The organism is Sediminispirochaeta bajacaliforniensis DSM 16054, from assembly GCF_000378205.1.
Classification (GTDB): domain Bacteria; phylum Spirochaetota; class Spirochaetia; order DSM-16054; family Sediminispirochaetaceae; genus Sediminispirochaeta; species Sediminispirochaeta bajacaliforniensis.
In genome coordinates, this window is sequence record NZ_KB899431.1 from 13446 (window position 1) to 54251 (window position 40806).

Here is a 40806-nt window from a genome sequence, read left to right on the forward strand (position 1 = left end):
GAGGAAGCAGAAGAGCTCGAAGAGGTCGGGGAACTTGAGGCAGCCGAGGAACCTGAAGAGATAGAAGAGCTTGCCGAACTCGAGGGAACGGCCGAACCGGAAGAGCCCGCAGCAGCCGAAGCGCCGGAGGCCCTTACCGAGCCGGAGGAGCTCGAAGAGGTTGGGGAACTTGAGGCAGCCGAGGAGCCCGAAGAGATAGAAGAGCTTGCCGAACTTGAGGAGCCTGAAGCCCTTGAGGAAGTGGAAGAGCTCGAAGAGGTCGGGGAACTTGAGGCAGCCGAGGAACCTGAAGAGATAGAAGATCTTGCCGAACTTGAGGAGCCGGAAGCCCTCGAGGAAGCAGAGGAGCTCGAAGAGGTTGGGGAGCTCGAGACGGTCGAGGAACCTGAAGAGATAGAGGAGCTTGCCGAACTCGAGGAGCCGGAACCCCTCGAGGAAGCAGAAGAGCTCGAAGAGACCCGGGAAATACTAGAAGAAACCACTAACGCTGAGAAACCGGAAGATACGGCAGTTCCAGAGCGAGCGTCACTGTTGCTCACGGAATTAAAAAACTTGTCTGGTTTTGGAGAACGCGAGAAAATATTTGCTCGAAAAGAGTTGGAATCTCAGTTGGAGGACGCTTACTTTTCAGAAGTAGGTGGCTCCATATCCGATGGCGACCGGGATGGAGAGGTTCTGGACTTTCTCGAGCTGGTAGCCAGAAATGATGCCGAGGCCTCTGAGTTGGAGTATGTTTCGGGAGAACCCATACCGTTTGACCGGACCCGTATGTATGCAGGAGCCTTTTCCTATCAACCGGTACTCGGTTTTCTGGAAGCGGTCGGAGAAGAGAAGAGCGGTGGAAGGGAGAATGGTAGTATGGCCGATTTGTCGGATAAACATGGTGATTTCAAGAATCTGCCTGAAAAAGAGATGGAAGAGGCTGCCGATCTGGAAGGGCTTGAAGAACCCGAAGAGCTCGAAGAGATAGAGGAACTCGAAGAGATAGAAGAGTTAGAAGAGGTCGGGGAGCTTGAAGAGCTTGCTTCGGAACCGGAGAAAGGTGATTTCGGGCAGCTTAAGGAAGACAAACGGTTACGGCTTTATTGTCTTGGTGATTTGAGCAAAGCCGATGATAGGGAAGGGAATACCATCGCTTTGGAGGATGGGGTGTTTCAAATCGCCGATTCGCTTGTGAGAAATACTACCACCCGCAAGAATGACGAGCTTGGGGCCCTGGTGGGTGAGGTTCTTGCCGATGGTCGCCATGCTCCCGACAGTAGCCATGAGCCTTTTGTTTCGACAGGCGGTATCGATTCACTGTTCGGCGGCGAGGCTGTGATTCCGGAATTCGACGATATCGTCGAAGAGGGGGGAGGGGAGTTTCACAGAGATGACGCTCTTACGGCTCTACCCGAAGGTGTCTCGCTTTTTGATGATACCAGCTTTCTTTTAGACCGATACCTTTCTCGCTTTAAATCCGGAACCATCGGCCTGATGAAAGCTCTCATGAAAATATCCCAGAAGCTGGGGGCCATGTATGCGGCGCTCCTTGTTGAAAAGGAGACGGACTGGGAGATCGATTATTCGGTCGGCTTTAATAAAAAAAGCCTTGAGACATTTCGCTTTGATCATGACGAACCAATCGTAGCAGAGGTGTTTGCAAAACGCTTGTTTGCCACCTTTACTTCGGGAGCACAACTTTCCTCTTATTTTCATGAGAAGATGTGTGAGGATGACCGTCGCTATGCAAAGGGGATGATTTTTATTCCCGTCGTTTATGAGAGAAAAGCCTCATACCTTTTTGTAAGTTTGCGAAAACCAGAAGCGGGTATCGAATCGGTTGTTTCGAAGCTAAATCAGCTATAGCTTGACAACTGGGTAGGTTATCCTTACTATAAGCGGTAATCTGGAGTAGGAGGAGTCTAATGACTGTCGTATTGGCAATCGTTCTCCCCGTCTCCGGTTTGATTCTAGGTTGGACAATACGATGGCTGTATGCCAGATTCCAGCTTTCTTCTTCTGAACAGAAAGCTGAACGGGTAAAACAAGAGGCAGTCAAAGAAGCTGAAGCAAAGCGTAGGGAGTTGATTCTTGAGACAAAGGATGAACTACTTCGGGAAAGAAATCAGCAGGAACGAGAGTTCCGTGAAAGAAGAAATGAGTTGCAGCGACTGGAAAGGAGGTTGCTGCAGAAAGAGGAAAATCTAGAAAAAAAGCAGTCTGATCTGGATATCCAGAAACAGAAGCTTGCAGACCGGGACGGTAAGATACGGGAACGAGAAGTTTTCCTCGATGAGGAGGAACAGAAATGGAAGGCAGAGCTTGAAAGGGTTGCGGGAATTTCGTCCGACGAAGCGAAGCAGCTTATTATTCAGTCTCTGGAAAGTGAGGCCCGTCATGATGCGCAGGTTCTCATAAATAAGATTGAGCAGGAAGCTCAGACGCTTGCCGAGAGGCGGGCACGTGATATTATCGTAACCTCGATTCAAAGGATCGCAACAGATGTCAGTTCCGATGTGACAATCAGTTCTGTCAGCCTGCCCAACGATGAAATGAAGGGGCGGATCATTGGCCGCGAGGGGCGGAATATTCGGACCCTTGAAACCTTAACGGGGGTGGATATCATCATCGATGATACTCCCGAAGCGGTTGTTATTTCCTGTTTTGATCCCATCAGGAAGGAGATTGCGAAAGTTGCTCTCGAGCGACTTATTCAGGATGGGAGGATTCATCCTGCCCGAATAGAAGAGGTCGTGCTTAAGGTTACGAAAGAGATCAATCAGATCATTTTTGATGAGGGAGAAAAGGTCTTCTTTGACCTCGGTATCCACAATCTCAACCAAGAGGCCATACGGGCCCTGGGCCGGCTCTACTATCGGACCAGTTACGGCCAGAATGTGCTCAAACACTCAAAAGAGGTGGCTGTTCTTGCCGGGATGATTGCCGCGGAGATCGGTGCGGATCGGGAGATCGCCAAACGGGGTGGCTTGTTGCATGACATTGGGAAAGGGATTGAGACCGATAGCGACGGTAACCATGCCGAGCTGGGAGCGGAGTTGGCTCGCAAGCTTGGGGAGGATCCGCGGGTTATTAATTCGATTCTCAGCCACCATAACGATGTGGAACCCAATTGTGTCGAGTCTGTTATTGTTCAGATCGCCGATGCGATTTCCGCTTCAAGGCCCGGTGCACGAAGGGAAACCCTCAATAACTACATCAAGCGTTTGGAAAACCTTGAACAGCTTTCCGAAAGCTTTGAGGGGGTTGAAAAGGCGTATGCAATCCAGGCCGGGCGTGAGCTGCGCATTATGGTGAACCATGAGTCTGTGGATGATGATCGGGCCAAGGAACTGGCGAAAGATATCGCCAAGAAGATCGAGGCTGAGCTTCGTTATCCCGGAAGAATCAAGGTGACTATCATCCGTGAGACACGGGTAGTGGAATATGCCAGATAAGATTACGGTCCTGCTTCTCGGTGATGTCTTCGGCCAGCCGGGATGCAGGGCTCTTTTTGTTGGATTGAAATCTCTTGCAAAGGAGTGCCGTGCCGATCTTGTGGTCGTGAACGGTGAGAATGCTGCCGACGGTTTCGGAATTACTCCCGAGATCGCCGACAGGCTTTTTGCTTCCGGTGCCGATGTCCTTACCTCCGGTAACCACATATGGCAAAAGCGTGAAATTCTTCCCTTTCTCGACAGCCAGGAACGGATGCTTCGTCCCGGAAATTACCCTCCCGGGGTCCCGGGGCACGGGAGTTGTATTGTCGAGGTCAAAGGGGTAAAGGTCGGTGTGCTTAACCTTCAGGGGCGGCTTAGAATGGGTGATCTTGATTGTCCTTTTCGTGTCGGTGCCGATATGGTACGGAAGCTTCGTGAAAAGGCTAAGGTCATTGTAGTGGATTTTCATGCCGAGGCGCCCGAAGAGAAGGAGGCCCTTGCCTTTTATCTTGATGGCCAGGTTTCCTCGGTTACCGGAACCCATACCCATGTTCAGACCGCCGATGAGCGGATCTATCCTAAAGGCACGGCCTATATCTCCGATATTGGCATGACCGGTCCCGTTGACAGTGTTATCGGCTGCGACATGGAAATCTCTCTTCGTCGTTCGGCAACACAGATGCCCTTGAAAATGGAGGTTTCTGATACTCCCGCTGCTATTCAGGGCGTCAAGATTGAGATCGATGTCGCTTCGGGAAAGGCTTTGTCGATTGAACGGGTGGTAAAGCATTCTCTTGTCTAATTGTATTCAATGAAACGAATTCCGCTTCTCGCATTATTGAAAAAGCGATATCCCGATCTTGATGCGGATGATCTCTATGCCCGTATTGTCTGCGGTGAGGTTTTTATCGCTGAAGAGCGGATCAGCGATCCGAAACACTTGGTGCCTGCCGACAGCGTCCCTGCCTTTCGCGTCCGTCGCTTTGTTTCACGGGGCGGGGAAAAACTGGAGGAGGCAATACGTCGCCTGGGTATCGATGTTACGGGATTAATATTCGTCGATGCAGGGGCTTCTACCGGGGGGTTTACCGACTGTCTCTTATCCCGTGGTGCCGCCATAGTCCATGCCGTCGACGTTGGGTATAACCAGCTTGCCTACTCCTTGCGGAAAGACCCCCGGGTTATCGTCCATGAACGTACCAACATCATGGAGCTTGAGGCCCTGAATCCTGTGCCGGATGCTGCTGTTGCCGATCTGTCGTTTCGTTCCCTCAGGGGGGCTGCTTCTAAGATTCTTGCGCTCACCAGACTCGGCTGGGGGCTTGTGCTTTTTAAGCCGCAGTTTGAACGGGCTTCCGGTTTGCTTGACGGAGGGGAACGTACTTACCCTTTCGACGGTGTGGTCCGAAATAACGATGAGCGGCGGCATTTGCTTAACGAGTTGAAGAAGCGACTGTCCGAAGAGGGTATTGCAACTGCTGCGGCAATCGAATCTCCTGTTCCCGGCAGAAAGAAAGGAAACAGGGAGATTGTCCTCCTGATTCATCAAGGTGATGTCGCACCGCCTTGCTTTGATCCTCCTACTTGAATGAGTCCCGGCCAATGGGGTTCGCAATGGTAAGCCCTTCGGTGGCGATATAGTCCTTTTTCTTGCCATTGATGGTGATTTGGACCGATTTGACGGTGGAAAATTCCGTTGCGGTGTAGACTACCTGTTTCAGTGCCGCATTCGCGCCCTCGACACCAAATTCGTTAAAGGCGAAAGTTTCGGAGAAATCTACATAGGCGACCCCGTTTCTTACCATAACGGATCGTAGCGCCGTCCCTTCGGGGATCAAGGAAATCATTCCTTTGTTTAATTCCGCCGTCGTCAGCCCCTTCAATAGTGCTTCCAAGGTCCTTGTCAAGGGTGAAGATTCGTAATAGACGGGCCTTGTTACGTGTTGAAGGGCGATTTCTCCTGAATCGCCAACCATCACAAAGTAGAGAATCGAGGTCCGAAGCTTTTGTTCCACGAGAGGCTTTTCTGCCGGCTTTTCCTGTTCCGGTTCGTCCAGGTTTTCAACCGGTAGTTCTTTTTCAATAACCTCCGGTTCCTTTGGCCTTTCTTGGACTTGGTCGGAAGGCTCTATGGTCGGCCTTTCTTCGGCGGGCGGCTTTTCTTCCTCCGGGGAGATGCGCTTGACCTCCGGTTCCTTTGTATCCTTTTGTACCGTCTTCAAAAGGGTATCGAATCCTGTCGTCTCCAGAACGGAACTGATTCGTTCCCTGCTGAAAAGGAAGATCACGAGTGCCAATAAAATTAATGCTATCCAGAAGAGACAGCCTAAAGAGCTGTTTTTTTTACGTGCCATAGTACATTATCTATCGGCATCAATTGCCGTTGGTTTGACACCGAAGCCAAAACTCCGTATAGTTTTAGCTGCGATGAAAACGTTCAAAGGCATATCCGCCAGTCCCGGTATTGTTATTGGTAAGGTCTTTCTGTATGTCGATGATGCCGGTCAGATCCCTAAATATACGATTCCCGCAGATCAGGTAGATACGGAGCTCGAACGTTTTTTCGTGGCTGCTGGGAAGGCTGCTGAGGAGATACGGGATCTTCAGGCCAAGGCTTCTTTGACCATGCGGAAGGAAGAGAGTAAAATCCTCGATTCCCACGTTTTGATGCTGAGTGATCCGGAATTTACAAAGCGCATCGAAGAAAGTATCCGTTCTCAGCTATTGAATGCCGAATGGGTGCTCTATACGACCATTAATCAACTTGTGGAACCTCTCGAGAATTCCGCAGATACCTATTTACGCGAGCGAACCATTGATATTCGTGATGTTGCCAAGCGGGTTTACAATCATCTGCTCTACCGGGATCGGATCAATCTCTCCGATCTTGACCAGGAGGTGATCCTGGTTACCCACGATCTTCTGCCTTCCGATGCATTGGCCATGAACAAACAGTCGGTAAAGGGTATCGCAATGGATGCGGGAGGAAAGACAAGTCATACTGCTATTCTCGCTCGCTCCTTTGAGATCCCTGCGGTTCTGGGTCTCTCTTCGATAAGTAGTAGTGCCGCTACCGGAGATGCGATCATCATTGACGGTACTTCCGGTACTGTTTTGCTCAAGCCGGACCAGAAGACCCTCACGACCTATGAAAAGCGCATCAGGGCCTGGCAAAAACGTGAAGTTGAACTCTTGACATTAAATGAACTACCGGCCGAAACCAGAGACGGTAAACGAATTGTTCTGAAGGCTAATATCGAGGTACCTGAGGAGACCGAATCCGCCATTGCCCACGGGGCAGAAGGGATAGGCTTGTATCGATCCGAGTTCCTTTTTCTGCAGCCGGGCGGCTATTCCTCTGAGGACGTTCAATACGAGGCCTATGCCAGGGTTCTTAAGGCGATGGCTCCCTACGGGGAGGTTACCATCCGTACGCTGGATGTGGGTGGCGATAAGGTCATTCCCGGGGTTGCTGGATTGGATGAGAAAAATCCGATACTCGGCTGGCGTGCCGTTCGCTTCTGCCTTTCCCGAAAGGATCTTTTCAGAACCCAGCTGCGTGCCATGCTGCGGGCTTCTGTTCATGGAAGGCTTCGAATCATGTTTCCCATGATCAGCGGCATTGAAGAACTTGAAAATGTTCTGGCGCTTTTGGATGAGTGCCGGCAGCAGCTTCGGGAAGAGAACATCCCTTTTGCCGAGGATATCCCGGTAGGGATTATGATCGAGGTCCCTTCTGCCGCTTTGACCGCAGACATCCTTGCGCGCAAAGTTGATTTTTTCTCGATCGGAACAAACGACCTGATTCAGTATACCATCGCTGTCGACCGCGGTAACGAAAAGATTGCCTATCTCTATGAGCCTTTTCATCCCGGAGTGCTTCGCCTCCTCAAACGGATCATCGAAGATGCTCACAATGCGGGTATTCCCGTCGCCATGTGTGGCGAGGTGGCGGGAGATCCCTATGCGGCTGTCATTTTGCTCGGTTTCGGATTGGATGTGTTCAGTATGAGTTCCTTCGGGATTCCCGAAGTGAAGAAAATCATCCGCTCGGTTTCCATGAGTGAAGCGGAAGAGCTTGTCGGTACGATCATGGAAATGAAATCTTACAAAGAAATTGATAGTTATGTGAGGAGTTGGATGAATGAGCGTTTCGATCTCGCAGTCACCTGATAGTTCCGGCCGAAGGCCTCTCATTGCAGTGGTCGGCCGACCAAATGTGGGGAAATCAACCCTTTTCAACAGGCTTGTCAGAAAACGACGGGCCATCACCGATTCCACCCCCGGAGTTACTCGTGATCCCATTGAGCATGAATGGGTTCTCGATACCTATGCCCTTACCATAGTCGATACCGGCGGTTTCAAGGTCGAGGGGGATAGTCTCGATGAACAGGTGAAAGAAAAAAGCGTTTCCTATCTGAAACGTGCCGATCTGATTCTCCTGCTCATGGATGTCACCGATGTTACCGGTGAGGATGAGACCTTTATTGAGTATCTGCGCCCCTATTCCGATAAGCTTTTGCTTGTAGTCAATAAAGTGGACAACAGAGAGCGGGAGAATGGAGTCTGGAATTACCTTTCCTATGGGCTTGGTGAACCTATTTCGATCTCCGCCGCTCACGGTTTGGGTATAGACCTGCTTGAGGAGGCTGTTTTGTGTTTCCTCGGGGAGGCTCAACTGTTGAAATCGAGAGAGGTTGAGGTTGAAGATTCCTTTTCATTGCGCCTTGCCCTGCTCGGAAAGCCCAATACCGGTAAATCCACCCTTGCGAACCGCCTCATCGGGAGAGATGTCTCCATTGTTTCCGACCTGCCGGGAACGACAAGGGACGTGGTGGAAAGTTCATTTAGCTATCGAGGTATGAATTGCACCATTCTGGACACCGCCGGAATCAGGCGGAAGAAAAAAGTAGGTGAGAATATCGAATACTATTCGGTGAACCGTGCCCTTTCGGCCATTGAGGAAGCGCATGTTGTTTTGCTCATGATTGATGCCCAGGAAGGTCTCTCCGAACAGGATAAAAAAATTACCAGCCAAATCATAAAACGCGGCCGAAGTGTTGTGATGGTGCTGAACAAATGGGATCTCCTCCAGGATGTCCCAAACATGATCCAGGCTATTTCCGACCGGGTACGGTTTTTGTTTCCCGTCCTCTCTTTTGCCCCTCTTGTGCCGATTTCGGCCAAAACCGGAGAAGGCGTGGATAAGCTGCTTTCTACCGTGTATGCGGTACGTAAACAGATGGCAAAAAGGGTGGATACTTCCCGCTTTAATGATAAACTCAAAGAGTGGGGCGAGCATTATCAGCCGGCGCGGGGTAAGCGGGGACACTTTAAGGTGCTCTACGGAACCCAAGTCGGTGTGGAGCCGGTTCGCTTCCTTCTGTTTGTGAACAGGAAGAAGGGCTTTCCATCTGGGTATATCAGTTATTTGACGAACAAAATAAGGAAGGAGCTTGGTTTCCCTTCGGTACCGGTTATTATCGACCTGAAAGAACGTCGATAAAGCTAAGAGGCAAGGAGGTTGAAAGAGGAGCGTGGATGGATACTCCATCGGTGAAGTGTGTAAACTTCTTGGAATACGTCCTCATGTCCTCAGGTACTGGGAACGGGAACTTGAGTTTTTACATCCCGAAAAAGATACCGGCGGAAGGCGTCGTTACTCAACCGATGAGCTGCAGCTCCTGTTTCGCATTCGATACCTGGTTCAAAAGCGGCGGATGGGACTTGAAGGGGTGCGGCGGGCTGTCTGGGAGGGTATTGATGCCTCCTCCCGCTTTCCGGTTGCGGAAATTCGATCCTTACGTCGCGAATTGCTGACGGTTGAACGTTTGATTGCAAGGCAGCGTCTTAGGCTGGAAAGTGTTGTGTCCGAGCAGAAAGTTTCCGATATTCAAATATGATGAGTAAAATCCTGTCACGTTACATGGTTATCCTCTCTTCTCTCCTCTTTCTTTGTGTCGGTCTTTCGGGGGGAAGCCTTTTTGCTCTTCCTGCGGATGGCAAACTAATTCACGACTGGGGAGGCTCTTACCGGCGTTATCTTCCTCCCCCCGAACACGATGCCGTCCGGCGGGAGGTCCTTGATGCGGAGCTGCTGCCTGCGGATGAACTCCGGCGATTACCGGCCTACGATCTCTCCGTTCGTTTTTTTTCCCTTATTCCGGAAGAGCCGGGGCAGCGGTGGCTCTGTTTTACCTTCGGTGATGAGTGGAACCTTGAGCGGCCGGGCAGGGGAAGCTGGGTCATTAAACGAGATCGGTTTACGAAAGAGCTGCTTTCGATCAGAATTTTTCTTTCTGAGGACGGAAAAAACTATCTCGATTTGACTTCGGCCCCTTCCGGAGAGGCCTCTCAGTTTTCCATTTATCTTCAGGGCCGGCTTTTCCAGCGGCAGGTTCCCCTTAGCCTATCCCTTTCCGATGTCGCCCATAGCTCATTTGAGAAGATTGCGCAGCTCAGCAGTGCCTATGTGGATTGGAGTTTCTATTTCCCCGCCCCCGAATCTCTTCCCTCAGGGCCCGTGAAGGAGCTCTCTTCGGTGGTTAGGACCTTGCTTCCTCGGCTGCATTATAGCGATGATGGTGTCCTCGATGAGAACGGTAACTACATTTTTATCGGAGACAGCTCTCCTCAAACGGGGGAGAAGGGGCTCAACTGCTCGGGCTTTGTGAAATGGATCGTAGATGGGATAGCCTACCCGCGTACTGGTAAGCTTTTTTCGGTTGCTGCTTTAAAAAGGCGAAGAGATGATCGCGGCAATCGCTGGAGTTCGGGCCTGGAATCGGAGCGTGATCCCTATTTCGGCCTCGACTGGACCCGTAATCTTGCCCTCGCTTACCGGCGGATAAGCTTTCCGGATGCGCAGGTGGATCAGGTAAATGTAGAGGATCTTGCTTTTCACCCCTACAGGGAGGATGTCGGCTATCCTGTTTCCTGGCTGAATAGTCTCGCCTGGGAGCTTGCAGTGCGGGAAGCCGGTTATTTTTATCTACTTGCGGTAAACGAGCAGAAGGGCAATCCTCCCTTACGGGAGTACTTTCATACTGCCGCTCTTTTTCCCTATCTCGACGATAAGGGAGATCTTCAGGTGATCATTTTTGAAAGCGGGGAAGAAACCCCTGTCGAACAGTTTATTGCGCGCTATCCTATAGCTTATGTTCATCTGGTGCGGGTTGCCGCCGAGCGACGTTTTGATCCGCCGGCAATTCGTCTCGAACCGACGCTGCGGAGACCTTGATTATGATATCGTCACATACCTTTTTTTCTCATAAACGATGGATCCTGCTTTTCCTCTGTTTCTTTACGGCAATGGGAAGTCTTGCCGCACAGGATGAAGCTTCTGCCCTTTTTCGTGAGGCTGAAACCCGATTTCGTAAGGGAGACTATCTTTTTGCTCTTCAGCGCTACGACGAGCTGATTCGGCAATACCCGGTATCGGAATATGTTGCCGATGCCCAGTTCCGCCGGGCCGTTATTCTCTACAGGACGGGAAAGGCCGAAGAGGCCTTATCCCTGTTTGAGCGTGTCGAAAAGCGTTACGCTTCCACCCGGTTCCGGCGCTATATTCCCTTTTGGAAAGGGGTAGCCCTTTTTACCCTGGACCGGTTCGAACCTGCCGCGTCCGCCCTTGCCGACTATCTCGCTTCTTCTCCCGATCAGTTGCAGGCCGAGGCCGGACGCTATCTCGCTCTCTCGTATCAGAAGCTGGGCGATACCGATAAGGCCGCTGAGGCTGCCGTTGCGTCCCTCGGCAAACTCACTTCCGATGATGGGGCATTCCCTTACACCCTTTCTCTCGCTCTTTCCCTGCTTTTGGAGGCAGGGAAGGTCGACCAGGCCCTTGCCCTTCTGCAACCGGTGGATCCCGGTCTCTTTTCTGTCGATTGGCAACAACGATTAGGCTTTTTCAAGGCGGAAGCCCTCTATCGCTCGGGAGAAGAGGAGGAGAGTATTCCGTGGTATGTTTCCTCTCTTGACGCTCCCGCCGATACCTCTGCGCCGGCCTATGAGCGGCTTTATTCGATCTACAGAAAGCTTGGGATGGAGGAAGAGCAAAACGAACTTTTCGATCGTGCCATGATCGCCCTTGCCTCGAGGCCGGAAATGCTGAATCGTTTTCTTCTCCAGGCCGGCATCGAGCAGTTTCATGAAGGTTCAAGGGAATTGGCCGAATCCAACCTTCGGAGGATCTTGAGAACTTCCGGCAACGCTGATCGCCTTGATCTTGCCTCTCTCTATCTTGCGAGAATCCGTGTCGATCAAGGAGACCGGGAAGATGCGATCCGTATTCTCCAGGAGCGGGAAAAGGATTCGGAAAGCCTGGATCAGGAACTCCTATTCACCCTGGCGCTCTTCCTCTCCGACGCCGAGCAGTGGGATGCTGCAACCCGACGGCTGGATACCTTTCTTGGACGATATCCCGATTCCCCTCATCGTGATCAGGCAGAATACCTTCGGGCCTACTGTGAATACCGTCTGGGGCATCTTTCCCGTTCGTTGAATCTTGTGGATAACATTTTTCGTTCCGGTTATGCCGGAGAGAATACACGATCCCTCCTCCGGTTGAAGGCCCGTATTCATATGGGGCTTAGGGATTACCGCTCGAGTATCGAAAGCCTTAAGGAATATATTCCCCTTGCTCCCGATGATCTTGAGGCCAGATTGGATCTCTTGCGGCTCTACTATCAGGTACGCGAGTATCGTCAGGTTATTTCGGATGCTCCCGCACTTCTGAAGGAGTATCAGGAAAAAAATCGATCGATAGAGTATCTACTTGGACTCTCCCTTGTCGCCGTCAAGGAGTATGATCAGGCGCTCGATGTCTTCGACCGAATGCTTTCCCGAAAGATCGACGACGATATTACCCCGTACGCCCGTTTTTATGCGGGCTGGTCCGCTTATCGAACCGGTGCCTACAGCCGGGCCGTGGAGTTTTTTCGGGCCGTCTATACCGATAATCCCGATCACGAGCTGAGTGCCCGTAGCCGCTACCTTTCGGGCTGGGCGCTCTACACCCTTGGCTCATACAAGGACGCCGCCCTTGCCTTTGGAGAATATAGTCGACAAATGTCGGGTTCTGAGGCGGAGAAAGGGCTTTTTATGTATGCAAAGAGTTATGCGGCGGCGGGAGATGTCGGGCGGGCCTCCTCCGGCTTTCAGGAGCTATCAGGCAAGAAAAGTTCCGCTTATGCAGACGACGCTCTCTACGAATATGCTCAGATGATGCAGAACAACGGCAACGATGAGGAGGCCATTCGAAGCTATTATCAACTATGGCTGCAGTTTAAAAGCAGTCCCTATGCCGGCGATGCCCTTTACAATCGCGGGGAGCTCCTTTTTCTTTCCGGCCAGTATCGCAAGGCTGGCGAGGCCTTCTATTTCTACCGGACTCGTTTCCCCAGGGGGGCTCTCGTCGATGCAAGCCTCCATTATGGTGCCCTGGCGGCCCGCAAAGAGGCCGCCCCCTTTCAGGCGGTTTTGCTGTGGGAAAAGCTTATCGACGAACATCCGAAGAGCGCTTTTTATCCTGAGGCCTTACAGGGCTGCGCCGAACTTTATCGTCAGGCGGGGGAGTATCGAAAATCGATCGCCATGTATACCAGGCTTCTCGATTTTTACCCGGATATTGCGAAAGAGGCACATGCAGCACGGGAAATAGAGACCCTCGGCAAAATGCTGCAGGGCACGGGAAGCAGGGAAGCCGCCTTGCAGGTAACGATCGAACAGGAATCTACCGGGACGAAAAAGGGAGTGGATGCGATGGTCGAACTTGGACGTCTCTACTACGATCGCTACGACCGGCAGGAGGAGAAGGCATTATCGCTCCTCGAAAAGGTTGTTGCCGAAAAGGATCGTTTTCCCGCTCCGGCGGCCGAAGCCTATTACCTGCTTGGCGAAATGGCCGCGGAAAAAGGTGAGGCAAAAAAAGCTGTCGAACACTTCCTTGATGCCGCGGCCTTGGGCGGGGAGGGGGATACCTCGGCCCGTTCCCTGTATCGTGCTGCGGAGGTCGCCGCCGATGCGGGGGATCATGATCTGGCGCAGACCATGGTCAGACAAATCGAGCTTTCCTTCCCTGATTCCGAATGGACACTCCGGGGACGGGAGCTTTTGGAGGAGCGAAGATGAGAACATCTGCGGTAATCATCATTCTTTTACTCATCATGCCGATCGGCCTCTTTGCTCAAACCGCTTTGACTGGGCCCGACGAACCGGAAATGGTTGTACCTGAGGTCATTCTGGAGGTTGAAGACGAAGCGGCAGAGGATGTACGCGCCCCCCTTCCCGAGGCAAGCGAACTACCTCTTCCCGAATTTTCCCTGCCCTCCCCCCAGAGTAGCGGTGAGGATTCCCTCGACCTTCCCGTGGTGGCCGATATCCCCGATACCGAGATCGGCAGCTCCGATTCCGGTGCCGACTTTTTCAGTGAGGCACTTGTCGGGGGAGGAATCAACAATAGGCTTGTGGGAGATATCTCCCTTTACCGTCTCGGAGAGGGCCCGCGGTTTTCTCTGCGTTTTGCCCACGACGGGACCGACGGCTATAGCGGGGAGGCTTCCGGTACCGGTTATTTTGACCGCACGGACCAGCTTCAGGGGACGGTGCAGGGAGATATCCCGGGCGCTGTCGGAAATTGGAACTATGGGCTCGACGGGTCTTATCTTGAGAACGAACTGGGATTACAGGGAAAGATGAATGATGCAAGTTCGATTATTCTCAGGTCCACTGCCGCCTCCGGCCATCTGCGATACCCGGGGGAAGGGCGGTTCAATATCGGTTTTGAGGGTAATTATCGTAACACTCGTCATCTTTTTGCCGGGTATCAAGGAGAGAGTGAAGAAACGGTCCTTAATCCTTCCGTTGTCGGATCGTACCAGGGCGAAACACTGCTTTCTCGTTTGACTCTTTCGTATCGCTATCACGGTCTCGGTGATGAGGACGACAACCGGCTGAAGACATCTCTTCTTGCCGAGGCGAAACTCGCATCGATGGAAATCGGTGTATCCGGAGGACTGCGATGGGATTTTTCCGGTCAGATGCGTTATCCTGTTTCGGTATGGCTGGATGGTGCATGGAAAGATCTTCTTTCGTACAATACCAGCGGAGGATTTCGAGTTGTGGAGGATCAGTGGTACGACCTCTGGTCTCTTTTCCCCTTCTGGAATGCCTCCAGTCTTCCCAGCCTGCGGGAACAGTGGTTTTGGGATGGATCGGTAGAGATAACCCCTTTCGGCGGATTCGGCATCCGAGGCTCCTGGGAATTGCAGATAGGGGATTTACTCCCCATTCCCGTCGGTTCCGTTTCGGCAATCTCTTCGGGAGGTCCCTACGAATGGAGGGAGCGAAGCGGAAACGCCCTATCGACGGGGGCGATGCTCTTCTGGGAGCTGGCATCGGGGATAACCCTTGGGACCGGATGGACCGGATGGTTTTACGACCAACCGGAACCCCTTGCCTCGGAAAGCCGTTTCCTTGGATATGTGGAGTACAGCTATCGCGAGGGGCTCTTTGTCGGGCGTACGGATATCTCGGTGGATCCTCTTGAGGATGAAACGATGCCCAGGCTTGGTTTTTCTCTTGCATGGAGGGCTGCCGAGGGGATGGTCATGAGTGTTGAAGGGGAAGACCTCCTTGAACCATTTATCGAAGGTGGTCGGAACTGGATCGGACCCTTCATCGAGAAGGGAGCGCAGCTGACGTTGCAACTTAAAATATCTTTATAGGTAAAGGGGAACTACATGTTTGTTCTGATTGAAAAAGGCGGAATCATCATGGTTTTAATCATGATTCTGAGTGTTCTTGCCGCTGTTATTATCATTGAACGGTTGCTCTTTTTCAGAAAAATAAAGGTTGATGAAGAGTCGCTGATTAATCGTTTAAAGGCTGCACTTGGAAAGGGCCATTACGATGAGGCGATCGACATTTGTGAGAACAACCCTTCTCCGATCGCCAACCTGATCAAGGTGGGGATTGAGCACCGCGATTATCCAACATCCGATATGAAGGAGGCGATTACCTCGGCCGCAAGCCTTGAGATCCCTCAGCTCGAACGTTACCTGACGAGTTTGGGAACCATCGCCCATATCAGTCCCCTTTTGGGGCTTCTCGGAACGGTCACCGGAAATATCAAAGCATTCGGTGTTCTCGGCTCCTTCGGGGCTGTGGGAGATCCCTCGCTCCTTGCCACGGGCATCTCCGAGGCGCTTTTGACCACTGCCGCAGGTATCGTGGTTTCGGTTCCCGCCATCACCTTTTATAATTATCTGGTCAATAGGGTGAACCATATGATTATCAGAATGGAAAATCGGGTGAACGAGCTGATTCTCTTCATAGGTGGTTCGGAGAGCGAGCTATGACCTTTCGCAGACGTTTGAAACCGACGGCAACCGTCGATCTTGTTCCGATGATCGATGTAGTGTTTCAGTTGGTTGTCTTTTTCATGGTATCAAGCACCTTTTTGCTGACCCCCGGCATCAGTATCGAGCTTCCAAGTTCCAGTACCGCCGAGCCCGTGGTGATGACGCGCCTCGTTGTTACCGTGGTATCCGAAGATGAAATCTATCTGAACAGAGAGCGTTATGCTCTTGCGGATCTGCAAGAGGGTCTGGCCACCCTCCGAAACCAGGACGACATCAAGGCTGTCATTATCGAAGGGGATTCCGGAGTCAGCTACAGCCTGATGGTCCGGCTTCTCGATATGCTACGTACCGAAGGTTTTACCGGCATAACATTGCGAACAAAGGATGATGCCCCGTGATGTATGATTCCCGGGATCGACTTGGCGTGAGTCTTCTGATCGCTCTGGCTCTGCATTTTCTACTTGCTCTCCTGCTTGGTCTTGTCGACTGGTCTCCCGAAGCGGACACCCTTCGGCTCGACCCTGTGGTGCTTTTGCCTCCTCCTCTTCCTGCCGAGCCTGAAGCTGTAACGCCTTCGGAGGTGGAAAAGGCAGAAAAACCAGAAGCAACGGAGCCGCAGCCGGAACCCGCAGTGCCTGCTCCCCAAAAGACCATCCCTGAGCGGCCTGCTCCCCGCCCGGAAGTCGCGAAGCAGACTTCTCCCCGCACTCCTTCGGTTCAGGCTCCGGCACAACCGCAGCCTATGGCAAGCAGGGCGCAAACCTCTCAGCCTCCGGCCTCGGCCGCTCCGTTGCCCGCCCCTGCTCCCCGCATCTCTTCTTCCGAACTTCCCAAGGCCCCGCCCGAGCCGGAAGTCGTCCGAAATCAGTGGTCTTCCGGTTCGGAGATTGTCTATGGTGATGAGGCTGCAGGAAGTACCTCTGATCTTTCCCGGTCCGATGAGGACGCGGAAGCTCCTGTTGCGGGCGAGGGAAATGAGAAGGCCACTTCTCCGCTTCTCTCCGACAGCACGGTAGAGGAAAAGCTGGGGGCCATTGCCGATCAGGCCGCCTCAAGTGGCCGTTCGGGACAGACCTCGGCCGGTTCTTCCGGGAGGACGGATAGCGCTTCGGTCGATGAGCCGGATGTGACCTTCGAGGGTGGCCAGACCAGGAAACTGCTTGAATGGAGTAAACCCGAGATAAAACCGGAGATGCTTGGCGGACGAAGCTTCATCCCGGTAGTGGTCCAGTTTACCCTCCCTGCAGACGGCAGGCCGCTGCTTCCCGAGGTTGTCTCCTCATCCGGTAGCACAGAATTGGACAATGTGATAAAACAGGCCATAAGAAACTGGAAGTTTTCAGAGGCGGAAGATGGCTCTTCGGTGAAAGGGAAGGTCCGCCTTATTATCAGAACCCAATAACAGCAAGACTTGGAGTAGGTATAGTGCAGATTCGGGCTATTGCTTTCGACATCGACGGGACCCTCTATCCGAACCGCAGGATGTATCTTCATTCCCTTCCTTCTTTCCTTTTTCATCCGAAGCTGGTTCTCCGTTTCGGCAGGGTGAGAAAAGAGATCAGAAAAAAGGCTTTCGACGGGGGCTTCAGGCAGGCCCAGGCCCGCTTTCTTTCTCGCGCCTCTGGCGGACGGCTTTCGGAAACGAAAGCGGCGGAGAAGATTGATCGCCATCTCTACGGGGTGTGGGAACGCTCATTTCGAGGGGTCCGCCCCTTTGCCCACCTTCGGGAGACACTCCTCTCCTTCAAGCGGTCCGGGCTGAAGCTTGCCGTGCTCAGTGATTTTCCGATTCAACGGAAGCTCTCCTATCTCGGTGTGGACGATCTTATCGATATCGCATGTTGTTCCGAAGATTCCGGACGCCTCAAGCCTGATCCGCTTCCTTTTCGTCGGCTGGTTTCAGCTCTCGGTTTGCCTCCGGAAGAAATCCTGTACGTAGGGAACAGTTATCGGTATGATATCGAGGGAGCCGCCGGAGTCGGGATGCGAACGGCCTATTTGACCCGTTCTCGGAAAAAACAGGGGATTGCCGACTTTGCGTTCTTCCGTTATCCGGAGCTGCGGCGCTGGGTGGAAGAGAGATTGAATTGACATCTCACTCTTCCTGGGTAACAATAATCGGGGATAAACTGGGAGAGAAATATGGTATTCTCATTGGGAAATGTTATTACCCTCTTGATTGTGGTGCTGGTACTGGCATTGTATCGGCAAATGGACCGCAATAATCGTTCTTTGGACAAAATTCGGCGCTATTCGGAGAAAATCAAGGGCGAGTTGGACGGTTTTGTGGATGGAAAGACCCAGGAAGTAAAGAACCTTGCCATCGATCTTGATGTTCATCAGAAAACCGGCAAAGAAATTCTTAAGCGGATTGTCGGTATCGAAGAGGAGCTTGAGAAAAAGGCCGAGAAGATTGAGCTCGTGCATGAACGCATCAGTGAGTATGACAAGACCCTCGGTGAGCTGGGCCGCATGACCGGTCAGGTCGAAGAAAACCTCAAGCGTCTCCATGAGGAATCGGAATTTGTCGATAAGGTCGGCAAGCGGGTAAAGGAGGCCGGGGTCCGGATCCTCCAGCTGGAAAAACAGATCCCCGAAATCTACGGAAAATTCACAAAGGAAAACGATACGGCCTTGCGGAAGGTGAGTGCCGAGGTGCTGAAACGTACCCGTCAAATCGTTACCGGTGTTCATAAAGAGGTGGAGGAGGCCGAGACCAGGATCCACGATTTCACCGAACAACTTGACCGTCTTGAGGATCGGCGAAGCTCTATGGAGGCCGAGACGATGAAGGCTATTGAGGCTGGTCTTGATGAACAGCTCTATCGGGCCGAACAGCGCGGAGAGTCCCTTGTCGCGGGGTTCGACGAGGAGCTGAGCGGAACACTTGAAAAGCGAAAGGAAGAAGGCAATCTCTTTCTTCAACAATTACAAGGCGGTCAGGAGCAGCTGAACCAAAGCCTTACCCGTTTTCGGGATGAGATGTCGGCGATTGAATCGGCATATCAGGAATCCCTCGAGAGGGCCGCCAAACGCGGAGAGAACCTCGACGATGAGGTCTTTGAACTTCTTAGAAAAAATATCGAAGCGAAGCGGCAGGAAACCGAGTCGAGGCTTCTTGCTGATATCCAGTCGACGGCCAATGCAGCCGAGAAATCACGATCGGAGGTCGATCAGAGGTTAGGTGCTTTTGAGAAGGAGATTGATGATCGCTACGAGGCACTTACAAAGACGGCCGACGCTGCCGCACTACAGCTTGACGAACTGACCGAGCGTTCCGGCCGCCTCGACACCGATCTCAAACAGCGTCAGGAAGAGAAGCTCGCAGGTTTTGAGCATACCATTGAAAAGACCTTTACCGAACTTGAGGATAAAATTTCCAGTTGGGAAGAGGAGGTCTCCTACCGGTTTACCAGGATCGAAGAGGTCAGTGCCGATATCGATTCCCTTGAAACCAATCTGCGAGACTCCATGGAACGGGTATCTTCCCGGGTGCGGGATGACTTTGGCCTCTTTAAGGATGAGATGGCTGGTTATCGCAGCGATGAAAAGGAACGGGCTGATGCGGAGATCGGCGAGATTCGCAGCGCCATTGCCGGGGTTGAAGAAGAGCTTAACCAGCTGAAGAACCAGGCCTATCAGAATGTTTCTGAAAAACTTGAGGTCTTTGAGTCTGAGTTTTTCGGTGATCTTCAGCGCAGGGCCGGCCAGATGGATGAACGCATCGAGGCGTGGAAAAAGGATGTGGAGATGCGCCTCGAAGAGCTGGGTACCAACGGGGAGAACGGTCGCCAGAAACTGGAAATCGAATATGCCGATGAGTTGAAGCAGCGCTTGAGCAGCTTCCAGGGAAAGATATACGCCCAGCAGGAAAAATTCGAGCAACAGGTCGCTGCCTTTCAGGAGCGAATCGGCGAGCGTATGAACACTACGGGGCAGGCCCTCGGCGGGCTTGAAGAGAGTCTCAAGAACCAGATCCTCGAGGCAAAAGAGAGTTCTCGCCTCACCTTTCAGAAGGAGTTCAGCGATTACGATAGTTCGGTTTCGTCGCAAATCAAGCGGCAGGAGCGGGAACTTACCAGTCGGCTGACAGAAATTTCCGAGGGTGTTGAAGTCAAGCAGGTGGAGCTTACCCAGATGATGGAGAGTGCCCGAAGCGATCTCTCAGGATGGCAGGAAAAGGTGCTTCAGGAGCTCGAAGAGACAAAAGGGGAGCTTTCCGGCGACTATAGCGAATTGAAGAAATCGACCGAGGAGAATATCGGTGCCCTCAGGCGTGATTTCGAGGCGCAGCGGGACGACCTCATCCTTCAGACTCAGGAAGAGCGCACGCGTCTTAAAAACGAGTTGAAGGAAATTTCCGATACCATTCTTGAGTTCGAGGGCGATTTGCGTAAACGTACCGAATCGGCTTTCGACAACTTTAATCGTGACTATGAAAACTTTTCCATCGAGATACAGAAGCGAAACAGGGATTTTCAGGCTGATATCGATGAAAGGATCAAGGATTTCAAGGCCTTTGGCGCCGATACAAAGGATAAGGTCGAGCAGATGCAGAAGAAACTGCTGGGCCGAATTGAGGAGAACAGCGGTGCTCTCGATGCACAGCTCCAGGATATTGATAAGCGTTTGAAGCAGTTTCTGGCTCAAACAAAGCTCTTTGAGCGTGCCGACGCCCTGAAGATCGGGCTGCAGGAAGCTATCGAAGACCTCAAGGTTGAGATCAACAGGATCGAAGGACAGAGCCAGGAGATTCGTGAAACCGAACGGAAATTCCAGTCGATTCGAAAGCTGGGTGATGAGGTGAACGGTCGGCTTAACCGTTTCCTTGCCGAAAAAAAGCGGCTTGAGGAGATGGAGGGCGATTTTAAAAAGCTCATCAATATCAGTCAGGCCGTCGATGTGAAGCTTGATCAGGTTACCGGCAGCCATGATGAGCTTCAGTCTATACAGGCGCGGCTTCGGAGCCTTGAGGATCTCGAAAAAGAGATCGAGCAGCGCTATGAACGTCTTGAAAAACGGCGTGATGTAATGGATTCCACCATCGAAGGGGTCGACAGTAATTTTCAGCGAATGACCGATCTCGAAAAAGAGCTCAAGGAGATCGATTCGAAATTGCTCGAGCTTCCGGAAACGATCGACGAATTGCGTCGCCGTATCGATACTTTGGCGATAAACAAGCGTAAGGCAGAGGATGCCATGGAGCAGCTCGAAAAGGTCGATGCCCTCCTAAGCGATTCGGAAAAGCGGATTGACGAGTTGCAGAAGGCACGTGAGTGGCTCGCCCGGACCGAAACCCGTCTTGAAGAGGTAAGCAAACAGGCGCAGGAACAGGTGAAGCTGCTCGGATCCATCATGAAGAGCGATGGGGCGACGGGAAGTGATAAGCGAGGAGCTCCGGGGATGAATGCCAGGGAGCTCGTCTCCAGGCTTGCGCGGCAAGGATGGACCGTCGATCAGATTTCCAGGGCAACGAAGCTGAGCAGGGGTGAGGTCGAGCTTATCCTTGAAATGATTCCCAATAATAGATAACTCTATCTCTTGTTGATATTTCCTCCCTTCATTTGTGAAAATGCTTGACGCCTTTCCTCTGGGCTTAGTATTTTAATGATGGCCGTAAAGCCGATATCAAAGTATATGTTACAAACTTATCATAGAGGTTACGCATGACCAGAGATGATGAACAGAATATAAAAGATGCAGCCGATCAGTTGCGTACCGAAGCAGAGGAACAAGAGACTGACGGTACACCGAATATAGCTGATGAAAAAGAAACGGAAGAACCCGCTTCTTCTTCGTCGGAAGCATCTGTAGAAGAGCAGGGCTCCGATCTTGAGGCAAAGATTCGGGAGCTGGAGGCAGAAAATAGTGATTTGAAAGATCGCTATCTCCGTAAACAGGCAGATTTTGAAAATTTTCGAAAGCGCATGCTTCGGGAAAAGGAAGAGTCGATTAAATATGCCAATTCAAGTCTGATCTCGGACTTGATTACGGTTATCGATGATTTTGAGCGGGCCATCCGTTCTTCCGAGGAATCGAAAGATTTTGAAAGCTTTCACTCGGGTATCGAGATGATCGAGAAACAGCTTGTCGGTGTTCTTGAACGAAAGTATGGCCTTTCGCGGATGGAGAGCGTAGGGAAGGAGTTCGACCCTCAGCTCCACGAGGCTATCGGTATGGAAGAGAACCCCGATTATGATGTGCAGACCGTCGTCGAGGACTATCAGCGGGGCTACATGCTCCATGATCGGGTACTTCGTCATGCCAAGGTACGAGTGGCCATGCCGGCCCCGGAAAAGGGTGGACAGGAGCCTGAGGAGGAGCCTCAAAACGAGGCCGCAAAAGAATAATACGGCGAAGGCCGAATACGATATTTTTATACGAGATAATTAGAGAGAGGAGATATGCACTATGGGACGGATCATCGGAATTGACCTTGGAACGACAAACTCTTGTGTTGCGGTAATGGAAGGCGGAGAGCCGATCGTCATTCAGAATGCCGAAGGGCAACGGACCACCCCTTCTATTGTAGGTTTTACGGCGAAGGGTGAGCGGTTGGTTGGTCAGCCTGCAAAGAACCAGATTGTTACCAACCCTGAAAACACCATCTATTCGATCAAGCGTTTTATCGGGCGTCGTTTTTCCGAAGTGCCGAGGGAAATCCAGATGGTTCCCTATCAGCTGAAAGAGGCTTCCAATGGCGATGTTCGTGTTATGGCTCACGACAAGGAATATTCGCCTCAGGAGATTTCGGCGGCTGTTCTTCAGAAGATGAAGAAGACGGCCGAAGACTATCTGGGCGAGTCTGTTACCGAAGCCGTTATCACCGTTCCCGCCTATTTTAACGATGCTCAGAGGCAGGCGACCAAGGATGCGGGGCGTATTGCCGGTCTTGAAGTAAAACGGATCGTCAATGAGCCGACGGCGGCCGCCCTTTCCTATGGTTTCGGAAAGGACGGAAAGGATGAAAAGATCGCCGTTTATGACTTCGGCGGAGGTACCTTCGATATCTCGATCCTGGAGTTGGGAGATGGTGTTTTTGAGGTTAAGTCGACCAATGGTGATACCCACCTCGGTGGTGATAATATCGATCAGCGAATTATTGAGTGGCTTATCGAGAGCTTTAAGCAGGACAGCGGAATCGATCTTTCCCAGGACCGGATGGCCCTCCAGCGTCTGAAAGAGGCTGCGGAAAAGGCTAAGATCGAACTTTCCGGCACCCAGTCTTCGGATATTAACTTGCCCTTTATTACCGCAGATGCGTCGGGACCGAAGCATCTGCAGTACAATCTGAGCCGGGCCAAGTTTGAGCAGATGGTTGGGGAACTTATCGAGGGCACCCGTAAGCCCTGTACAGATGCCTTACGGGATGCGGGCCTTTCGCCTTCCGATATTGACGAAGTTATTCTCGTCGGTGGCTCAACACGTATCCCCGCCGTACAGCGGATTGTAAAGGAGATCTTTCAGCGTGAACCCCATAAGGGTGTTAACCCCGATGAGGTAGTGGCCATCGGTGCCGCCATCCAGGGGGGAATTCTTGGCGGTGATGTGAAGGATGTTCTGCTTCTCGATGTTACGCCCTTGTCCCTCGGCATCGAAACCCTTGGCGGTGTCTTTACCAAACTGATCGAACGGAATACGACGATACCGACCCGCAAGAGCCAGATATTCTCGACTGCCGCCGACAATCAGACTGCCGTTTCCGTGCATGTGCTCCAGGGTGAGCGCGAAATGGCAAGCCAGAACCGTACCCTCGGTCGTTTCGATCTGGTTGGAATCCCTCCGGCCCCTCGGGGTGTGCCTCAGATCGAGGTAACCTTCGATATCGATGCCAATGGTATTGTCCATGTCTCTGCAAAGGATTTGGGAACCGGCAAGGAACAGAAAATCAGGATCGAATCCTCCTCCGGCCTTACCGAAGATGAAATTAACAAGATGGTTCGTGATGCCGAGTCCCATGCAGAAGAGGATAAAAAAGAGCGGGAAAAGATTGAAGTTCGCAATGAGGCCGATTCTCTGATTTATTCGACCGAGAACAGTCTGAAGGATTTTGGTGATAAGGTCGATGCGTCCGAGAAGGAGAAAATCAATGCTTCCGTCGCGGCCTTGAAAAAGAGCGTGGAATCGGGAGATATAGCGGATATTAAGAGCAAGATTGAAGAGTTGAAACAGGCCTCCTACAAGCTTGCCGAGGAAGTGTATAAGCAGGCAGGGGCCGGCCAGGCCTCCGGTGCCGCCGGCCAGGCGTCCGGACAGGATGCGGGTAACGAAGCTGGCTCAGGTTCCTCTTCCGAGGCTTCCGGCAATGGCAATGTCGAAGATGTTGATTACGAGGTTGTCGACGACGAGAACGACAAATAGAGTGGAGTCTTAGACAGTGGCCAAGCGTGATTATTACGAAGTCCTTGGGGTCCCGAAAGGGGCCTCCAAGGATGAGATAAAGAAAGCCTATCGTAAACTTGCGATAAAGTACCATCCCGACAAAAATCCGGGAGACAAAAACGCCGAAGATTCTTTCAAAGAGGCTACCGAAGCCTATGAGGTTCTCGGAGACGAAAAGAAACGGCAGGCCTACGATCAGTTCGGCTTTGCCGGTGTGGAAGGCATGAACGGAGGTGGTGGAGGCCACGACTATTCGACTGTTTTTCACGATTTTGAAGATATATTCGGAGATTTCGGCGATATATTTTCAAGTTTTTTCGGAGGTAGCGGGAGCCGTTCCCAGGGCGGACGAAAACGACGGTCCAACCGTGGCCCTGATCTTCGCTATAACCTCGAGGTTTCGTTCAAAGATGCTGTCTACGGAACAAAGGTGGAGATCGCTTATGCCAGAAACGTCTCCTGCTCCACCTGTGGCGGATCTGGAGCCGCTTCTGGAAGCGGCAAAAAGGTGTGCCCGACCTGCGGCGGTAGCGGCCAGGTTCGACGAAGTTCCGGATTCTTTTCCATTGCTTCCCCATGTCCTACCTGTGGCGGTGAGGGCTACATCATTGAAAATCCTTGTGCTGCCTGCCACGGAAGTGGATTGCTGCGAAAACAGCAGAAAATCAAGGTGACAATTCCTCCGGGGATCGAAAGTGGAAAGCGGATCAATATACCGGGACAGGGAGATAATGCAGTCGGCGGCGGCCCTGCCGGAGATCTTTACGTATTTATTACCGTTAAGCCCCATGACTATTTTGAGCGGGACGGGAATGATCTCTACTGTGCGATTCCGATTTCCTTTACACAGGCTGCACTCGGCTCCGAAATTCAGGTTTCGACCCTTGAAGATAAAAAACTGAAGCTTAAAATTCCGGCCGGGACCCAAAATGGAAAAATTTTGCGTATAAAAAACGAAGGTGTTCCCTATCTTCATAACAATGCGAAAAAAGGTGATCTGTACATTAAGATTATGGTCGAAGTTCCCAAAAAGTTATCACTGCGCAGCAAACAGCTGCTTAAAGAGCTTGCCGACATAGAGGGGGAAAACGGGACACCGCAACCGGTATCTCTTTCATCTTTACGGTAGGTTTTTGGTGTTTGGAACGCTTGAGAATTTCGGTTTCCTTTCTCTTGGATTTGGCCACATTCTTTCAGCCTCTGTACAGCGGTCGTATCTGACTGTAAGCGGAGGCTGTAAGCATGATCGGGTGGGAATTGTCGAGCATGAACTTTCGGAGCTTTTTTCTCTTTTTGATACCTATAATGCTCTCGTTGCGACGCTCTATGATCCGCAGCGCCCTACCGCTAAGGTGTACCATGTGCCCGATGACATCTTACCGGCGCTTGCCGTACTGCGTTGCTCCATACGTGCCAGCCGGGGCGAATTCCGTTTTTCTCTTGAATCGGCCCTCGTCGTCATGGATCTCAGCCATTTCCTGTTTGCCCTGGCCGCTGCCTCGCAGAATTTTCTCGAAATTTCCGATGGAAGTTTGTCTTCACTGAACACATCTGCTCCTTTCTTTCCCGTTGCTGCCGACCGTCATCTTGTCCTTGAGGGAAAGATGAGAGATGAAGAATATGTGTTCCGTTTCTCGGGAGAGAACCGTACCAAGGAACTACGATTTCTTCTCGGGGGGAACGAATCTGTTAACTATCCTTTATCTCCTTCCGATACTTAAAAGGATTTCTCTCTGCAGGAGCCGTATGCAATGAAAAGCCTCGTTACTCTATTTTTTCTTCTGTTGATATGCTATGCCCCTTCGCTATATGCGGAAGAGAAAGGGCAAGAGGATGAAAGTAACGTTTTTCTCTCTGTCCGTGAATTCCGTGACCATGCCCTTTCTGATCCGGTCGGCTTGCCTCCCGATCAGTTTGATACCAGCGGGGACGGAAATATCGATTACATAGTTATCTCCGACCATGACGGAAATAAGCTCTATGAGATGCTCGATTACGACCGTAACGGAGAGATGGACGATTTTTGCGTCTATGGGGAAGGGATGCTGCTTCAGAGGGAGATCGATTCGAACAGCGACGGTATGATTGATATTTGGGTCTTCATCAAAGATGGGGCCTACGTCGAAGAGCTGCGACAAGATAGCGATTTCGATGGAGTTGTCGATAAGGTAACGAAGTACGGAGAAGAAGATCAGTGAGGAAGGAGATGATGGATCGGCAGCTTATTTATGGTTTTCATGCAATCGAAGAAGCGTTGAAAAAAAGGCATCGGGGTGCTGACCTCATGGTCTCCGGCAGGTCCAAACGGATATCTGCCCTTATTGCACTGGCGGAACAAAAGGGATGTAAGGTTCGTAATGTAAGCCGGGAAGAGCTTGATAATCTCTCGAAAGGGGTTGATCATCGCGGAGTTTTGCTGTTCCTTTCCGATACTGTTTCTTCCGGGAAGAAGCCGACTACAAATCGTGATTTCGATACGGCTTTACAGCAGCTGGCAACAGGAGAGGAGCAGGCCCTGATTTTGTTGCTCGACGGAATCACGGATCCCCAGAACCTCGGAGCTATTTTACGGAGTGCCGATCAATTTGCCGTCGATCTTGTGGTGCTCCCAGAACGTCGAAGCGCCGGGGATGGGGCGGTCGTTGATAAGGTCTCTGCCGGAGCCAGTCTCCATGTTCCAAGGAGTGTGGTTCCCAACATTCCGAGGGCCGTCGAAGGCCTCAAGAAGGCAGGTTTCTGGGTCTATGGGGCCGATATGGGCGGCGACTGCGCATGGAATCTTTCATTGAAGGGAAAGGTCGCCATCGTTCTTGGCGCGGAAGGAAGAGGGATCGGCAGGCTGGTACGGGAACGATGCGACGAGATTATCTCCATCCCGTCACGAGGCCATATCGATTCGTTTAATGTTTCTGTTGCCGGCGGTATCCTTCTGTATGAATGCCGCCGGCAACAGTGGAGTGATTAATCCTCAAAAAAGGCGTTGCCGATATCGTTTCTGTACCAGGCCCCGTCGAACCTAATACGTTTTACCGCCTCGTATGCACGGGTATTTGCATTGACAATATTATTCCCAAGCCCAACAACGGTAAAGCAGCGGCCGCTGGTTGAAAGTGTTTCGCCTTTCTCTCCGACCCTGGTGGATCCATGAAAAACGAGGGTCTCTTTTTCCGGAAAGGCCGGAATCCGCTTAAGCGGAATCTCTTTTTCGGTTTCTCCCGGATATCCTTCGCTGGCAATGACTACACCTACCGCAGAGTTGTCATTGTATTGCATGGGGAAGCTTTCGACCGTTCCGTTTTCAATTGCCTCAACCACATTGCCGAAATCCGATTTGATCAACGAAAAAAGCACCTGGGCTTCCGGATCTCCGAATCTGACATGATATTCAATCAATTTCGGGCCTTCTGCCGTGAGGACGACGGAGAAGAAAAGCACTCCCTTGTACATAAGCCCCTCTCGTTTTAATCCGTCGAAGCTGGGGCCGATGATGGTATCCCGTATACGATCCATGGTTTGTTTACTTACCGGTGGAACGGGACAGATGGCCCCCATTCCGTTGGTCGCCGGGCCTTGGTCATTTTCTTTTGCCCTCTTGTAATCGGCACAGGGAGGGAGAACCAGAAAACCGTTTCCGTCGGTCAGGGCAAATATCGAAAGACTTATACCGACATGATACTGTTCAAGGAGGATTGAATCCTTTTTTAAGAGCTGCGAGCCATATTCAAGCAGTTTCTCCGGCTGATCGGAGTCGAACATTGCCTTCCAGCGGGAGAGACCGTTTTTTTTGATGATCAGCCGCTTACCACTGTTTTCTTGTATCGCTCTTTCCAGTTCAGAAACGCTTGTAACAAGGGTTCCCTCCGTTGAAGGAATTTCATAGCGTTTCATAAAGGCTTTTCCGTGGGCCTTATCCGCCTCTAATCTCGTTGTTGCCTTTGGCGCGCCGAAGGTTGGAATTCCTCTTTTCTGTAAGAGGTCCACCATCCCGTTTTCAAGCGCATCCTCAATGCCGCAAAAGACATAATCGATATTCCACTGGCTGCACGCCTCGGCCACCTGTTCGGGATCAGCCGGGTTGATCCCCTTTAGGTTCTCCCCCAGTTCATTCGTCCCCGCATTTCCAGGCGCAATATACAAACCACAGATCCTGTGACTTTTGGAAAACATCCAGGTAACGGCATGTTCCTTCGCACCTGATCCCAACACTAGTACGCGCAATCTCATCCTCCCCATATTGCTGTCAGACAACAGAAAACGGCCTGCGGCCGTTCATCTGAGATTGTCTGAAATGGCATGTGCTTATGTAGCATGATCTATTCTGAAACAATACCTATTGATGAAACGCTAACACTCTTCAGGGGGCAAGGTCAAGTGTGGAGGAGGAGGGCTATCCTCTTCGTGATAGATAGTCCTCTACCGTCCTGCGATAATCTTCTTCGGTTTCACAGGTTACGATACTTTGGCGAAGCGCTGCGGAGCCGTCGAGCCCCTTGGTATAGCCGGCCATTTGTTTTCGCATTTCTCTGCAGGCAACCCGTTCGCCTTTGTCCTCTATGGTGTAATGCAACTGTATCAAGGCGGCCTTCATGATCTCCTCGACGGAAGGGCTTCCGCCTGTAGGATCGTGTTCCAACACTCTTCGTGTTTGTTCAAAGATGAAAGGGTTCCCCATGGCTCCGCGTGCAAACATAACGCCGGAACATCCTGTTTCCATAAGAAGTCGTTTTGCGGCTTCCGGGGAAAAGGCGTCGCCGTTACCGATAACCGGGACCCTGACCGTTTGAACCAGTTTGGCAATTGCACTCCAATCGGCACTGCCTGAGTAGCCCTGACTGCGTGTCCTCCCGTGGAGGGTTATCATGGCGGCTCCTGCCGATTCCGCAGCTTGGGCGGCCTCAAGATAGTTTAGGGTATTGCTGTCCCAACCTGTGCGGAGCTTGACGGTTATGGGGCGAAAGCTGCTTCTGGCGAGCAGTGAGACAATTCGATAGATTGTCTCCGGGCTACGCATAAGAGCGGCTCCTGCTCCGGTTTTTACAACCTTGGGAACGGGGCAACCACAGTTGAGATCAATGAGCGTCGGGTCCGCCTTTTCAATGACCGGGAGGGCCCTTTCTGCCTGTTCCGGATTTGAGAGAAAGATCTGGACACCAAGCAGCTTCTCACCCTTCGCCCGCCTCAACAGGGCTATGGTTTTTAGGTTCCTTCTGGCGAGGGCCTCCCCGCTTACCATTTCCGTGTAGGTGAAGGGGGCTCCGTGTTCGATGCAGATACGCCGAAACCCCCTGTCGGTAATACCCGCCAGGGGTGCAAGAAAAAGATTGCCCGGAATTGTCACTCCGGGCAGGATGATTGGATGATATAAGCAATCGGTTTTCACAATCCCATTGTCACGGCAGCGCTGTGTGCCTATTCCGAGAGACCGAAGACCGTAAGACTGTTACGGTACAGCTGCTCGTTCAGCTCCTCAAGGGAGAGCCCGCGCAGCTCAGCAAGGAATTCCGCGGTGGCATGGAGATATGAGGGTTTATTCCGCTTACCTCGATAAAGTGCCGGAATCATAAAGGGGCTTTCCGACTCGATCAACATGCGATCGATGGGCATATGTTTTGCCGTTTCTTGTAAATTCCTGGCGTTTCTGTAGGTAACATTTCCGGCAAAGGAGATGAAGAGGTTCAGATCCAGTGCCTTTTTTGCATACTCCCAATTCTCGGAGTAACAGTGCAGAATTCCACCCTTGGGGGGAAGCTTTTCTGATAATATGTCGAAGACATCGGCTCCGGCCTCCCTGTTGTGAATGATAACAGGAAAATCCAGACGGGTTGCAAGTTCCAGTTGTCGCACGAAGAGTTCGATTTGAGAATCTCTATCCCCAAATTTGCGGTAATAATCAAGACCGATCTCCCCGATGGCAACCACACGGTCAAGTTTTGTCCCTTCCTCGATTTTTAGCTCCCAATCTTTCCCAGGATTCTGAACTTCCGAGGGAGATACGCCGATACTATGAAGGACATGGGGCGCAGAGGAGAGGTTTTGGTATACCTGGAAGAAGTCATGAAGGTTATTACAGATGCTCACAATGTGCTTAACACCTGACTGTTTCGCTTCCTGTACGATAATGAGTTGTTCGATCGGGTCTTCATTTATCAGCCCGATGTGAGCGTGAGTATCAAATAGCTGCATACAATGATTCCAGTTAGTATTGTGGTTTGTATATATTTTACATATACTGTTATAACTGTAGCATGAAGAGTAGGTGCCGTCAATTATATTTGACAATTATTTTTGCCCATGGTAGTCTGAGTTGACTAATTGTATTGCAGACAACGGGGAAGGAGCATAGATGTCACCGGCAAATCATTATAAAAAGACAGAGAAAACAATCATAAGGCGCGTTCTCGCTTTTTTAGGAGTGATTTTTAAGGCGGTTGGTCGCTTCTTTGCAAAGGTTTATCAGACCGGTAAGCAGCGTTTTACCATCATGCTGATTCCCCATTCGGAAAAAAGTATCTTCAATTTTCGTGTTTCGGTCTTTTCTTTGATTTTTTCAGGCTTTCTTCTCGGCGGAGTTGTCGTTTCCTTCCTCCTTTTTAGTACCCGTTTTTCAGGACTTAGCCGGCTTGTGGATCAAAAAGAGACGGCACTCGAAGACTCCAGGTCGAATATTGAAGCGATACGTGAAGAGATCACCGAATTGAAGAAGGTTTCGAAGACCTTTGAGGCTTCCCTCAAGACGACAATGAGTACGTTTGGTGTGAAGGGGGATGTGAAAGCCGCTTCGGTTCTCGACGGAGGGGATTTAAGTTCTTTTTTCGACGTTCAGGAACAGAGTGAAGGTATCGGGCGTGAGCTTTCCGAGCTCCGTTCTCTGCGGGAGTTCCTCGAACAGTCAAGTGATGATTTGCTGCGGGTCAGTGATATTATGTCGAGTCAGGGGGATCTCCTTGTGGAGCTTCCCACCCTTTGGCCTGTCGAGGGAGGGGTCGGGAGGATTACCAACTATTTTGGGCCCGAGATTCATCCGTTTACCGGACAATGGTATCTCCATAAAGGAATCGATATCGCCTTTCGGCGGGGTAAGCCTATCGTGGCCGCCGCCAATGGAAAGGTTGTTGAGCGCAAGTATGATGCGATGGGCTTTGGAAATTATGTGGTGATTCGGCATCCTTATGGTTTTGCCACGAAGTATGCCCACATGGATACGGTATATGTTGAAGAGGGTGATGTAGTTACCCAGGGACAGAAAATCGGGACAATGGGAAATACGGGATTGTCGACCGGGCCTCATGTTCATTTCGAAGTGCGAATCGGAAGCCAGGTTGTTGACCCCGAACGGTTTTTAAACGTAAAATCCGATCTACGATAAAATAGTTATTCCGAATAAGCGGTAATGTATTTCATGAGCGATTATTTAGATCTTGATGGTGTGTTTATCAATTCTCTTGTCGGCGAAGGGACCAGATTCGACGGCGATATTTCTTTACATGGGCTTCTTCGTATCGATGGAGATTTTCGGGGGGCTGTCAACGCTGCGGATAAAGTTCTTATCGGTAAGAACGGTAGGGCTGAATGCTCTATTACTGCAGGTACCGTTGTTGTCGGCGGCATCCTTAAGGGGGATATCGTTTCTTCCGAAAAGGTAGTGGTCCTCTCTTCCGGAATGGTGATCGGTAATATTACTACTCCTCGGTTGGTCGTGGAGGAGGGTGTTATTCTAAACGGGGCCTGTACCGTTCTTGGGAAAGATGGATCCCGGGCGGAAGCTGACATACCGATATCCGATCAGAAACCTCGTGATATCGATCGTTATAATCCGATCCGAAATGCCAAACGCGAGGCTGTTGGTGAGAATGCCGGAACATGGCAAAGATAGATTCTCTTAACGGCGGATTTTCTCTTCGAAATGGGAAAAATCGTCGAAAAACCCGTTCTTCCTCAAAAGATGTTCGGGTTTCTTCTCCTTCGTTTTTTGAAGTTGTTACAGCGGAGAGTGAGGTGTCTGTTGATTCTCTTGCCTCCCACGCTGCCGCTGCTGAAAATACTTCTCTTGAAGAATTGTTGGATGACGTTCACACCCTAGGTGAACGGTTGAAGGAACGTCCAACAATGGATCGGATCAAGGAGTATCGAAGAGCTGTTTCCGGTTTTTTGCAATACATTGTTCATTACACCTTCGAAGCGGAAACCATAGAGGGAGCCCGTTTTATCAACCCCATGAAAAAACAAAAGCGGTATACATTGATTCGAGTCGTCAATGAGAAGTTGGAACGTTTGGTTTCAGGGGTCTTGGTCAATCAGCTTCCCCAGCTTGAACTCCTTCGACGGGTTGAAGAAATCAACGGTCTGCTTGTTGATCTGCTGCAATGATTAGGAGGCTTCGCTATGAGCGATAATTATATTGAAGAGCCCGTAGGGGTACCGGAGATGGATGCCTCCGTATCCTCTATTGAGGAGGATAATGTTTCTCCTGTTATGGTAAAATTCCCATATTCCAGCGAAACGGTTGTCTGTCTTGCTGATAATGCCGAGGTTCTGTCGATAGGTGATATGGTGCTTGTGCCGAGTCGGTACGGAAAGGATCTTGCGAGGGTTCTTGGCCCTGTCCATTGCCCTGGTTGCGGCGAAGATCCCCCTCCCAAGGTGCTTCGCAAGGCGAACGATCAGGATCTTGCCACCTATGAGCATAATCTTGAACGCGAGCGGGAAGCATTCAATATCTGCAGGGAAAAAATCCATGCACATGGTCTTGAGATGAAACTGGTTGCGGCGCATTACCTTTTGGATGAACCAAAGGTCCTCTTCTTTTTTACTGCCGAGTCAAGGGTCGATTTTCGATCCCTGGTAAAGGATCTTGTTTCAGTCTTTAAAATGCGCATAGAGCTCAGGCAGATAGGAGTCCGTGATGAATCACGGGTTCTTGGTGGTGTGGCCGTTTGCGGACGTCAGTTTTGCTGCCATGGAATTACCGATAAACTCAAGCCTGTTTCGATTAAGATGGCGAAAGAGCAAAATCTTTCTCTTAATTCTATGAAAATATCCGGTCCCTGTGGCCGTCTTCTTTGCTGCCTTTCTTATGAATACGACTTTTATCGCGAGGAAAAGGCACTTGTTCCTTCAGAGGGAACAAGGGTCAGAATAGGCGGGGAGACATTTAAAGCCATTGAGGTGAATATTCTCACGAAAAAAATACGTTTTGCAGGGCCGGAGGGGCGTAGCGTTGAAGTTCCTTTTTCCCGTATCAGCCGGGGAGAGAATAAGGAATGGCGCATCGACTACGATCCGGATGCGGAAGATTGAAATATGAATAGTGTGCTTCTTATGTTGACAGCAGGGCTGTTTTTTGATACGGTGCAACACCGTGACATTATAATACGGAGGAGATAGATTGCCATCAAATAAGTCCGCCGAGAAACGGCATAGACAGAGTCAGAAGCGGAGATTACGGAACCGCATCATGAAGAGTGGTGTGCATACCGCACGGCGTAAGGTTGATGCGGCATTGAAGAGTGGGGATAAAGAAGCTGCAGAACAGGCTTATAAAGCCTATGTTCAGCTTATTGACAAGGCTGCAAGAAAGAGTGTTCTTCACAAAAACAATGCAGCAAGAAAAAAATCCCGACTTAGCAAAGCCCTGAACGCTCTTCAGGTTCAGTAGGGTGGCGATTGTCCAGATTGTTATGGAAACCGGTAACAAACTGACAAAAGCAGAAATTATTGAACGCATTTACGAAAAACATGAGGTTAATCGGTCTGATATTCATGATGTGATCGATGCGCTTTTTGAAGAGTTGAAAGATGCACTTCAGGAGGATCGTGTCGTTGAGCTGAGGGGCTTTGGTACCTTCGAGATCAGAACCAGAAAAGGACGGGACCGTGCTCGCAATCCAAAGACTGGCGAGATCGTGCCGGTCAATACCCATGGTGTTGCTGTATTTCGACCAGGAAAGGAACTGAAGCAAATCGCCTGGCCCTTACGGGGAGAAAACGGCGGCTCCGGGGACGAGTAGTGTCGAGGATGCTTGCCGACGGAGGCAGCCGCGGGCTCTTGCGGAAAACCTTTGGGGAGCTGGGGCTGCTTTCGCTGTCCGCCTTTCTGTTTGCTTTCTCATTTCCGAGCTTTATTTCAATTGACGGTCTATGGCCGTTGGTTTTTATTGCCCTTATTCCGATTGTCCCTGTTATTCGGCGTTGTTCTTGGGCTGCGGCCCCCTTCTACGGCGCTTTTTACGGTTTCCTTTCATATGCTATTTTTAATTACTGGCTGACCACATTTCATCCTCTGGCGATTTTTATCGTTCCTGTGATTTATGCTGTCTATTTTCTTGTTCTCTTTCCTGCCTTGAAGGCCGTTGACCTGTTCTTTCCCCGATATGCGTATTGGATTCAGGCCGTTGTCTGGGTTGCCTACGAGTATTTAAGAACTCAGGGTTTTCTTGGATATCCCTATGGCAATCTCGGCTATGCACTCTACAAGGTACTTCCCGTGATTCAGATTTCCGAACTGACCGGGGTTTGGGGCGTGAGTTTTCTCATCGCTCTTATCGGCTTCTTCCTTGGCCATGCCCTTTTGTTTACCTTTGAGTATGATGCCTCTTTCCTTGCCTCTCTTAAGGTTTGGTTTGGTCGCCGAAAAGCGGCCCTTGCCGTTTGTTCCGTATTGCTTGCTGGTACTTTGATCTTCGGTTTTGTCGTCATGCGAGGCAATTACGATGATCAACGTCCCTGGAAGGTGGCTCTTATACAACATAATGCGGACACCTGGAAAGGGGGGCTTCCTACCTATAGACGCAATCTAAGAACCATGATTGCCTTGAGTGATCGTGCGTTGGCGGCAGATGAACCAGAAGCGGTTATTTGGTCGGAAACCGCCTTTGTACCTGGTGTCGATTGGCATAGCCGTTATCGAACCGATTCTGAGCGTTATGCTTTGGTTGAGGAGTTGCGGAATTACCTTGCCGATAAATCTGTTCCCTTTATTCTGGGGAACGATGACGGGCAAAAGGCCGATCCTGGGTTGCCTCCGATTCTGTCCGACGGAAGGCTGAACCGTGTCGACTATAATGCCGTGTTGCTGTATGAAAATGGGAAACTGCGGCAGACCTATCGGAAAACACATTTGGTGCCCTTTACCGAGAATTTTCCCTATAAAAAGCTCTTTCCCGGGTTTTACCAACTTCTGGTTGATCATAATTACCATTTTTGGGAAAAGGGTACCGAATATACGGTTTTTGAGACCGATAATGGGGTGCGTTTCTCCACCCCCATCTGCTTTGAGGATGTATTCGGTTATCTTTCCCGGCGTTTCGTCCGAAACGGGGCAGATGTTATTGTAAATTTAACAAATGATTCCTGGTCCGGTTCTGTTGCAGCCCAGATGCAACATATGGGTATGGCTGTGTTTCGGGCCGTTGAGCTTAGACGTAGCGTCATCCGCAGCAGCAACAGCGGCATGACCTGTACTATTAATCCTGACGGAAGACTTACCGGTATGCTTGGACCCTTTGTTGAGGATTATTATATAGGTTCCGTACCGATCTATGCAGAGCGTAATACCCTGTATTATCATTGGGGGGATTGGTTCCCTCTCGTCATGTTGTTTCTTGGCCTTGTTTTTCTTCTTGTAGGCGGGGTGAGAAAAATTGTGCTTCGAAAGAACTAATCTTTCATTTTGGGGCTATCATTGACAAGACGCAGTTCATATAGGAAGATATAATAACGAAGGACGTTCCGATGGAAGAAAGAACCAAAATTCTTATTGTTGACGACGAACCAATAAATCTCGATTTTTTCGATGTAATGCTTAGTAAGCTCGGTTTTGAGATCGGCAGGGCTGAGGATGGTGAGGAAGCCCTTGAGCAGATTAAAGCTTTCAATCCCGATCTTATTATTTTGGATAATGTGATGCCGAAGATGTCTGGGTGGCAGGTAACCCGCATCGTTAAACAGGATCCTTTGTTTGAAAAGTATCATGATATTCCCATTATCATGTTTTCGGCCATGGATGATGTGAAGGATAAGATAGAGGGATTTGAGCTGGGGGTGGAAGATTACATCACGAAGCCCTTTAATTTTTCCGAGGTTCTTGCTCGGATTCGGGCGGTCCTGCGAGGAAAGGAGCTCTATCAGCAGATCCTGCATCGTGAGAAAGAGATCGCCGTTTCAATCGATTTGCGGAGACGGTTTGATTCCTTTGCCGATCAGGCGAAAGAATCTCTCGGCACATTGCTTTCCGCCTGTGAGCATGTGAAAGCGGATGATGAGAATGCCATTACGGGCTATCTTGGAAAGGTCCATGATGAGGTTGATGCTGTTCTCCGCTCCCTTGATCTTCTCGAGAAGGAGATACATGAACGAAGGTCTGAGCCTCTGATTGGCAGTTCGGCACTTGATGATCTTGATAAACGTTTTGACAGTCACTTTCGTCGGCTTAAGGAAAATGCCGACACTATGGGGGAAGTGAGGGAATAGGGTGGTTGGTGAAGAGAAGTTAAAGGTTCTTGAACTTTTTGCCGAAGGTCGTAAACAGTACAAGCTCATGGACTTTGCTTCGGCCAAGGATTTGTTTGCCCAGGCTCTCCGTCTGGACGCGGAAGATGGCCCGTCAAGGGTCTATTATGCTCGTTGTAAGCATTACATTGAGAATCCACCCCCTGATGATTGGGACGGTGTGTTTGTCATGCAAACCAAATAGGAAGTACTCACAGGAAGCATACACGGAATAATCACTATGGCAAGACAACAAAATAAGCGAAAAGCTTCTGCAACGGCAACGACTTTGGGGCCTCAGACGGTTCTAAAGGGAATTTTGAGATTTTCGGATTCTCTGACGATCAAGGGAGTCTTCGACGGCGAAATCGAAGCTTCCGGTCACCTTGTGGTAGAGAAGGGGTCGAGAGTCAAAGCCGATATTAAGGTCTCTTCAGCGGTGGTGTCGGGATCAGTAACTGGTAACATCCTGGCGGAAGAGAAGCTGGAAATGGATAGCAACGGGCAGGTGTTTGGTAATGTAAGAACCCGACGACTAAGAATTGCCGACGGTGTTCTTTTTGAAGGGACCTGCGAGATGATCAAAGACCCGTCGGGTGTCGATGTCTTTTCCACTCGCGGCGAAAAATTGAAGAAGACCGTCACCAGTGTCTGAAATATCAGTTATCATTCTTTCAATCGGCACAGAACTCACCGAAGGGATCATCAGGGATTCTCATGGTCAGTTTCTTTCCTCCGAGTTTACCGCTCGAGGTTTTTCTGTCAGGCGAATCGAGCAGCTTCCCGATAATGACGGATTGCGTGCCCGATTTCAAGATGGCGTAAATGATGCCGATTTAGTGATCATCACAGGGGGCTTGGGACCAACTGCCGACGATATCACCCGTGATGCAGTTGCCGACCTGTTCGGAAAGAGATTGGAATTTCGTGAAGATGTTTGGGAGATGATAAAAGACCGTTTTCCCAGACTCTGTGGAAATGCAAACCAGCGTCAGGCGATGATCCCCGAAGGTTGTGATGTTCTGGATAATCCTTTTGGAACGGCCCCCGGCTTTCGCGGCGAAGTAGACGGAACCTTACTCTTTGTTCTTCCTGGGCCTCCGAAAGAGCTTCGGGGAATGGCGGAGTTACACCTTTTTCCCTTTGTTGAACATCATTTTGCGCTTCCTGTTCGTGAGCTGAGCGAGGCTTCGATATTTCTGATTGGTGAATCACGGCTTGAAGAAGCATGCCGGGAAATTGTTGCGGACAATGCGGACCTCGAGCCTGTGTTGTGGGGAACCAGAGTTCAGGAACGGAGAATAAGCCTCTATTTGCGAGGTGCGCGTGAAGAGGATCGGCTCCGTTTTCTCGATCTTTTGGCCAAGAAAATGGGAAAAGAGCTTGTTAGACTAGGTGACCTGAGTGCCGAACAGATTCTTTTTTCCTCCCTAAAAGGATGGGGGCTGACTTTTGCTGCCGCAGAATCTTGTACCGGTGGAATGTTAGGTTCCGTTCTTACCTCTCTGCCGGGAAGTAGTGCCTATTTTTTAGGCAGCTGTGTAAGTTATGCCGATTCTTTTAAGCGTCGTTTTCTCGGCGTTGGTGAGGCAACCTTATCTCAATATGGGGCTGTCTCTCGCGAATGTGCAATGGAGATGGCTCTTGGTGTTCTGGATGCAAGCGGGGCCGATGTGGCTTGCTCCATTACCGGCATAGCCGGGCCTTCCGGGGGAAGTGTCGAGAAACCGGTAGGCACCGTTTGGTTCGGTTTGGCTGGTAAAGAGGGCGCGGTTTCCGCCAGACAGTTCCGTTTTGGTTTTAGCCGTGATTCAGTCAGGCGACGTGCGACGGTAGCCGCCATGCTTCTGACTGAAATCTATCTTGATGGTGATGACGCTCTTGACATGTGCGGTTTCTGGCAATATAGTTAACGTATCGGATAACATCATCCCGCATCACCATTACAATCAAAGAACAAGATTTTCCGTCGAAAACGGAGCTCTTTATGCGAATCTTATATACATTCTTTATCCTCATTGACGAGAGAAGCGGAGAACTATGGACGAAATGAATGTGAATGAACCAAACGAAGAAAAAAAGCCGGAAGAAAAAAATCAAATGACGACAGTCGTTGCGAAGAGAAAGCCGAGAAGAAAAAAAGTACGGGTGGAATTGATCAAAGAATCGACAGATGTCGATAAAGATGATAACCAACAAAATACAGGCGATGAAAGTTTGATCCCTCCTGATAAAATCGGTGTCAGCAAAAACGGAGAAGAAAATGATCCCGTTATAGCAGCCCGCCCCTCCGGTCGAAGAGGCAGGGGGAGAAAGCCTGGCGATAATGGAGAGAGGGAAGAGAAACCCCGGCTTTCTATCAATGATCTCTCGCAGATGACCGTTCCCGACCTTCGTGATTTTGCCGCAAACCTTGGTATCAGTAGAGACAACCTGATCACCATGAAAAAACAGGAAATCATTTTTGCCGTTTTGAAAAGTCATACCCAAAGTGGAGGTGCCATTTCCGCTTACGGCTCTCTTGAGATCCTTCCCGACGGGTACGGCTTTCTGCGTTCCCCTCAGAATAGTTATCTGCCCGGTCCTGATGATATCTACATTTCTCCAAGCCAAATCAGGCTTTTTAATTTGAAAACAGGTGACACCGTATCCGGGCAGATCCGTCCGCCGAAAGAGGGTGAGCGGTTTTTTGCCATGCTGCGGGTAGAGGAAGTCAACTATGATGATCCAAGTGTCGCCCAGACAAGGGTTTCCTTCGATAGTCTGACTCCCCTTTATCCGGATACAAGGATCAACATGGAGACTGTTTCGGGGGATTTTTCTACCAGGATGATTAATCTTTTCTGTCCGATTGGAAAAGGGCAGAGAGGGTTGATCGTATCTCCTCCCCGAACGGGAAAGACTATTTTACTTCAAAAGATTGCCAATGCCATTACGGAGAATCACCCAGAAATATCGGTTATTGTTCTTTTAATTGATGAGCGACCCGAAGAGGTGACCGACATGCGGCGTAACGTCAAGGGAGAGGTCATTGCCTCCACCTTCGATGAACAGGCAACACGACATGTTCAGGTCGCCGAGATGGTTATTGAAAAGGCAAAGCGGCTTGTAGAGCATAAGAGGGATGTGGTTATTCTTCTTGATTCCATTACCCGCCTGGCCCGTGCCTATAACCAGACGGTCCCTACGAGCGGCAAGATCCTTTCCGGTGGTGTGGATTCCAACGCCCTTCATAAACCGAAGCGCTTTTTTGGTGCGGCGCGTAACATTGAACATGGCGGGAGCCTTACCATCGTTGCGACTGCATTGATCGAAACCGGATCGAGAATGGATGAGGTTATCTTTGAAGAGTTTAAGGGAACCGGTAACATGGAGATCAATCTTGACCGACGAATGTCCGACCGTCGACTTTTCCCTGCCATCAACATCAAAAAATCGGGAACAAGGAAAGAGGAGCTGCTCTTAACCGATGAGGAACTCAACAAAATGTGGGTTCTGCGCAAGGTTATCAATCCCATGGATGATATAGAGACTACCGAGTTGATGATTGACAGAATGCGGAAAACGAAGAATAATGAGGCCTTCCTGAAGTCTATGAATACCACTTCAGGAGAGATGTAGAAGATTTGATATGCGGTTTCCTGCCGGGAAGAGCTTCTTTCAGCAGGGAATATCGATATATTACTGGAGGCAAAACCATGAAAGAGGGAATCCATCCCAAATACGAGATGACCAAGATCACATGCGCCTGCGGCAATGTGATTGAAACCCGTTCGACGGTGAAGGATATGGAGGTTGAAATTTGTTCGGCCTGTCATCCTTTCTTTACCGGTAAGCAGAAGCTGGTTGATACAGCAGGCCGTGTCGAACGGTTTAAGAAGAAATACGGAATCAAAGACTGATTGTGTTAGCGGTCATCGCTTAAAGGCGTTCTGCCGATATGGGTGGAACGCTTTTTTTATCTACTGTCCGGAATCGTGGTGATTCCTTTACCTCTAAGCCCATGCATAAGAAGGAAGATAGTCAATCATCCACCGTAAAGCCGTGGGAATGCACCTGACCCACAGCTCCCTCCCACTCCGATTCATGGGCTGGTTCCGTAAGAAAAACCTCCGCCTGGTATACAGACTCCTCAACTCGGATGCTATCCGCTTCCC

At 50.6% G+C, this 40806-nt stretch carries 38 protein-coding genes; 34 read left to right on the top strand and 4 right to left on the bottom strand.

Annotation, left to right across the window (positions count from 1 at the left end; genetic code table 11):
• The 4 genes from F459_RS23325 to F459_RS0119200 all read left to right on the top strand — a co-directional run.
• Nucleotides 1–1848 (top strand): hypothetical protein (locus F459_RS23325; RefSeq protein WP_026295119.1); only part of this gene is annotated, 1848 nt, incomplete at its 5' end.
• 59 nt (nt 1849–1907) lie between these two features.
• Nucleotides 1908–3437, top strand: a complete 1530-nt coding sequence (rny, locus tag F459_RS0119190; RefSeq protein ID WP_020614324.1) for a ribonuclease Y — start codon at nt 1908–1910, stop codon at nt 3435–3437.
• Entirely contained in the window at nt 3427–4221 is a 795-nt protein-coding gene (locus F459_RS0119195; RefSeq protein WP_020614325.1) for a TIGR00282 family metallophosphoesterase, read from the top strand. The genes rny and F459_RS0119195 overlap by 11 nt, the downstream gene beginning before the upstream one ends.
• A 9-nt stretch (nt 4222–4230) precedes the next feature.
• A complete protein-coding gene (locus tag F459_RS0119200) occupies nt 4231–5007 on the top strand; it encodes a TlyA family RNA methyltransferase (protein WP_020614326.1) in 777 nt (258 codons plus the stop codon).
• On the opposite strand, the gene F459_RS0119205 is transcribed toward F459_RS0119200, so the two are convergent.
• Nucleotides 5000–5773, bottom strand: coding sequence for a GerMN domain-containing protein (locus tag F459_RS0119205; RefSeq protein ID WP_020614327.1), 774 nt, complete (start codon nt 5771–5773; stop codon nt 5000–5002). The two genes, F459_RS0119200 and F459_RS0119205, sit on opposite strands and share 8 nt — an antisense overlap.
• Before the next feature lie 73 nt (nt 5774–5846).
• On the opposite strand from F459_RS0119205, the gene ptsP reads away from it, so the two are divergent.
• From ptsP to rlmB, 17 genes are all read left to right on the top strand, one after another.
• Complete coding sequence (gene ptsP / locus F459_RS0119210) at nt 5847–7592, top strand: phosphoenolpyruvate--protein phosphotransferase (protein WP_020614328.1); 1746 nt, start codon at nt 5847–5849, stop codon at nt 7590–7592.
• Nucleotides 7564–8925, top strand: a complete 1362-nt coding sequence (der, locus tag F459_RS0119215) for a ribosome biogenesis GTPase Der (RefSeq protein WP_020614329.1) — start codon at nt 7564–7566, stop codon at nt 8923–8925. The genes ptsP and der overlap by 29 nt, the downstream gene beginning before the upstream one ends.
• A 31-nt stretch (nt 8926–8956) precedes the next feature.
• Nucleotides 8957–9322, top strand: coding sequence for a MerR family transcriptional regulator (locus tag F459_RS0119220; RefSeq protein WP_020614330.1), 366 nt, complete (start codon nt 8957–8959; stop codon nt 9320–9322).
• Nucleotides 9322–10659: a hypothetical protein gene (locus F459_RS0119225; RefSeq protein ID WP_245540236.1), complete on the top strand. Its 1338-nt coding sequence runs from the start codon at nt 9322–9324 to the stop codon at nt 10657–10659. Before F459_RS0119220 ends, F459_RS0119225 begins: the two co-directional genes overlap by 1 nt.
• 2 nt (nt 10660–10661) lie before the next feature.
• Nucleotides 10662–13550 carry a tetratricopeptide repeat protein gene (locus F459_RS0119230; protein ID WP_020614332.1) on the top strand — a complete coding sequence of 963 codons (2889 nt, stop codon included), beginning with the start codon at nt 10662–10664 and terminating at the stop codon, nt 13548–13550.
• Nucleotides 13547–15145, top strand: coding sequence for a hypothetical protein (locus F459_RS0119235; protein ID WP_020614333.1), 1599 nt, complete (start codon nt 13547–13549; stop codon nt 15143–15145). The genes F459_RS0119230 and F459_RS0119235 overlap by 4 nt, the downstream gene beginning before the upstream one ends.
• A gap of 15 nt (nt 15146–15160) precedes the next feature.
• Nucleotides 15161–15778: a MotA/TolQ/ExbB proton channel family protein gene (locus tag F459_RS0119240; protein ID WP_020614334.1), complete on the top strand. Its 618-nt coding sequence runs from the start codon at nt 15161–15163 to the stop codon at nt 15776–15778.
• Entirely contained in the window at nt 15775–16179 is a 405-nt protein-coding gene (locus F459_RS0119245; protein ID WP_020614335.1) for an ExbD/TolR family protein, read from the top strand. Before F459_RS0119240 ends, F459_RS0119245 begins: the two co-directional genes overlap by 4 nt.
• The gene (locus tag F459_RS0119250; protein ID WP_020614336.1) at nt 16179–17183 is read left to right on the top strand and encodes a TonB family protein; all 1005 of its coding nucleotides are present in this window, start codon (nt 16179–16181) and stop codon (nt 17181–17183) included. The genes F459_RS0119245 and F459_RS0119250 overlap by 1 nt, the downstream gene beginning before the upstream one ends.
• Before the next feature lie 23 nt (nt 17184–17206).
• Nucleotides 17207–17872 carry an HAD family hydrolase gene (locus tag F459_RS0119255; RefSeq protein WP_020614337.1) on the top strand — a complete coding sequence of 222 codons (666 nt, stop codon included), beginning with the start codon at nt 17207–17209 and terminating at the stop codon, nt 17870–17872.
• Between the two features lie 51 nt (nt 17873–17923).
• A complete protein-coding gene (locus F459_RS0119260; protein ID WP_020614338.1) occupies nt 17924–21313 on the top strand; it encodes a SpiroCoCo family coiled-coil protein in 3390 nt (1129 codons plus the stop codon).
• 134 nt (nt 21314–21447) lie between these two features.
• A complete protein-coding gene (gene grpE / locus F459_RS0119265) occupies nt 21448–22131 on the top strand; it encodes a nucleotide exchange factor GrpE (protein WP_020614339.1) in 684 nt (227 codons plus the stop codon).
• A gap of 61 nt (nt 22132–22192) precedes the next feature.
• Nucleotides 22193–24142 (top strand): molecular chaperone DnaK, encoded by a 1950-nt coding sequence (gene dnaK / locus F459_RS0119270; RefSeq protein ID WP_020614340.1) that lies wholly within the window; start codon nt 22193–22195, stop codon nt 24140–24142.
• Between the two features lie 16 nt (nt 24143–24158).
• Nucleotides 24159–25292, top strand: a complete 1134-nt coding sequence (gene dnaJ / locus F459_RS0119275; RefSeq protein ID WP_020614341.1) for a molecular chaperone DnaJ — start codon at nt 24159–24161, stop codon at nt 25290–25292.
• A 7-nt stretch (nt 25293–25299) separates the two neighbouring features.
• Entirely contained in the window at nt 25300–25884 is a 585-nt protein-coding gene (locus F459_RS0119280) for a hypothetical protein (protein WP_020614342.1), read from the top strand.
• Between the two features lie 30 nt (nt 25885–25914).
• Nucleotides 25915–26361 (top strand): hypothetical protein, encoded by a 447-nt coding sequence (locus F459_RS0119285; RefSeq protein WP_020614343.1) that lies wholly within the window; start codon nt 25915–25917, stop codon nt 26359–26361.
• A gap of 11 nt (nt 26362–26372) precedes the next feature.
• A complete protein-coding gene (gene rlmB / locus F459_RS0119290; protein WP_020614344.1) occupies nt 26373–27128 on the top strand; it encodes a 23S rRNA (guanosine(2251)-2'-O)-methyltransferase RlmB in 756 nt (251 codons plus the stop codon).
• Here rlmB and purD read toward each other — a convergent pair.
• The 3 genes from purD to F459_RS0119305 form a co-directional block, all read right to left on the bottom strand.
• Complete coding sequence (purD, locus tag F459_RS0119295) at nt 27125–28381, bottom strand: phosphoribosylamine--glycine ligase (RefSeq protein WP_026295121.1); 1257 nt, start codon at nt 28379–28381, stop codon at nt 27125–27127. The two genes, rlmB and purD, sit on opposite strands and share 4 nt — an antisense overlap.
• A gap of 169 nt (nt 28382–28550) precedes the next feature.
• On the bottom strand, nt 28551–29543 hold the full coding sequence (gene dusB, locus F459_RS0119300; protein ID WP_020614346.1) for a tRNA dihydrouridine synthase DusB: 993 nt from the start codon (nt 29541–29543) through the stop codon (nt 28551–28553).
• A 29-nt stretch (nt 29544–29572) separates the two neighbouring features.
• Nucleotides 29573–30346, bottom strand: coding sequence for a TatD family hydrolase (locus F459_RS0119305; protein ID WP_020614347.1), 774 nt, complete (start codon nt 30344–30346; stop codon nt 29573–29575).
• Between the two features lie 160 nt (nt 30347–30506).
• On the opposite strand from F459_RS0119305, the gene F459_RS0119310 reads away from it, so the two are divergent.
• The 13 genes from F459_RS0119310 (at nt 30507) to rpmE (ending at nt 40551) form a co-directional block, all read left to right on the top strand.
• Nucleotides 30507–31529, top strand: coding sequence for a M23 family metallopeptidase (locus F459_RS0119310; protein WP_020614348.1), 1023 nt, complete (start codon nt 30507–30509; stop codon nt 31527–31529).
• 33 nt (nt 31530–31562) lie between these two features.
• Nucleotides 31563–32036, top strand: a complete 474-nt coding sequence (locus tag F459_RS0119315) for a bactofilin family protein (RefSeq protein ID WP_033302122.1) — start codon at nt 31563–31565, stop codon at nt 32034–32036.
• Entirely contained in the window at nt 32024–32530 is a 507-nt protein-coding gene (locus F459_RS0119320) for a YaaR family protein (RefSeq protein WP_020614350.1), read from the top strand. The genes F459_RS0119315 and F459_RS0119320 overlap by 13 nt, the downstream gene beginning before the upstream one ends.
• A 15-nt stretch (nt 32531–32545) precedes the next feature.
• Nucleotides 32546–33460, top strand: coding sequence for a PSP1 domain-containing protein (locus F459_RS0119325; protein WP_020614351.1), 915 nt, complete (start codon nt 32546–32548; stop codon nt 33458–33460).
• A gap of 88 nt (nt 33461–33548) precedes the next feature.
• The gene (rpsT, locus tag F459_RS0119330) at nt 33549–33818 is read left to right on the top strand and encodes a 30S ribosomal protein S20 (RefSeq protein ID WP_026295122.1); all 270 of its coding nucleotides are present in this window, start codon (nt 33549–33551) and stop codon (nt 33816–33818) included.
• Between the two features lie 22 nt (nt 33819–33840).
• Complete coding sequence (locus tag F459_RS0119335; RefSeq protein ID WP_026295123.1) at nt 33841–34170, top strand: HU family DNA-binding protein; 330 nt, start codon at nt 33841–33843, stop codon at nt 34168–34170.
• Between the two features lie 8 nt (nt 34171–34178).
• Entirely contained in the window at nt 34179–35822 is a 1644-nt protein-coding gene (gene lnt, locus F459_RS0119340; protein WP_033302124.1) for an apolipoprotein N-acyltransferase, read from the top strand.
• Between the two features lie 71 nt (nt 35823–35893).
• Nucleotides 35894–36631, top strand: a complete 738-nt coding sequence (locus F459_RS0119345) for a response regulator transcription factor (RefSeq protein WP_020614355.1) — start codon at nt 35894–35896, stop codon at nt 36629–36631.
• A gap of 1 nt (nt 36632) precedes the next feature.
• On the top strand, nt 36633–36854 hold the full coding sequence (locus F459_RS0119350; RefSeq protein ID WP_020614356.1) for a hypothetical protein: 222 nt from the start codon (nt 36633–36635) through the stop codon (nt 36852–36854).
• A 36-nt stretch (nt 36855–36890) separates the two neighbouring features.
• Nucleotides 36891–37304: a bactofilin family protein gene (locus tag F459_RS0119355; RefSeq protein ID WP_013255738.1), complete on the top strand. Its 414-nt coding sequence runs from the start codon at nt 36891–36893 to the stop codon at nt 37302–37304.
• On the top strand, nt 37297–38562 hold the full coding sequence (locus F459_RS0119360; RefSeq protein WP_020614357.1) for a nicotinamide-nucleotide amidohydrolase family protein: 1266 nt from the start codon (nt 37297–37299) through the stop codon (nt 38560–38562). The genes F459_RS0119355 and F459_RS0119360 overlap by 8 nt, the downstream gene beginning before the upstream one ends.
• A gap of 127 nt (nt 38563–38689) precedes the next feature.
• Nucleotides 38690–40270 carry a transcription termination factor Rho gene (gene rho / locus F459_RS0119365; RefSeq protein ID WP_020614358.1) on the top strand — a complete coding sequence of 527 codons (1581 nt, stop codon included), beginning with the start codon at nt 38690–38692 and terminating at the stop codon, nt 40268–40270.
• Nucleotides 40271–40347: 77 nt separating this feature from the next.
• Nucleotides 40348–40551, top strand: coding sequence for a 50S ribosomal protein L31 (gene rpmE, locus F459_RS0119370; RefSeq protein ID WP_013255735.1), 204 nt, complete (start codon nt 40348–40350; stop codon nt 40549–40551).
• Nucleotides 40552–40806: the final 255 nt, after the last annotated feature.

What these genes read in the sequence shown, in the direction of transcription:
- der (WP_020614329.1), top strand. Translation starts at nt 7,564, where the DNA reads ATGAGCGTTTCGATCTCGCAGTCACCTGATAGTTCCGGCCGAAGGCCT.
- ptsP (WP_020614328.1), top strand. Translation starts at nt 5,847, where the DNA reads ATGAAAACGTTCAAAGGCATATCCGCCAGTCCCGGTATTGTTATTGGT.
- rlmB (WP_020614344.1), top strand. Translation starts at nt 26,373, where the DNA reads ATGGATCGGCAGCTTATTTATGGTTTTCATGCAATCGAAGAAGCGTTG.
- F459_RS0119355 (WP_013255738.1), top strand. Translation starts at nt 36,891, where the DNA reads ATGGCAAGACAACAAAATAAGCGAAAAGCTTCTGCAACGGCAACGACT.
- F459_RS0119345 (WP_020614355.1), top strand. Translation starts at nt 35,894, where the DNA reads ATGGAAGAAAGAACCAAAATTCTTATTGTTGACGACGAACCAATAAAT.
- F459_RS0119325 (WP_020614351.1), top strand. Translation starts at nt 32,546, where the DNA reads ATGAGCGATAATTATATTGAAGAGCCCGTAGGGGTACCGGAGATGGAT.
- F459_RS0119240 (WP_020614334.1), top strand. Translation starts at nt 15,161, where the DNA reads ATGTTTGTTCTGATTGAAAAAGGCGGAATCATCATGGTTTTAATCATG.
- rpmE (WP_013255735.1), top strand. Translation starts at nt 40,348, where the DNA reads ATGAAAGAGGGAATCCATCCCAAATACGAGATGACCAAGATCACATGC.
- F459_RS0119225 (WP_245540236.1), top strand. Translation starts at nt 9,322, where the DNA reads ATGAGTAAAATCCTGTCACGTTACATGGTTATCCTCTCTTCTCTCCTC.
- F459_RS0119235 (WP_020614333.1), top strand. Translation starts at nt 13,547, where the DNA reads ATGAGAACATCTGCGGTAATCATCATTCTTTTACTCATCATGCCGATC.
- F459_RS0119315 (WP_033302122.1), top strand. Translation starts at nt 31,563, where the DNA reads ATGAGCGATTATTTAGATCTTGATGGTGTGTTTATCAATTCTCTTGTC.
- F459_RS0119305 (WP_020614347.1), bottom strand. Translation starts at nt 30,346, where the DNA reads ATGCAGCTATTTGATACTCACGCTCACATCGGGCTGATAAATGAAGAC.
- F459_RS0119250 (WP_020614336.1), top strand. Translation starts at nt 16,179, where the DNA reads ATGTATGATTCCCGGGATCGACTTGGCGTGAGTCTTCTGATCGCTCTG.
- F459_RS0119335 (WP_026295123.1), top strand. Translation starts at nt 33,841, where the DNA reads ATGGAAACCGGTAACAAACTGACAAAAGCAGAAATTATTGAACGCATT.
- F459_RS0119310 (WP_020614348.1), top strand. Translation starts at nt 30,507, where the DNA reads ATGTCACCGGCAAATCATTATAAAAAGACAGAGAAAACAATCATAAGG.
- F459_RS0119320 (WP_020614350.1), top strand. Translation starts at nt 32,024, where the DNA reads ATGGCAAAGATAGATTCTCTTAACGGCGGATTTTCTCTTCGAAATGGG.
- lnt (WP_033302124.1), top strand. Translation starts at nt 34,179, where the DNA reads ATGCTTGCCGACGGAGGCAGCCGCGGGCTCTTGCGGAAAACCTTTGGG.
- F459_RS0119195 (WP_020614325.1), top strand. Translation starts at nt 3,427, where the DNA reads ATGCCAGATAAGATTACGGTCCTGCTTCTCGGTGATGTCTTCGGCCAG.
- dnaK (WP_020614340.1), top strand. Translation starts at nt 22,193, where the DNA reads ATGGGACGGATCATCGGAATTGACCTTGGAACGACAAACTCTTGTGTT.
- rny (WP_020614324.1), top strand. Translation starts at nt 1,908, where the DNA reads ATGACTGTCGTATTGGCAATCGTTCTCCCCGTCTCCGGTTTGATTCTA.
- F459_RS0119230 (WP_020614332.1), top strand. Translation starts at nt 10,662, where the DNA reads ATGATATCGTCACATACCTTTTTTTCTCATAAACGATGGATCCTGCTT.
- rho (WP_020614358.1), top strand. Translation starts at nt 38,690, where the DNA reads ATGGACGAAATGAATGTGAATGAACCAAACGAAGAAAAAAAGCCGGAA.
- F459_RS0119245 (WP_020614335.1), top strand. Translation starts at nt 15,775, where the DNA reads ATGACCTTTCGCAGACGTTTGAAACCGACGGCAACCGTCGATCTTGTT.
- F459_RS0119205 (WP_020614327.1), bottom strand. Translation starts at nt 5,773, where the DNA reads ATGGCACGTAAAAAAAACAGCTCTTTAGGCTGTCTCTTCTGGATAGCA.
- grpE (WP_020614339.1), top strand. Translation starts at nt 21,448, where the DNA reads ATGACCAGAGATGATGAACAGAATATAAAAGATGCAGCCGATCAGTTG.
- F459_RS0119285 (WP_020614343.1), top strand. Translation starts at nt 25,915, where the DNA reads ATGAAAAGCCTCGTTACTCTATTTTTTCTTCTGTTGATATGCTATGCC.
- F459_RS0119260 (WP_020614338.1), top strand. Translation starts at nt 17,924, where the DNA reads ATGGTATTCTCATTGGGAAATGTTATTACCCTCTTGATTGTGGTGCTG.
- F459_RS0119200 (WP_020614326.1), top strand. Translation starts at nt 4,231, where the DNA reads ATGAAACGAATTCCGCTTCTCGCATTATTGAAAAAGCGATATCCCGAT.